This is a genomic window from Ruegeria sp. E5, assembly GCF_056534105.1.
Map to the genome: position 1 here is coordinate 571,360 of NZ_JBQFPA010000002.1, position 56,743 is coordinate 628,102.

Consider the following 56,743-nt stretch of genomic DNA (forward strand, 5'->3'; position numbering starts at 1 on the left):
GGATCCGGAACAAGTATGATTGACATATCGTATTATGGTATACCATATTCTCGACCAAAGGCTTGCCAAAGGAATCACCATGTCCGCCGAAATTCGAAAAACGCTTCTGCATGTCGAAGACACTCTGATCGAGGGTGGTAAGTTGGCGGACACTCCGCTGAAGCTAATTGCCGCAATAGCTGTCATTCGGAACCCTTGGGCTGGTCAGGGTTTTGTCGAAGATCTTGGCCCCGCGATCCGCGATTGCGCCCCCGGATTGGGGGAGTTGCTGACCAAAATGATTTTGGATGCTTCAGGTGGCGGCGACCGGGTCGAAGCCTATGGAAAATCCGCGATTGTGGGCTTGAACGGAGAGGTCGAGCATGCGTCGGCCCTGATCCACACGCTGCATTTTGGCAATCATTATCGCAAAGCAGTTGGAGCGAAATCCTACCTTTCCTTCTGCAATACGCGCGGCCCGGCCAATGCGCCGCTGCTGATCCCCTTGATGGACAAACATGATGGCGGTCGTCGCTCTCACTACCTTACGATCCAGACTTCGGTCGCAGATGCACCTGCGGCAGATGAGATTCTGATTGCACTGGGTGCATCGATTGGAGGGCGGCCGCACCACCGGATCGGGGATCGCTATCAGGACATCGAGGAACTTGGTCATGACGTTGACAACCCTGCAGCTGTCTAACTCGGGCCGATCAGTCGCGTTCAGAGAGGCGGGCGAAGGGCAACCGGTCTTTATGATCCATGGCGTAGGCATGCAATCTGCGGCCTGGGGCCCTCAGTTTGACACGCTGAGCCAGCATTGCCGTGTAATTGCGGTTGATCTGCCGGGGCATGGAGGCAGTGACCGTCTGCTATCTGGAAGCCAATTGCCGGATTTTGTCGGCTGGATACATGATGTTGTCGACGCATTGAATCTGGCTCCGGTCGCAATCATCGGGCATTCAATGGGGGCACTGATTGCCGCCGGCTTTGCGGCAGAGTATCCCGATATCACTAGCCGTGTTGCTATGCTGAACGGCGTCTTCTGTCGCGATGCCTCAGCCCGCGCCGCAGTCATCCAACGGGCCGCAGAAATCAGCGCGGGTCGAGTTGATCTGGAAACGCCGTTGTCGCGCTGGTTTGGTGACAGTCCGGGTGATCTGGCTGCCCGTGCGCAGGTGGCGTCGTGGCTTGGGTCTGTGGATCAACGAGGCTACGCCATCGCCTATTCCGCTTTTGCGCGGGGCGATGCCACTTACGCCAGCAAGATGAATCTGATTTCGTGCCCGTTTCTGGCGCTCACCGGTGACGGAGACTCGAACTCAACCCCGGCTATGTCACAAGCTATGGCCGCAGCAGTTCAAAACGGTCGGGCCGTTGTGATCCAAGGCCACCGACATATGGTGAACTTGACAGCACCCGATGAAGTAACAGCGCATCTGGTTGAATGGCTCGGCCAGCCCGCCGAAGAAAGGATTGCGCAATGACCTCGCTTGATCCCCGCACGCTGCGAAATGCATTTGGAGCGTTCATGACGGGCGTCACCGTGGTTACTTCGCATGATACCCAAGGTAACCCGATCGGGTTTACCGCGAACTCGTTCACATCCGTCTCACTAGACCCGCCGCTTGTGCTGGTTTGTCTCGCCAACAGTTCAAAGAACTATGACGCATTGATTGCCGCTGACGGGTTTGCCGTCAATATCCTGTCAGAGACACAGATCGAGGTATCCAATACCTTTGCCCGGCCCGTCGAAGACCGGTTTGCCAGCGTCGAGTGGCGGCGTGGACCTGCGGGATCGCCGTTGATCGATGGGTCGTCGGCTTGGTTTGACTGCTCTATGCACAAAACCGTCGAAGCGGGGGATCATGTGATCCTGATCGGCGAGGTCAAAGCCTTCGACAATACTCCGGCACCCGGTCTCGGATATGTCAGGGGGGCCTATGTAACACCATCAACAGCTGCTGGTGCCTTGATGCAGGACACCGGCCTGATCGTCTCAGCCTTGATCGAACGCGCAGGTGAGGTTCTGTTGATCGATGCCGGTGACGGCGCGCTTGCACCGCCCGAGGCAGTGGTTGGGTCAGAAGGTGTTTCAGCGGCATTGGAACAATTGATTGAGGCCACCGGGCTGACCGCAGAGCCGGGCTTTGTTTATTCGGTTTACGAGGATGCTGAGAAAAAGCGTCAACATATCGCGTTTCTGTGTCAGGCCGCAGATGGTGAGCCGAAGAAAGGTAATTTCGTCCCGCTGGACGTCGTATCCTTTGGCACTGTAACCGACACGGCGACCCGAACCATGCTGGAACGATTGTCCGAGGAATCCCGGCTGGGAGATTTTGGCATTTACTACGGAAACAAGAACAGCGGCGAGGTTCGCCCGATTACACGAGGAGGTCACTGACATGCGGTTTTCGCTTTTCGTTCATATGGAACGCACCTCTCCCGATCAGGACCAGAAGGAGCTGTATGAAAACTTCATAGAACTGGCCAAGATCGCTGATGCGGGTGGTATGCATGCGGTCTGGACCGGCGAACATCACGGGATGGATTTCACCATCTCGCCGAACCCGTTCCTGAATATCGTCGATCTGGCACGCCAGACCAACAATGTGCGTCTGGGAACCGGAACCGTTATCGCTCCGTTCTGGCATCCGATCCGGCTGGCCGGAGAGGCCGCAATGACGGACATGATCACGAATGGCCGTTTGGATCTGGGCATCGCGCGTGGCGCCTACAGCTATGAATACGAGCGGATGGTGCCGGGGCTGGACGCCTGGGAGGCAGGCCAGCGTATGCGCGAGCTTGTTCCGGCAGTGCGGGGTCTTTGGGAGGGCGATCATGCGCTGGACGGAGAGTTTCATTCTTTCCCGGCAACCACATCTTCGCCCAAGCCTCTGCAACAAAACGGTCCACCGATCTGGGTTGCCGCGCGCGATCCCAACAGTCATGAGTTTGCGGTATCGAACGGTTGTCACGTGCAGGTCACCCCTTTGTGGCAGGGCGACGAAGAGATCACCCGGCTGATGGATACGTTCAACGCAGCCTGCGCCAAATTCCATGACGTCCCGCGCCCCGAAATCATGCTGTTGAACCACACCTATATCGCCTCGGACGAGGCGGATGCCCGTCGCGCGGCGGAAGAGATCAATCGCTTTTATTGCTATTTCGGTGCGTGGTTCAAAAACGAACGCCCAGTGTCGCAGGGACTGATCCAGGCGCTGAGCGATGACGACATCGCTAACCATCCCTTCTATTCGCCCGAGGCGATGATCCGGGACAACGTGATCGCCACGCCCGACAAAGCAATCGAACGCATCAAGGGCTATAGCGATCTTGGATATGATGAGTATTCTTTCTGGATCGACAGTGGGATGAGCTTTGAGCGCAAGAAAGCCTCGCTAGAGCGGTTCATCGCGGACGTCATGCCCGCCTTCGCCTAAGGAGAGAAAATGCGGCAGTTTCAGCACTATATCGGCGGCACGTTTTCGGATGGGACCGCGCAGTTCGACAGCCTTGATCCCGCGACGGGCACCGTTTGGGCGAAAATGCCTGAGGCCCGAACACATGATGTGAACGCCGCGGTTGAGGCTGCGTGTTCTGCGCTGAATGCCCCCGAATGGGCGACCATGACAGCAACGGCTCGTGGTAAACTGTTGTACCGGTTGGCCGATCTGGTCGCCGAAAATGCTCAGACCTTAGCCGAGCTTGAAACGCGCGATACCGGCAAGATCATTCGCGAAACCTCTGCTCAGATCGCCTATGTCGCGGACTACTACCGTTACTATGCCGGATTGGCGGACAAAATCGAAGGGGCGCACCTGCCGATCGACAAGCCCGACATGGAGGTTTGGCTGCGCCGCGAACCAGTTGGTGTGGTGGCCGCCATAGTGCCGTGGAATTCGCAACTGTTCCTGTCTGCGGTCAAGATTGGCCCGGCGCTTGCCGCCGGTTGCACAGTCGTTCTGAAAGCATCCGAAGATGGTCCGGCCCCGATGCTGGAATTCGCGCGTATTTTCGATCAGGCAGGCTTCCCGCCCGGAGTTCTGAACGTCATCACCGGCTTCGGGCCGGAATGCGGCGCCGTTCTGACCAGTCACCCGGATGTCGATCATGTTGCCTTTACAGGCGGCCCGGAAACCGCGCGCCATATCGTGCGCAACTCGGCTGAAAACCTCGCTTCGACTTCGTTGGAACTGGGCGGAAAATCCCCGTTCATCGTGTTCGAAGATGCCGATATCGAAAGTGCTGTGAACGCGCAGGTCTCGGGGATCTTTGCTGCGACCGGGCAAAGCTGCGTGGCGGGATCGCGATTGGTAATCTCTGACAAGATCAAAGATGAGTTTCTGGCCCGGCTCACCGAAAAAGCGGGTGAGATCGTGATCGGGGCGCCCGATGACCTAAAGACCGAGGTTGGCCCGCTGTGCACTCAGGCTCAGCTTGTGACTGCTGCAGATCTGGTTGCTGCTTCCGTCTCGGCAGGGGCTACCGTGATAGCGGGTGGGCAACCTTTGGACCGTGAGGGGCACTATTTTCCACCGACAATCATTGATTGTACGGACGCGCCTGATGCGCCCTGTCTGACGCGCGAAGCCTTTGGTCCGATCCTCTCGGTCGTCAGTTTCGGGACCGAAGCGGAGGCGGTACAAATAGCCAACAACACCGCGTTTGGGCTGGCGTCGGGTGTCTTTACCAAAGACTTGACCCGCGCACATCGAATGATCCGCAGAATTCGGGCTGGCATTGTCTGGGTTAACACATATCGCGCGGTCAGCCCGATTGCTCCATTCGGAGGTCATGGACTGTCGGGCCACGGGCGCGAAGGGGGCCTGCAGGCGGCGCTTGATTACACACGGGTCAAATCGGTCTGGTTGCGCACAAGCGACGATCCGATCCCCGATCCGTTCGTGATGCGGTGAATCTGACCAATCAACAGGATCCTTGGGCCAGATTTAGCACACTTTAGACAATCGCATCTCTGCCGCGCGTGCGTGGCCTTCCATGCCTTCCATCCGACTGATCCTAGCAGTGCGTTCAGCAAGCTCGTGCGAGGCTTGCGCTGTGCAGCGCTGCCAAGTCACCGTTTTGGTGAATTTATGCACTGACAGACCGCCGGTATATCGGGCCGCTCCGCTTGTTGGCAAAACATGATTTGGCCCGGACGTCTTGTCGCCGAAGGGCACTGTTGTTTCGGCACCCAGAAACAGCGATCCATAGGTGGTCAGTTGGTCCAGCCACCAATCCAGGTCCTCGGCGATCACCTGCAGATGTTCGGGCGCGTAGTTGTTGGCGACCCTGGCAGCCTCGTCGCGGCTGTCGCAAAGAATGATCTCGGCCCGGTCGCGCCATGCCGTGCGCGCTGCACTAGCGTTCGGCTCGGGAAGACTTTCGATCAGGGCATCGGCGCGTGCGATAACGCCCTGGGCCAGAGCTTTATCAGTGCTGACCAGCCAGACAGGGCTATCGACGCCGTGCTCGGCTTGGCTCACCAAATCCCAGGCGACGGTCTCGATCGATGCTGTGTGATCGGCAATGACCAAGGTATCGGTTGGACCTGCAAACATGTCGATGCCAACCTTACCAAACAGCATCCGTTTCGCCTCGGCGACATAGGAGTTTCCCGGACCGACAAGAATATCAGCTGGCCGCGCACCAAAAAAGCCATGGGCCATCGCAGCAATCCCCTGAACTCCGCCCAGATTCAGGATCAGATCTGCACCGCTAAGGTCCATCGCATAAACTATTGCATCAGGGATGCCCGCACCGGGACGCGGTGGCGAGACCGCCGTGATGTGGGACACCCCAGCCACCTTTGCCGTGGTAATCGTCATCAACGCACTTGCGATATGGCTATACCGACCACCAGGAACGTAACATCCCGCGCTCGAGATCGGGATCTGTTTCTGACCTGCGATCAGGCCGGGCATCACCTCGATCTCGCATTCGCTCACCGTGGTCATCTGCGCTTCGGCAAATCGACGGATATTGGCATGGGCAAAGCGGATGTCGTCTTTGACCTGTTCAGGCACGCGGTCACATGCGGCTTTGCGCGCTTCATCAGTCAACACGAACTCTCCCGTCCAGCCATCGAGCGTTCCGGCATAGCGCCGAACGGCCTCTTCGCCCTCGCGCTCGATATTGGAGAGCATGATTGCGACGATATCGCGGATATCCGAATTTTCTGCATCGGGGCGGGGCAGGGCGGTTTTCAGATAAGAGACGGCCATGGGAAACCTCAACGCGTCAGAGAGTGGGAGTGGATAGCGCCTGCCAGAATATCGACGGTGTCGATGATCGGAACGCTTTTGGGCAAGTCGCGGGTGAGCAGAGAGAATTCGGAGCAGGCCACAAACAAAAGCGCGGCACCCCGGCCCGAAAGGGCGTTAGCAGCGTCGGAAAGTGTGCTGAGTGCAGCGCCGGTTGGCCCTTCAGATTTGATGTGGCGGATCGTGCCGAGCATCCTATCTTCATCCTCGGGCCAGATTGCGGTAAATCCGGCGCGGTTCAGGGGGGCGTCAAAAATTCCGACCTTTCGCAGCGCTGGGGAGGCAAGAATTCCGACCTGGCTGCCAGAAGGCAGGAGTTGCGCCGCTTGATCCACGGACAGGTCTACCATGTTCAGAAAGGGGATCGAGACGGCGTCCTCTATCTGCGCCGCATAGTGGTGTGCGGTGTTACACGGCATCGCAAGCGCGGTTGCCCCTGATTGCTCCAATCTTCTCGCCATATCGGCCAGAACCGGCCCGGGATCAGACCCGTTGCCCTCGATCAGGTGCGAGATGCGGGAAGGCACCTGTGGGTTCATGTCAATCAGTAGTGGCAGGTGATCGGCATCATCCGCCGCCTGTACCGTGGATAACACGCGCTGCTGCAACAGAATTGTCGCCTCGGGGCCCATTCCGCCCAATATGCCGGTGACGCGGGGTTTCATGCGAAGACCTGCTTGCTGGAACTTATCACCGTGATTTACAGATTGACCCAGCGGTCGGTGTGATCGAAAGCGAAATCATAACCGAACAGGCCAACCGAGCCTCCGGTATGCAAGAACACCACACGCTCATCCTTGAACGAGCCTTTGCGCGCCAGATCGATTAGACCGGCGGCCCCTTTGGCGGAATAGACCGGGTCGAGCAGAATGCCTTCCAGTTCGGCAAACATGCGGATCGCCTCAATGCCGCTTTCGGTCGGCAAGCCGTAGCCGTCGCCTACATAGTCGGTATTGGCCATCACATCCTCGCGCTGCACCACGTCTGGGCAACCCAATTTCTCAGCCGTGTTGCAGGCTAGATCATAGACCATCTGCTCTTGCTTGGGCTGCGGCGCGCGGGTGCCAATACCAAGAACCGGAATGCCCGTATTCATGGCGCAAAGCCCGGTGACCAGCCCGGCTTGCGTGCCCGAGGAGCCCGTCGCATGCACCACGCGATCGATTTTGAGACCGGCGTTATTGGCTTGGCTCACAAGCTCTAGCGCGCAGTTCACATAGCCAAGCGCTCCGGTCGAGTTCGAGCCTCCGCCCGGAATAACATAGACGTTGTGACCTTCTTCACGCTTCTTCGCGGCCGAACGCTCCATCTCGGCGGGCATGTCGTGGCCGCCGGGAAACTTCTCGGTGGTTGCGCCATGCAGATGATCCAGCAGGACATTGCCATTGTTGTTGTAGTTGGCGTTGTTATAGCTGGTGCGGTCTTCCAGTAGGATATGACATTTCAAACCCAGCCGGGCAGCGAATGCAGCGGTTTGACGCGCATGGTTCGATTGCGTTGCCCCTTGCGTCATCACCATGTCTGCGCCTTGTTCGAGCGCTTCGCCGAACAGAAACTCTAGTTTGCGGGTCTTGTTGCCACCCGTCGACATGCCGGTGCAGTCGTCTCGCTTGATCCACAGATCGATTCCCAGAGCCTCGGACATACGATCCATCCGTTCAAGCGGTGTTGGCAGATGGGCAAGAAAAACACGGGGAAAACGGGAAAGATGCATCAAGCTGTCCTGATCTGGGCCCGGCACATGGTTCAAGACCGGTAGGTCTTGCCAACATGTGCCGCTGGGTAGGTTTCTGGGTTTAGAATGCCGCCTGTATTCAAGCCGCAAGGTCAGGCCTAATCACAGCGGATGGGGCGCGTCGGTCAAGCGCACTGTACCCGGTTTCGAAAAAGCCGGAAAATAACTTCGATATTGCGCTCAGATTACCTGGTTGCTCATTCGGGGGGTGCGGGAATGGTTCGAAAGTCGTCATTCAACCACGGAAACCGCGAATTCATAGGCTCGGTCACATGACGACGGATCAGGTTTTGCAGTGTGTTGTGGATCAGTCGTGTGGTTGTCGACGGATAGATATTGGTCGTGAACAACGATACGGTACGCGCAAAGCTTTTGCCCGGGAAAGGTAATGCGCGTGTATCTTTGTGGAATCGCCGTGCGCGATAGTAGCTGGCGGCAGTCGTGATCGTCCAACCACTGCCCCCGGCGACAAGTCCGATAATTGACTGATTACATTCAAGTTCGAACCGGTTGGGTAGGTTAATCTTGCTGCGGGTTAGCTGAATTTCGATGAGTCTGCCTATGGTGTGATCACGCGAATATCGTAAAAGCGGAAGCGGACTGTCTGATTTGGTCAGTTCCTCGACCGGTCCGTCATATGCAGGCGGAAGAATGACGATAAACGGATCTCGAAGTAGCGGGAATTCGATTAACCCCTCAAAGTGCTCAGGAGGTCGGGTCGCAACGCCTGCATCCAGCTTTTGAGACTGCAGTTTGTCAAGAATCTCATGGCTGGGGCGGGTAAAGTGGCGAAAATTGCACCGCGGCAGGCTTGCAGAGAGATGACGGAAGAGTTCTGGCGCGACCCGGCTGTCAAAATCGTCAATCAGGCCCAGACGCAAATCTGTTGCATGTTGCCAACTGCCCGAGCGAAGCTCGGCCTCGCCCCGTTTCAAGGCGATCAGGCCGTCATGCACATGTCGTGAGAACACCGTGCCTGCGGGTGTCAGACCCATGGGTCTGCGGCTGTGGTCCACCAAATCCACATCCAGCGCCTTTTCAAGACTGCGCAAATGATTGGAGACCGTACTGATTGACAAACCGGTTTCAGCTGACACCTTTTGGATTGAACCCAACTTGGAAATAAGTTGGAAGACCTCCAGCCACCTGAGACTGAGTGCTTTCTTTGTCATCGGGGGCTCCCAAACCAGCGAATTATCAGTCAAAAGCGAAACAAAGTTTCGCTTTTTACGCAACCAGTATTTTGATTTACTAATTCAACGCGTAGGGACTATGGTTTTTCTACTGTTCCAGAGTTCGGACGTTTCAAGAGCCGACAAGTGGAACCAGCAGGGAGAAAATAGTCAAAATGATCAAGAAATATCTGCTCACAACAGCATATGCCGGGATTGCGGCCGTCACCGCTTCACAGGCCGCCGCGCTTGATGAACTGACGGTTGCTTATTTCCTCGAATGGCCGATGCCGTTCCAGTATGCGAAAGCAAACGGAACCTACGAAGAAGAACTGGGCGTCAAGATCAACTGGGTGTCTTTCGACACCGGTACCGCCATGTCAGCTGCGATGGCCTCGGGTGATGTACAGATCGCGGTCAGCCAAGGGGTGCCACCGTTTGTGGTAACCACTTCGGCCGGTCAGGACATCCAGATCGTCGATGTGGCGGTTAGCTATTCAGACAACGACAACTGCGTTGTTGCCGAAGCGCTTGAAATCGACAAGGGCAACGCGGGTGAACTGAACGGCAAGAAGGTCGGTGTTCCGATCGGTACAGCTGCGCATTACGGTTTCCTGTCGCAAATGTCTCACTTTGGTGTCGACATCGGTTCAATGGAAATTGTTGACATGGCTCCGGCCGATGGCGCCGCGGCATTTGCGCAGGGCAACCTCGACATGGTTTGCGGCTGGGGTGGCGCGCTTCGTCGTATGACCGAGCATGGCAACATTCTGCTGACCGGTGCTGAAAAAGAAGAGATCGGTATCCTGGTGTTCGACGTCACTAGCGCTCCGGCAAGCTTCATCGAAGAAGAGCCCGAGCTTCTGTCGAAGTTCCTTAAGGTTACCGCAGATGCCAACGCCAAGTGGAACGCAGGCGACAGCAAAGATGAAATGCTGCCGGTGATTGCAAAGGATGCTGGTATGGATCCTGCAGACGCTGAAGCCACAATCGCGACTTTCACCTTCCCGTCAGTTGAAGACCAGCTGTCCGAGAAGTGGCTGGGAGGTGGCGCGCAAGACTTCATGCAGGGTGTTGCAAACGTGTTCGTGTCGGCAGGCAGCATCGAATCCGCTCTGGATTCGTATGATGGTGCCGTTAATGCAGGCCCGCTGACAGCTGCGAATAACTAATCACGCAAGACATTTCATGCGACCGGCCCCGGTTTCGGGCCGGTCGACAGCTATGAAAGCAGGAAGGAGGCAGGATGCCTGAACTGGACATCGTAGAATTGTCCATGCGCTTTGACTTACCCAACGGCTCCTCAGTACAGGCCCTACAAGATGTTTCACTCAGCCTTAAAGAGGGTGAGCTGATGTCTGTCCTTGGCCCGTCGGGCTGTGGTAAAACGACGTTGCTGAACATCGTTGCAGGATTTCTGGCGCCGACATCTGGCAAGATTGAATTGAACGGCCATCTGGTCAAAGGCCCTGATGCTGAACGCGGGATGGTGTTTCAGAAGGGCGCATTGTTCGAATGGATGAATGTGCGGGAAAATGTCGAGTTTGGCCCGCGCATGAAAGGCATGCCCAAAGCCGAGCGTGACCAGATTTCAGACCATCTGCTTGAGGTCGTCGGGCTTCAGGATTTCAAGGACAAGGCGGTTTATGAACTATCGGGCGGGATGCAGCAGCGTGTTGCGTTGGCGCGGTGCCTGGCAAACGAGCCGGACGTCATCCTGATGGACGAACCGCTGGGTGCTTTGGATGCGCTGACCCGTGAGAAAATGCAGGGCCTTGTCCTGAAGCTTTGGAAAGAAACAGGCAAGACGATCATCCTGATCACCCACTCGGTCGAAGAGGCCTTGTTGCTGGGTGAGCGTCTGATTGTCATGGCCCCCAGACCGGGGCGCATTCACCGCGAATACAATCTGCCTTTTGCTGAACGCGGTGTGAATGCCGATCTGCGTGATGTGAAGAAATCCGAAGGTTTTGCGGAAAAGCGCGATGAGATCCTCTCGATGATCTGGGAGATGGAAGAAGAAATTATGGGTCGGACGGAGCAGGCATCATGATTGTACTTCTCTTCTATATCGGCCTGTTCGGTGGCGCGTTTTTTATCGTCTACGCGTTACGCCGCGGTTTGCAATCGCGTCAGGATTTCACAAGCTTGAAAACTGTGACTTTCGGCGACGAAAGTGCCGTACGAGCGGATAGGGCTGCATCGATAATCTCGGTTCTCGTGATCTTTGTAATCTGGGCGGCTTTCACCGGCTCGAAGTTGTTTCCGATCCATGTGCCGGGCCCATTTGTGGGTGATACGCAATTCACCTATACGCTCGAAAACGCGGATGGCAGCACGGATGAAGCCACGATTTTTGTTCGTGTTCCAGCCTTCGGTGAGGAAGCAGAAAAATTCGAGGTCGAGCCCGGCAGCGGATTTGCCAAAGACGATGCGGTTGCTGCTGCTGCGGGCCGCTCATCGACGATCCTGTTCGACAAGAACGATGATGCTAAACGTAATGAGGGTGCAAAGATCGTCGCGATCAACGGCACACCTATAGGTGAAGGCCAAAAGGTTGATACAGGCGATGGTACCGTAACGCTGACCGGGAAAGGGGCGATCAGTTTCACCCCCAAACAGGGCTTGCAGATGAACCCCATCTGGCTTCCAGCCCCTGAAACCGTTGTGGCCCGGTTCTTTGAGATTGCGAATGAAGGCTACCAGAACTTCTCGCTTTGGGAGCATCTGGGCTGGTCGCTGTTGCGCGTGATTGCTGGGTTTATCGCAGGTGCGCTTGTGGGGATTCCGCTGGGTTATGCAATGGGCCTATCCGGTTGGTTCCGAGGCTGGTTCGATCCGATTGTCGAGTTCATGCGACCGGTGCCGCCACTTGCGCTGATCCCACTGGTGATCATCTGGTTCGGCATCTGGGAGACCGGCAAGATCGTTCTGCTGTTCCTTGCGGCCCTTTGGATCATGACCATCGCCGCGCGGGCTGGTGTGTCCGGTGTGAACATCTCGAAAATCCACGCAGCGTATTCTCTGGGGGCGTCGAAATGGCAGATCATGCGCCATGTGATCGTGCCCAACTCGCTGCCCGAGATTTTCACCGGTGCACGTGTGGCCATGGGTGTCTGTTGGGGAACTGTTGTTGCGGCTGAACTGGTTGCCGCACAAAAGGGCGCCGGCATGATGATCATCGCCGCATCCAAATTCCAGCTGACCGACATTGTCATCATGGGGATCGTCCTTATCGGGGTGATCGGATATGGAATCGATATCCTGATGCGCAAGGCCGAGAATTGGCTGGTGCCATGGAAAGGCCGCAGCTGATCGGTCTTTCCGATACTGTGGTAACATAGCGGCCCCCGAGCAATCTCGGGGGCCTTTTGTTTCAGCTGCGATTAAGAACGCGGCGTTGGACCTTGCTGCTAACTTAGCTTGAACACGGCATCGGTCTGTATACCTTCAGAGCTCCTGTGCCCAAGGCGGGTTTGCCCCCGCTCGGGATACGGTGACGGCAGCGACCTTTGCACCGTATTCAAGCGCGTCGCGAAGACTGCTTGTGGGCAAAGTACGCAAGGCGGGCTTGTTGAGATGACCGGTTTGGCTTAGCGCAGCCAGCACACCTGCGTTGAACGTATCGCCAGCACCAACAGTATCCACGACCTTAACCTTCTGGACGGGCACGGAAACGTCCGTTCCATCAGAAAGATAGCCTGTCGCGCCATCCCCCCCTTTGGTCACGATTGCGATCGCTGGTCCTGCACGAAGCAGCAGTGGAATTTTCTCGGCATGGCTTTCGGGGCCCGGTATAATCCAATCAAGGTCTTCATCGGAAACTTTAATGATGTCGGTCTTTGCGATCATACGGTTCAAGCGGGTCCGGTATCGCGTCTGATCCTTGATAAAGCTGGGTCGAATATTGGGATCCAACATCACTGCATGATCCGCGCCATGACGATCAAGTGCGGCCGCGTACGCATCAGCGCATGGTTCGCAAGCCAGGCTGATCCCTCCGAAATACAGTGCGGAAACGCCCGGTAGTTGATCCGGCATGTCTTCGGGCCGCAGCATCCGGCCCGCCGTATTCTCATCGACAAAACTGTATGTGGCGTGCCCATCCCTCAACTGCACGAATGCAAGTGTCGTAGGACGGTCCGAGCGGATAACGTGCGAGGTCGCGACATGGCTGATCTGCAAGGCGGCGATCAACTGCTCTCCGAACATGTCGGTAGATAGCCCTGACAGCAGCCCCGTTTGTATGCCCAGACGACCCAGTGCAATTGCTGTATTGAAGATCGCGCCGCCGGAATGTGGGACAAACCCTTTGCTGCCAGAAACCGTTGGTTCGGCGATCATATCGATCAGAGCTTCTCCACAGCACAGGATCATTCCGCTACCCTTCGATCTGCCTAAAAATGCACGGCCAAATTACCGTGCCAAGGCATTCTTACAGAAATTGTTAGCGCCAACAATGCCAAACTCATTCTGCTCCGACACATACAGGTTCATTGATCGCCGCAGTTCATCAAACCGACCTCCTGCGTTGAAGGCACGCAGAAAATCCTGACCAAACAGCCAGCGGTTCTTTTCGGCCACCCCGCCAACAAGAAACACACCTCCGAAGGGGATAAGAGCAACAGCAAGATCGCCCATTATGGCGCCCAGATGCTCGGTGAACATTCGCGCCGCCTTAACAGCGCAGGCATCCGAGCCGTCCTGAGCATCCTGCAGAATGTCTTTTGCCGAACGTATCATGCCGTTGGCCTGACCTTCGGCCATTCCGATCGCCTGATAGAGAACCGGTAGGCCAGTTCCGCTCAGGAACATCTCGGCCTCGATGGTGAGCGTATCGTCAAAAAAGCACTCGGGTATGATCTTGCGCGCTGCGCGGAAAACCTCGACCTCGTCAAGATGGCGCGGGGACAATCCAACATGGCCGCCCTCGCCGGAAACGGTGTGAAAATGTCCTTCAGAGTAGAGCAGGGCGCCCACGCCCAGCCCGGTTCCCGGCCCGACAACTAGCCGTGTCCCCAGTGGTGGAGCGGCTGAGCCCTGCAATACCTCAACATCATTCTCGGTAATCTCGGCGACTGACCATGCGGCAGCAGTGAAATCATTGATGACATAGGTATGGTGCGCGCCGGTTGCTCGGGCCAGAGCGTCTTCGGAAAGATCAAGATTGGCATTGGTCAGGCGAATGGTGCCGTCCTGAACCGGACCAGCCCCGGCAGCGACGACCGCGCGCGGCTGTGTTCCGACCTCGTCGCAGAGGCTGTGCAATGCGTCTTGCAGATCACTTACGGCGCCGGTGGGATGTTTGCGAAGATCGGTTAACTCCCCCTCGGTCACGACACCCAGTCTTGTGTTGGTTCCGCCAATATCGGCCACCAGATTCCAATGGGCGTGTAGCCCTCCCTTGGGTCGAACCCATGGGGCCGGGTGGGCATCACTTGCTTGGATTGTTTGCAGCGCCCCGATGTCAGTTCCGGACTGAACGAATATGCCCTGTACCAACGTGCCGGGTTCAAGCGCTTCATGTACCGCCTCCAGAATCTGCGCCAGGTCAGATCCCGTATCGGCGGCTATAGTCACGAAAGAAGGCAGAGATAGCTCATGCGCGCTGCGCATCAGCGCAACTATATCGGTGCCTTCTTTCACGACTACGCTGCACCAATCAATCGGCTCGGCGATGATGGAAAAATCATCCCGCCAATTTTCGGGAAAGTGGCTGGCCAATCGATCCAGCAAAGACTGCGAGTATTGCCCGTTGGTTATCGTATCAAGGATGAGCGGATCGACCTCTACACCCAGATTGGCCATCCCATAGCTCCGCATTTCCTGACGCGCCGCGCCGTGTGCAAGCAATTGATGGTGCAGGCTGCGGGCATTGGTGCGAGGGTCGCGTTCGATTCCGACGGACGGGTTCAAGGTAGAGATGTTGAATATCCGATCACCCATCCGGGCGACGATTACCTCAGAAAACGCTGCAAAATAGTCGGCCATTACTCGATTGCGCCACCCGCCGATATCCTCCAGCGCTGGGGGGATATCGTTGTGATCCAGCACGATGCATGGCCGAATGCTGTGTGCCAAAAGCTGATCAATCCGCTGCTCGCACTGATCCAATGCGCTTGCATCAGGAATGCGACCGTCTGGCATGATGTGCTGCCAACGAACTGTAAAGCGGTGCATGTCTAGCCCAGTTGCCGGTTCTGCAGGGGAAGCCGCACCAAACAGAAAGCCATTGGGAAAGTCAGAACGGGTATATTTCATTGTCGCAACCTGTTGGAGCCATGACCAGCGTCACGCCATCTAACAGGTTATGTTAGCGGCATCTAGATTAACGTTTATATGAACCGCGCGTCCTGAACAGGACATCACATCCCTCGACCTGCTGGCCGTCCCATGTCACTGAATGCGCATTATAGTTGATCAGCACTTCGTGCGACTGCGTCTCGCGCCGCCGCAGCCCTTCGGGCATCGGATGGAGCGCCAGATCCGTTTTCTGGGCCGCCATGGCTATGACGCGATCCCAAAGGGCCTCATCGGGGAACCCCGCCAAATACCAAAGACCGGCACCGCCATGCAACGCCGCAGTGCCATCTGCGAAAGAAAGCAATTTTTGCGCGGAGCCTGACAAGCGCTCAACCCAATGTTCCGCAGCCCCGCCCTCTTCGACAATACGGGTTACGCCAGGTGGCAAAGTTTCGATCAGATCGACATAGCTGCTGAGGCCATCAAGACCTGGGCGCCCCGAATCAGGGATCTGAAAATCTGCGGTGATTGCCCCGCTGCGCGGTCCCAGAACAGCAAGATCACACCCTTGTATTAGCCTTTGTTCAAGATCGCCTAGGGCAGCCAGGCCCGGTGCTAGGATCAGATTATAGTGCTCCTTGCCGACCTCGTCCTGAGGCACGAAATCCACCGACAACCCAGCGCGCCGCAGCGCGCGGTAGGCAGAGAATACGAGCCGGAAATAATCGAACCCCGCGCCCTGAGGCTGCGTTGTCCAGGCCCAGTCAGATGCATAATCGAAGACGATAGCAACCTGCGCATGGATAGGCTGAACCGTGCCTATCGCGGCCAGATCATCGGCGGTCTGACGCGCCTCGGCCAAACCGGGTGCTTCGTCGCCATGCGGGGTAAGTAGACCGGCATGCATCTGTTCCTGCCCAAATGGCGCTTGCCGCCAGCGGAAATAGCTGACCACTTCGGCCCCATGGGCCACCGCCTCAAGCGACCAGAGGCGCACCATGCCGGGCAGGGGTGCCGGGTTGTAGGGGGCCCAGTTCACTGGACCGGGTTGCTGTTCCATGACCCACCAACGGCCTCGACCGACGGCGCGGTATAGGTCGTGGTGAAAGGCCTGCATGTCCGGATCACCCTGCTGCAGAAATGCAGTCTTGTGCGGCTCGTCCACTTCCAACCGATCCGACAGGAAGCCAATCGGATAGCTGTCCCACGTCGCGATGTCCAAATCCCTGCCTACATCGAAATGATCGAATTCCAGCACACGCCCCATGTAATTGTGCAGCAATGGTTGATCCGTTAGCGGCCGCAGCGCATCGACCTGGGCCTTGTTGAACGCCACCACTTGATCCGAACTGAACCTGCGAAACGCCAAGACGTGTGCCGGGTTGGGCTCGGTCACGGTCTGGTTCGGCAGCTCGATCTGATCGAAGCTGTTATATTCCATCGACCAGAACACATTCCCCCAGGCATCGTTCAACGCGTCGATCGAGTTGTATCGGTTCGCCAGCCAGCGGTGAAAAGCATACAACGCCGCAGCACTATAGCTGAGCGTCGTATCGTGACAGCCATATTCGTTATCGATTTGCCAAGCAGCGATATGCGGGTTGCGGCCATAGCGCTGACCCATGATCTTCGTGATCCGCTTGCATTCGTCGATATAGCCGGTGTGACTAAAGCAATAATGTCTGCGTGAGCCGAACTTGCGTAGATTGCCATCAACATCCACAGCCAGCATGTCGGGATGCTTGTCCAGCATCCATCGCGGAGGTGTTGCCGTCGGGGTGCCCAGCACAATCTTCAGCCCTGCCGCACCCAAGGTTTCAATCGCGCGATCCAACCAGTCGAATTGCAGGTCTCCAGCAGTGGGTTCCATTCGGCTCCAGGCGAATTCGCCGATCCTGACCCATTTCAAGCCAGTCTCGACCATGCGCGCGGCGTCCTGAGCCCAGTTTTCTTCGGGCCAGTGTTCAGGGTAATAGCAAACGCCAAGTTCCGGCTTCATAGTATAACTCTGTGTTCAGCTTGACCTTGCGCCACATTTGGCGCGGTGAGTGTCATGCCATTCGTCGGCGTTCTTACAAGAGTGTCCGCGTCCAGCCCTTGGCGGGCGGTGGTGCAGAACAGTGTAGTCAGGTCATCACCACCAAAACTCGGGCACGAAGTGTGTTTGGCATCGAAACCAACCGCTCTCAGGAATTGACCGCCGGGCGTATAGGCTGCAACCCGGCTGGCACCCCATTGGGCGATCCAGATGTTTCCGTCGTGATCAACCACGGCACCGTCCGGGTTCAGATCTTCGCTTTGCAGGTCAAGGAAGACCGCCGCTTTTTCTATGGGCCAGCCTGTCTGCGCGTCCAGTTCCCAACGCATGACCAGCTTGGTGGCGGTATCGCTGTAATAGGCGCAGGATTGGTCCGGCGCAAAGCAAATTGCATTTGAGATGGTGATATCTCGGACCAATGGCCGTAGCTCGCCATTCCAATAGCGATAGATCGAACCTGCGCCTACTTCTGCCTGTTTGCCCATGGTGCCAATCCAGAACCCGCCCCAAGGATCGGCGCGCCCATCATTGGATCGAGTCACCAGATTGTCGACCTCAAGCGGGGCGATCAAATCTTTGGCTCGACTCTCAAGCCCAAATCGCCACAGGCCGGTTTCCGACGCGATCAGCAAAGTGTCACGGTCTACCCATCCTGCGGCTGAGACATGTTCATCGAACGCCCAGCTATGCGCTTGTTCATTTTCTCGCGTCATCAATCGCTTGCCGATGATATCGAACCAGAAAAGCTGTTGCCGTTTAGGGTGCCACAATGGCCCCTCGCCCAATTCGCAGGGGCGGTCGTCATAGACCTGACTCATCCAACGGCCTCATCATAGGCAGCAACGATTTGCCGGGCACGGTTTGCTATTTCTCCAACTGCCATTCCGGGCTTATAGAGCGCAGATCCAATTCCGAAGCCGTCGGCGCTGGCCTCGATCCAGGCTCCAAAGTTCTCGGGGCCCGCACCGCCCACCGCAAAGACCTGAGCACCCGGCGGCAAAACAGGGCGCAGCGCAGCCAACCCTGCAAGACCGGCAAGCGAACCGGGGAAAAGTTTTAACCCCGTAGCCCCGGCCTGGAGCGCAGCGAAGGCCTCGGTCGGGGTGAACACACCCGGCCAGCTTTGCAGCCCAAGTGCGACAGAGCGTTGGATCACTGACACATCGCAATTTGGCGAAACGATCAGTTTGCCCCCGACATCGGCAACCGCGTCAACCTGATCGGGGGTCAATACGGTACCCGCCCCAATAAGCGCGCGGTCCCCGATTTCCGAGGCGAGAACTCGGATACTTTCCAGCGGATCGGGAGAATTCAACGGAACCTCAATCCGGTCTATGCCCGCTTCCAACAGGGCGTGACCGACGGGTATTGCCTCGTCAGGGGGCAGCCCACGCAGGATGGCAATGATGGGGCGGCTCATGCGGTTTGCCTCGTTAATGTTCGGGCCTGCGACAGACCCGCAAGTGTTGCGATTGTGGCGTCTGCGGTTTCGACCATGGCACCTTGTTGCTGCAGGGCGGTTGCGTAGGCGTTGGATAAGCTTTCCGAGCCGATGATCGCCAATTGCTGGCCCAGCCAATAGGGTCGCGATGCGGCAAGCTCGGCGCCAATCAGGAACCCTGAAAGACGGGCGCGTGCAACGCTCTTGTTTTGACCGTGCAGCAAATCAGCAGCCCGTAGCCCGAATAGGCGCGCTGCCAGCTGCTCGGGTTTCGACAGCATGTCGGCAACCGCTTCAGAAAAACTCGCGTCGTCCCAGCCCTCGTCAATTGAATGCTGCAGAACGGATTGCCCGCGCAGCAGATCAAACAACTCACCGGTCATGAAGGTTCGGAAACTAACGACCTCACCCGCACTGATCTGGGCCCATTTTGTATGCGTGCCGGGCAGGCAAATCACACCGTCCCAATTCTGATGCGTGCTGAGGAACCCCGCGATCTGAGTCTCTTCGCCGCGCATCACATCGGGAGGGCTGGGCTGTTTCAGCCCAGGGACAACGAAGGCCCGAATGCGCGGATCGGTGTTTGGAACACGGAATGGTACGACCGGGATTGGTTCGGACGGAACAGCTGAATACGGGGCCTCGACCCAACCTTGCCGTGCCCCAACCATTCCGCAGGCGATCACATCTACCGGTTGCCCGGGCAGCCAATCTTCGATCAAAGCCAGCAAGGCTGCCTGAAAACCTCCGCCGGTTGTGCGGGACATACCATCTGACGACGCGGCCTGTGCCAAAACGCTATCACCTTGCATGGCCCATGCCCGCAGATGAGATGTTCCCCAGTCAACAGCGATCCACTCGACATTCATAGCATCACCCCGTTCCTACCACGCCGCCGTCAACCACCATGCACTGCCCGGTCATTGCACGGCTTGCGCTTGAAGCCAGAAACAGGGTTGGTGCTATCATGTCTTCGGGCGTCAGATGCTCTTTCAGGCTCTGGCGATCCATATGCGCAGCCAGATCTTCGGGTGTGGCCCACATGTCCAGCTGTTTCTGTGTCAGAACCCATCCCGGTGCCAGCGCGTTGACGCGAATTTTATGTGGCCCAAGTTCACGCGCCAACGAGCGTGTCATGCCGGTGATCGCCGCATTTGAACTGGTATAGATTGGATAACCTGCGTTCCCCATCAGGTAACTGATCGAACTGAAATTGATGATCGAACCGCCTTTGTCCTTCATCTGTCGCGCGGCTTCCTGACAGGCAAAATAGTAGGCCTTTAGGTTGACTTCGATCATCCAGTCCCAGAACTCGGTTGTAGTTTCTTCAAGTGAGTGCCGCTTGTCATTCGCAGCGTTGTTGACCAGCACTTTGATCGGGCCATGGGCTTCAGCTGCTTTGGCCATGGTGGCGTGCAACAGCTCGGTATCGGTCATGTCACCCTGCAAAAACAAGGGGGCGCGGCCGTGCTTGTCACGCATCTGTTCGACAAATTCACCGGCATCTGACCGACCGATAAAGGCAACTTTAGCCCCTTGGGCCATGAACCCGTCAGTCAACGCTGCACCAACGCCCGAACCGCCGCCGGTGATATAAACAGAGGCTCCGTTGAGGTCTTGAAATGTAGCAGGTTGATCCATCAGTGGCTCTCTCTCGTCACTAAGCGCGTGTCTTTGCCCACAAGGAAATCAAGGTCCGCGCCGCGATCAGCCTGCAACACGTGGTCGATATAAAGCTTCGCATACCCGCGCGAGTAATGCGGATCGTCCGGTTGCCACAGGGCGCGGCGGGCGTCCAGTTCCTTTTCGTCGACCAGCAGCTGCAGCTCGCCCTTGCTGGCGGACACGCGAATACGGTCACCGGTTTTGACCAGCGCCAACGTACCACCGGCCTGAGCCTCAGGGCTGACATGCAGGATAACTGTCCCGAATGCAGTACCAGACATACGCGCGTCCGAGATCCGGATCATGTCGCGTACGCCGTCTTTGACCAGCTTGGCCGGGATCGGCATGTTCCCAACCTCGGGCATCCCTGGATAGCCCTTGGGCCCACAACCTTTGAGGACCAGAATGGTCTCAGGTGTTACTGGTAAGTCGTCGCGGTCAATATTGGCTTTCAGATCTTCGATGCTCTCAAAAACGTATGCTTCGGCCTCGGTTTCCAGCAGTGCATCTGTGGCCGCCGAAGGCTTCACGATGGCACCGTTGGGCGCAAGATTGCCGCGCAGAACCCGCAGGCCTGCGGCGGGTTTTATCGGATCGTCAAATGGGCGGATGACGTCTGTGTTGAAACACTCAGCCCCTTCACAGTGGGCCGAGATGTCCTTGTTCAGAACTGTTCTTGCCGGGCGCAGGAAAGGTCTGAGTTCGCTCAGAACCACTGGCACACCGCCTGCATAACAGAAATCCTCCATCAGGTATTTGCCAGAAGGCATGCAATTGACCAGCAGGGGGATTTCCGATCCGATTTCAAAGTCTTTCAACGTCAAGTCGACACCCACGCGACCTGCAAGTGCCAACAGGTGGACCACTGCGTTTGTCGATCCTCCGACGGCCGCATTGGCGAGGATGGCATTCTCAAACGCCTCCCTGGTCAGGATATCTGATGGCTTGAGGTCCTCGTCCACCATCTCGACAATGCGCTTGCCGGTCAGATGCGCCAGTGCCATGCGGCGGGCATCAACGGCAGGCAGGGCAGCGTTGGTGGGCAGCGACATGCCCATCGCCTCAACCAATGAGGCCATGGTACTAGCGGTGCCCATAGTCATGCACACACCCGCGCTACGCGACATGCCTGATTCAGCGTTCATGAAATCCTGAAGTGTCATTTCTCCGGCACGAACAGCCTCGGAAAACTTCCAGACATCTGTGCCCGAGCCGATATCCTGACCCCGGTATTTGCCGTTCAGCATCGGGCCAGAGCTAACCACGATGGACGGCAAATCGACCGAGGCTGCGCCCATCAGCTGCCCCGGGGTGGTCTTGTCGCATCCACCCAGCAGGACAACGCCGTCGATACCATAGGCGCGGATCGATTCCTCGACATCCATCGCCAGCAGGTTGCGAAACAGCATGGCGGTGGGTTTCATCTGGGTCTCGCCCAGCGACATAACGGGGAATTCCACTGGAAAGCCGCCTGCCTCCCACACGCCTCGTTTCACGCCTTCGGCCAGATCACGAAGGCCCGAATTGCAGGGCGTCAGTTCCGACCATGTGTTACAGATGCCGATGATGGCGCGCCCGTCAAAAGCGTGATCCGGAAAGCCCTGGTTTTTCATCCAGGACCGGTGAATGAACCCGTCCTTATCGAGTTTTCCGTACCAATGCTGTGAACGGCGTTTCTTGGTCATTATTGGCTCTGTCTGTCTGGCGTTGGAATTGAGTGTTTTTTGAGAAGACGAAGATCAAGCTGCGCGGGCAGGACGGCACCAATCTGGCAGCCAATCGCCATGGGCAGAAAGCAGATCGGTGACGAGGCTGCGAATTTGGCGCAGATCCAGCTCGGCCGCAGTATGGGGATCCATCATTGCGGCGTGATAGATGTATTCGGGGTTTTCTTCGGTCAGCGCGCGAACCGTTAGCTCTTGTACGTTGATCTGGGTCCGCATCAACGCGATCAGTTGTGGCGGGATATCCGTGACCACGGAAGGTTGGACGCCATTCGAGTCAACCAGACACGGCGTTTCAACCGCTGCACCTAGGGGTAGTTGCGGAATCTGACCCGTATTTGGCAGGTTGCCGTAAGCTGTGTACGGCGTGTCTGTCACGATTGCGTTCATAAGGTCGGCGGCGAATTCATGGCTTCGGGTTACTTCAATGTTCCGACCATCTGTCAGGGTCTTGGCCTGTTCCTTCCAATTGGCCACCTGCTCGACACAGCGGGTCGGGTATTCGTCCAGCGGTATGCTGAACTGTTCGATCAGGTCATTGCGACCGTCTTTGATGAACCAAGGAACGTATTCTGCAAAATGCTCGGAACTTTCGGTGCAGAAGTATCCAAGATGGTCCATCACTTCGTACCGGACTTTGTTTGGACAGCGCGGCATTAGCAGCGGAGGCTTGGGTAAATGCCCGGCGCGATAGCCCTGACGCAAAGCCGGATACAGATCGCGGCCTTCATGCTCGAGCTTGAGGAAGAACGCGACGTGATTGATACCGGCAACTTTGTAGCGAAAGTCCGTCTTGGGCAGGTCTAGATCATGCGCCAGTTCTTCGACCGTGTTCTGGACAGAATGGCACAGGCCGACATGTTTCAGATTAGGGAAGCGCTCAGCCAGAGACCAGGTGTTGATGGCCATCGGATTCACATATTGCAGCAGCGTTGCGTTGGGGCACAACTGCATCATGTCCTGCGCGACGCCCCACAGAACGGGCACAGTGCGCAGGCCGCGCATAATGCCACCAACACCCAGCGTATCGGCGATAGTCTGACGCAGGCCATATTGTTTTGGGATTTCAAAATCTGTCACCGTGCAAGGCTCATACCCGCCAACCTGAAAGGCAGTGATCACGAAATCTGCGCCGTCCAGCGCCGCGCGACGATCCGTGTGGGTTGAGACGGTTGCACCCGTGCCGACTGAGCGGATCATGGCCTTGGCCACAGCTTCGCTTTCGGCCAAGCGCACCGGATCGATATCCATCAGCGCAAAGTGGCTGTCTGCAAGGGCAGGGGTGAGCAGGGCGTCGCCCACGATGTTCTGCATGAAGATCGTGGAACCTGCACCTACAAAGGTGATCTTGGTCATGAGGTAAACCTCTGGTTTGACGTTATTTTACGGCACCGAGGGTCAGGCCCGCGATGAAGTGTTTCTGCATCAGGAAGAACATGGCAACCGGCGGCAGGGCTGCCACTATAGAACCGGCACTCATCAACTGATAAGCAGCGCGAAATTGCGCGTTGAAGCTGGTGATCCCGGCTGTCACGGGCTGGCTTTCGGCCCCTTGGGTCAGGACAACAGCCCAGAAATAGTCGTTCCAGATGAAGGTGAAAATCAGGACACTGAGTGCGGCGATGGCCGGTTTCATCAGTGGTAGAACGACGTACCAGAAGATTCGCCATTCGCTAATGCCCTCGACCCGTGCGGCCTCGATCAGTTCGAATGGCAGGGCGCGGATGAAGTTGCGCATGAAGAGCGTGCAGAACCCGGTCTGGAAGGCGATGTGGAATAGCACAAGCCCTGTTTTGGTGTTGTAAAGGCCCAACTCCAGCGTGAGATCGCGCACAGGGACCATCAGGATCTGGAAGGGTACGAAATTGCCCGCCACAAACATGAAGAAGATCCAGAGGTTCGATTTGAATTTGTAGATCCCCAGCGCGAAGCCTGTCATGCAACTGAGTGCAACGGCCCCGATTACCGTCGGTACGGTGATCAGGAACGAGTTCATCAAGTAACGTGGCATATCCGAATTGAAAAAGACCTGACCATAGTTGAACGCGCCCTCAAAACTGGACGGCATCCCCCAGTAATTCGCATTGGTGAAGTCTGCGGCTGGTTTGACCGAGAAAAGTGCGACCGCCAAAAGGGGCCCCAGCCATAGTAGCAGTGCCAGAGGCAACATCGCCTGATAAGTGATCTGTGCCGCACGGGGTTGTTTTTCGATCGGTTTGGGAAACATCTCAGTGCCCCCTTTCTTCGCGGTACATCGACCACAGGAAGTAGGCGATGAAGCAGAGCATAATCAGGAACAGGATCACAGCGATAGCTGCGCCATATCCCATGCGGAAGCCGTATTCGGACAGCGCGACCTCGAACATGTAGTAGGCCAGCACGCGGGACGAGCCAAAAGGACCGCCCTGTGTCATGATCGAGATCAGGTCAAAGCTGCGCAGCGCGCCGATGATTGTCACAACGAATGCGATGAATGTTGCCGGGCGCAGCTGCGGCAGAATAATGTGCCACAGCATTCGCCCACCTTTTGCGCCGTCCAGACGCCCGGCTTCGATCTGTTCGGGGTCGACGGCGTTAAGGCCGGTGAGGTAGAGGATCATGCAATAGGCCGTTTGTGGCCATAGACCTGCGAAGATGATGCCGTAGGTTACGAAGCGCTCATCCCCCAGCACGTTCAGTGGACCGAGGCCAAAGAGGCTTAGGAATTCGTTTAGAAGGCCAAAGGTTGGGTCGTAGAACCATGTGAATACTAGCCCAACGACGACCTGAGAGATGACGAAGGGAAAGAAGAACAAAGACTTGTAGAGGCGGATGCCCCAGACCGTCTGGTTCAGGAACAGTGCAATAAACAAGCCTGCAGGGATTGCGGCCAGATACAGGATCAGCCAGATCAGGTTGTTCTTGAGCGAGATGTAGAAAGCGTCGCGGTCCACCCATTCCCAATACAGATCTTCATAGTTTCGAAAGCCGACATATTCAGCTGCACCTAAACCGTCCCATTCATAAAGAGACAGATTGAAAGACTGAAAGACCGGGATGATCACATAGACCATGAAGAACAACAGACCCGGAGCCAAAAACAGCCAGGGCGCGATGCGCTGTTGGTTTCTGTGGAACCAGCTTTCTTGCTCGGGGGCGTCAACGGCAGCGGTCATGGGCATCTCGGATCTGGTGGGTGAAGGCGGGCTGAAGCCCGCCCTACTATTGTGCAAGGTGTAGGCCGGGCTTCAGCCCGACCCTGGACAAGATTTAGTTGTCGTAGATGCGCTCGCGCGCACGTTCCAGCTTGGCCAGAATCTTGTCAGCGTTGTCCGGCTTGACCATGAATTCCTGGAAGCCTTCCATCGACACTTTTGCCATTTCCGCTGGTGCGTCGCGGTCCCAGAACTGTGCAACACCGCCGGGGCTGTTAGACGATAGCATGACAAAGCCCTGCTGCAGGAACTTGTCGTCGTCCACTGCAGATTGCGCGTTCACAGGCAACTGGCCGAGGTTTGCACCGTTGTTGATTTCGGTCTGTTCGTCCGCAGAGACTGCGAAACGCAGGAACTCACGCGCGGCTTCCTTGTTCGAGGCATTGGCCGGGATATGGAACGTATCGGTCGGCGCGTCTTCAGCCAGTTCAACATCGGGGTTGATGGCGACAAACTGATAGAAGTCCAACTGATCGTCGGTCAGGCCTGCTTCACGCAGCGGAGCCACAGCGAAGTTACCCATCAGATAGGCGGCGGCCTCACCGTTGACCATAAAGGGCAGGGCTTCTTGCCAGCTATAGGTCTGGTGGTTGTCAATGAATGCGCCCATGTCGATCAGCTGTTTCCAGTTGGCGAAGGTCTGCTTAACCCGGTCGTCTTCCCAGCTGATCTCGCCATTTGCGAGTTGATTGTGAAAGTCGAACCCGTTGGTGCGCATGTTCAGGTAGTCAAACCAGCCACCTGCTGTCCACAGGAACTTGGTGCCGATGGTATAACAGGCGCGGCCGGAATCGACGATCTTCTGGCAATTGGCCAGTTCTTCTTCCCAAGTGGTCGGCTCGGTCAGACCCAGCTCATCAAAGATATCTTTGCGGTAATAAACGCCCCATTGATAGTAGGTGTACGGAACACCCCACTGTTTGCCATCAATGGTCATCGCACCTTTGGTCGAGGCCAGATTGTCGGCGATTTCAGGTTCAGCCCACAGGTCCGAGACGTCTTCGAAAAGACCCGCTTCAACATAAGGCTTCATCCGGTTGGCTGCATACCAGGTGGCAACGTCTGGCGTGTCAGCCGTCAGGAAGTTGCGAATCTGGGTCTTGTAGGCCTCACGGTCGATCACGGTGGTTTCGATTTCCAGACCGGGATGTTCGGCCGCGAATCGCTCGATCATCGCTTCCATCGTCGCGCGCGGCGCCGGGTTGGACGTATCGAGGAAGATTCGCAGCTCGCCGGTCAGCTCTGCCGCGACGGGCGCAGCAAGTGCCACACTGGCAGCCAAAGCAGCCGCTGTGCGCTTGAACATGGAATGCATAGTTTCCTCCCTTAAGCTTCCATATTGGTCTCAAATATTGAAACCTTGTTTTATATATTGAAAACTACACATCGACTCGGCTACTCTTGTCAAGACCCTCGTGCCCAAAGCCGAGGGAAAGTGGAGGAGAACAGGCACCCGTGGCAGGTGACGGAACAATAGGAAAAGCATGTGACGTGCTGGAACAGGTCGCGGCCTTCGAACGCCCGGTGCGGTTCGGGGAATTGCTGGAACGCAGTGAATTTCCCAAGGCGACGCTATACCGTTTTCTGCAGTCGCTAACCAATCAGGGCATGCTGCACTACGAACCGGAACGGCAGACCTATTCGCCAGGTATGCGATTGGTGCGACTGGCACATTCGGCATGGACGCATAGCTCGTTAGCTCCAATTGCGCGGCCTTTCCTGGACGCTCTCAGCGCCGAGACAGGGGAGACCGTGCACTTGGCGCAACTTGATTCCGGGCAGGTGCTTTATGTGGATAAGCGCAACGCGCAACGACCAATTGAGATGTATTCTGAGGCCGGCAAGGTCGGCCCGGCCTATTGCACAGGCGTTGGCAAAGCGATGATGGCCTATTTGGACGAGGCACAGTTGGAAAAGACGATCTCGCAACAAAGCTTTCATCGGTTCACTGACAAGACCTTGGCCTCGGAAAAGGCATTGCGGGCTGATCTCGTTAAGATCCGCAGCCGCGGTTACGCAGTTGATGATGAAGAGCATGAGCCCGGCATCATCTGCATTGCCTGCCCGATTCTGACTAACGGGGGCCGCATGTTGGGGGCCCTATCGGTGACAGGATCGACTGGGCGAATGGATTTCGAGCAATTGCAATCTTGGGTGCCGCGCGTCCGGCGCGTCGCTGAACAGATCGGCACAGAAGCACAGGCGTGGCGGTTCCCCGAGGGCCAACAGAATAGGATGCAAGCAACATGACAGGTGTAACCCTGAAAGGCGCGATCAAACGGTATGGCCAGACGCAGGTCATTCACGGGATTGATCTGCAGATTGAAGATGGTGAGTTTTGCGTATTCGTGGGCCCCTCGGGCTGCGGTAAGTCCACGCTTTTGAGGATGATCGCGGGTTTGGAAGAAACCTCGGACGGGGAAATCCATATCGGCGCACGTGAAGTCACGCATGTGGATCCTGCCAAACGCGGAGTGGCGATGGTTTTTCAAACCTATGCGCTCTATCCCCATATGACCGTGGCCGAGAACATGGGATTTGGTCTGCGGATGAACGGTGTTGCCAAGGCCGAGATCGATCAGAAGGTTCAGGAAGCGTCAAATATTCTGAAGCTCGACCAATATCTGAAACGCAAACCCAAAGCGTTGTCCGGCGGTCAGCGTCAGCGTGTCGCGATCGGGCGTGCCATTGTGCGCGGCCCCGAGGTGTTCCTGTTCGACGAACCGCTCTCGAATCTGGATGCAGAACTTCGCGTGGAAATGCGGGTTGAAATTGCGCGGCTTCATCAGGAAATCGGCGCGACGATGATCTATGTTACGCACGATCAGGTTGAGGCGATGACCATGGCCGACAAGATTGTGGTATTGCGCGACGGTCGGATTGAGCAAGTGGGAGCCCCTATGGACCTGTATCGCGACCCCGACAATAAGTTCGTGGCGGGTTTCATCGGGTCTCCTGCAATGAACTTCCTTGAGTGCGATGTCGTGGACGGCATGGTGCGGCACCCTGCACTTACTGATGATGTCCCGGTCACCGAGAGCGTTCCCAAAGGAGCGACGAAAGTAACATTGGGTATTCGCCCCGAGCATATTCAGGTGGATCGAAACGGTGACACCTGCACAGTTGATCTGACCGAAGCGCTCGGTGGTGTTTCATATTCTTATCTGCTGACGCCAAATGGCGATAAGCTGATTGTGGAAGAACGGGAGGACCAACGCAGTACGACCGGTGACCGCATCGGGCTTTCGGTTCGTCCTAAGCGTGCGATGCTGTTCGATCCCGAGACGGGTCAGCGGCTGCGATAGGGCTTGCCAGACCGGATCTGTTTTGCATGACTGCGCATTATCCATCGGCTTTTCGGAGGCTTTATGCGCAGTTCCAAAACCATCCATGTAATCTCGGCCCATGCTGAAGGCGAAGTGGGCGACGTTATCGTCGGTGGTGTCGCTCCGCCTCCGGGAGAGACGATATGGGACCAAAGGACCTTTATCGCTGAGGACCAGACATTGCGGGATTTCATGCTGAATGAACCTCGCGGCGGCGTCTTTCGTCATGTGAATCTTCTGGTTCCACCAAAAAAAACCGAGGCCGATGCAGCGTTCATCATCATGGAACCGGAAGACACGCCACCGATGTCAGGCTCCAACTCGATTTGTGTCTCAACGGTTCTGTTGGACAGTGGCATTCTTCCGATGCACGAGCCTGAAACCCATCTGACATTGGAAGCCCCAGGAGGGTTGATCCGCGTCCGCGCCGAATGCCGCAATGGCAAGGCCGAACGTATCTTTGTGCATAATGTACCAAGTTTCGTCGACAAGCTGGATGCCCGGATCGAGGTTGAGGGCATCGGGACGTTGCGCGTGGATACCGCGTTTGGTGGCGACAGTTTTGCAATTGTCGATGCCGCCGATTTGGGTTTCGAGCTTACCCCTGATGAAGGAGCTGATCTTGCAAGGACTGGCGCGCGTATCACCGATGCCGCCAATGAGCAGCTAGGCTTCGATCACCCCACTAAAGACTGGAGTCACATTTCGTTTTGCCAGATTGCAGGCCCGCTCGATCGTCAGGGCGATATTCTCATCGGACGAAATACTGTCGCCATCAAACCGGGTAGGCTGGATCGTTCACCTTGTGGCACCGGTGCTTCAGCCCGGATGGCGGTTTTGCTGGCCAAGGGAGAAATGACGATGACCGATCGCTACCACGCGCGTTCAGTCATCAACAGTGAATTTCGCTGCCGTATCGTAGAGCGGCATGATCTGAACGGCCGCGTGGCGATCACCCCGGAAATCTCGGGGCGAGGCTGGATTACGGGTACGCACCAGCACATGCTCGACCCCGATGACCCATGGCCTGGCGGCTATCGCCTAAGCGACACTTGGGGGGCATAAGCCGGGGCCAAATTCGACCCCGTACTTTTCTTAGGTTTCAGCCTTCGAGACTGAACATCAATCGTGCGGTCACCGGTACGGTGCGGGTGATGCTGGGTAGTTGTGCCAACTCCATCAGCTTGTCTACGCCTGCCGAAACGCCCGCATCCTCGGTGCTGATGAACACCATGTCGTTGGTTGAAACCATGACGGCATCTTCGGCCACACGCAGGACAAACATATCGGTGTAGAATTCCACCTCGGTCCCCGCCAGAGCCAGCTTCGCATCCACCTCAATCGTATTACTGGCACCCACATCCAGCTTCGACACTTGGTCCATATCAATATTCGCGCTCAAGGTTGCGGTCGCGGCTTTGCGAAACACATACTCGATCATCCGTTCGTTACGGATGTCGATATTCGTTTCGACCGACGACAGATCGATATCGATACTAACCTTGCCATCTTCGCTGACATGACCCGAAAGGTTGGTGAAAGAATTGACCTCTCCAACATCATCGATCTTGACCGTCCCATAAGCCAGATGAGACGCATCCGGGTTTAGTGTCCAATCTGCAGCCAGACCCGGGCCTGCAATAATAGCCGACGCAATCGTGATTGTTTTGAACAGAAGTTTCATTTCTTTCCTCCAGGATCTATGACAGTTCTGACCAAGCGGGCCCGGTCCCATGTCAAAGCAAACACACACAGGTCGCGTTTTATTCGATGAGTGTTGAGATGAGCACCGAACAAGCCGTGCGCGGCGCAATCCAGACCCACTCGAAACGGGTCTGGCGGTTTGGGCTGGCTTTGTCGGGTGCGTCGGACGTTGCGGATGATCTGTTGCAGGCGACGGCATTGCGTGCGTTGGAGAAGCACCACCAGGTCACCTCGTATGAACGGCTGGACAGTTGGCTGATGACGATCTGCCGTTCAATCTGGCTGAACGAGATACGGGCGCGATCCGTAAGAAAGGCGCAGGCGCTTTCAGTCACGCCCGAGGCGGAATTAGTCGCGACAGGGCCTGATTCAGAAACGAATATTTTCGCCGCTCAGGTGTTTACTCAAGTGATGCAACTGCCAGAGGCGCAACGTGAAACGGTGATGCTTGTGTTTGTCGAAGGCTACAGCTACCGCGAAGCTGCGGATATGCTGGACGTACCCATTGGCACAATCATGAGCCGGCTTTCCAATGCCCGGCAGAAACTGAAAACCGTTATGCAGCACGATGCGGCTGACACCGTGCAACGGAGTGGCAAATGAAGTTTTCCGACGAAACACTTCTGGCCTATCTGGAAGGCAGCCTCGATGAGGCCGAAGCCCGCGCCATCGAAGACGCGGTGGCCGAGGATTCTGCACTCGAACACCGTCTCATGGCGCTCGACCCATTTGCCCAGGTTGTGCAGCAGGCTTTTGAAGGCATTCCAACTGAGGCGCCTTCGATCGATCTGCCTATTCCGAGCGCTCAACAATCCAATGCCGGACCGCTCCGTTTGCTGACGGTCGCAGCCTCAGTTGCTGTTATTGCTGCGTCTGCAACATTCTGGGCCACGCGACCACCGGCATTGGGCTGGGCGGAGCAGGCTGCGATCTATCAATCGCTTTATTCACCGGACACGATTGCCGATCTGGACAATTCTCAGCAAACCCTGGACGCGCAGTTTGTTCAGGCCGAGGCTCAGTTGGGTCGTTCACTGAACCGGGACGTGTTGCAAAATCTGCCGGGCCTTGATCTGAAACGAGCTCAGGTGCTGTCGTTCAAAGGTAAACCTTTGGTGCAGGTGGTCTTTGCTGACGCCCAGGGCAATCCGGTGGCGTTTTGTGTGATCCGGCAAGGCGCGGGAGCACCGGTCAAGGATGTGAACCTTGCGGTGCTCAGTGGTCTTGCGACAGCGACATGGGCGAATGATGGCTACGGCTATATGCTGTTGGGTGGAGATGCGCAAACAGACCTGAGTGGAGAACTAAGTGTTTTGACCGAGGCGTTCTCAGGCTGAGCGACAAGAATCCGCAAAACCACTTGTGAACCGCGGTAAATGCCCGAAGAATACCCGACATGAAGCCGAACCCTCAGATACCGGACCCGGATGATGAGGCCTTGGAAGAAGGGCCGCGCAGCATCTATGACGCCGATCCGCCGGAAGACGACGATTTGTGGTTCCTTCCGCCCGACGGCGAAGAAGACCCGGGAGAATTTCTGCCCTCTGTACCGAGACCGGACCAACGTTTGCTGTTTGACCCAAGGGACTGGCGTGCGGCCCAATCCGAGTTATCAGCTGAACTTGCCGATCTGGCCGTGACATTTGGAGCTCTGGATGAACGTTTGCGCGCGGGTCCCAAGGGGTGGGGTCACCGTCTGGCCCTGATGGAGGTCTCGGATCTGGGCTGGTGGACGGGCGATCGGATCAGCGTCGACCGCCTTGCGCTTTGGACCGGTTTGCGGATCGGAGCAACCGGTGATGATGTGCAGGCTTTGTATCGGGCGGGATGGGCAGTGAGGCGGCTGTCGTCGGGTGCTGCGCCATCAGAGGGCGGCTGGGATGCGGGGCTGACCGCTTTTCTAGACCGTCAGGCCCAAGGTTTCGAAGATACACCCGAAGCAGTGATTGATCTGGCGGAAACCATGCGAAATGTCGCCGGTTTGCACCCGGTTACCCAGGCCGCCATCGGATTTCACGCGTGGCGCGCGTTGTCTCCTGGCATAGGACAGGATACCGAGGCTGCGGTCATCGCGGCCCGTCATGCCTCCGCGATGGGTCGAGGTGGCGCATTGTTCATGCCGCTTTCTCTGTCGGGCCCAGGTGCATTGCGGGGGGCAGGATCGTTGGACGAGAAACTTTCGGCCTGGATTCAGGGGGCAGGTCAGGCCTCACTTGCGGCTTTGCTGCATTTGGACCGGATCAGCGCTTGGGAAGGGCGCGCCCGCGACGCCATTTCGGACCTAAGCGGTCGAACCCCACCCGTGCTGATTGATGCATTAACGGCTTGGCCGATGGTTTCCGCCCCGCTGGCCGAAGAACTGACCCATGCCTCGCGTGCAGCGGCACAGCGAAATCTGGACAAATTCAGCGATAGGGGGCTGATCCGTGAAGTAACCGGGCAGGGTCGATATCGCGTATGGACGGCGGCCTTGTAACTGGCATTGATCTGTCGCTTTCACAAAGAGTGAAATGATTGGGTTGTTAGCTGGGTTCCTGGTATCGATCTTGGTACAGGATAAGACAGATCTTTGCGTGTTGTCTGGATCGGTCAGAAACCAATTTGCAAGAACGATAACCGTCCGGGCGATGGCCCGAACGGTCTTTATTCAGTACCAACGTCCGACTGCGATCACTGTTGGCGCTATACTGGTAGCGTCCAAGGATGGAGCCATCACCTGATACGTCGCTTGAGTTTCTGAAGGTGCGTCAAACCCCATAAATCGGCCAATACCGCCGCCGTTCCCGCTGAGAGCGGGAGAACTGCTGTCAGCAAAGGCAATAGGGAAATCCCAATTGGCGGTACCGCTGGCGAACATACTACCAGTTGCGGTCGTGCAGGCCACCGCACTTAGAACGGCGGTGCAAATCTGGGTTCCGTCAGCAAAGCGCGTGTAGTCACCATTTGCATTGCTGCCCCTCTCGATCACCGCTCCGCTGGGTACACCGCTGCTTTCGGATACGGTGCCCAGCACATTGCCCGGTCCGTACCCGAAATCTGCCCGCATCAGGCGACCCGAGGTGGTGTCATCGGCGCTGCTTTGCACAGCCGCTCCGCTGGCTGTTCCGGTTGTGGCGTCAAACCGCAAAGCATCGACCCAGCTTCCGCCATCCTGCGAGACCTTGATTGAAAAATTTGTATCGCCGGATAGGCCCATTTCGGCATGGCCGGTCCAGTTCGATTGAAACAGCAGCGAGGCAGTATCACCGGCACCAGCCTTGTTGATCTTGAGTTGGTGGCCAGCGCCCTCATGCGTCAACAAGGTGGCAGGGCTACGTACGGCCAGACGGTTTGTGCTGTCTGATCCGGTTGCGATGCCGATCCCGGAAAGGTTCTGTGTATTGACCGGCGGGTCGATCCACGCCGACCCGTCCCAGACTTTCAACAGCCCTGCATTTTGATCCCAAGCCCGCCAGCCCATGCCGGGCGTCAAGAAATGCCACCCGTTGTCCAACCAAGCCGCCAGTTTTCCATCCTGTCCGGACCATGCCGCGGTCGGAGACGTGCCCAATGCATAGGTTTCACCCTGATCAGGAGCAGCTGGTGGGATAGTCGCGTTAACGGACGCAACGCTTAGCTGCACCACCAGATCTAGCGCACGCAGCGCTTCGTTATGGGTCACATGTTTTTGGGCCTGCGCGGGTTGCAGATAGGGCAGATTTAGACGGGGAGAGTTCTGTGGCATGGGCATCCTCCTGTGGTGTCGGTCCGATGATGATTGCGCGCCACACTGCCGTGATGTGCGTAAATCCCGCCTGACCCAGCCGAACGCCCAGGTTTCGAATTTTTAAGATTTGGTCTCAGATATATGGAGACATCTGCCTTGCAGATGCCCCAACTTTGATCAGTTCTTGAAATCAGATCTCAGTCACGTGCGTAGACATCTTCGTAGCGAATAATGTCATCTTCACCCAAATAGGTCCCGGTCTGCACCTCGATAAGAACCATTGGCACTTTGCCTGGGTTTACCATCCGGTGCACGGCCCCGAGCGGCACATAGACGGATTCATTCTCAGACACGAGCTGTACCTTGTCGTCAATAGTCACCTCGGCGGTGCCTTCCACGACAATCCAATGCTCGGACCGATGGTGATGCGATTGCAAGCTCAGCGAAGCGCCGGGATGGACGTGAATGCGTTTGACCTGAAACCGATCGCCGATGACGAGGCTTTCGAACCATCCCCAAGGGCGATGATCAACGGGCAATGCTTCCGCCTGCTTGGCGCCTTTTGCCTTCAATGCTGCGACGGCCTGCTTGACGTCTTGCGCCCGGTCCATGCTGGCGACCAAAACCGCGTCAGGCATAGCCACGGTGATTACGTTCTCTAACCCCATTGCAACAACTTCTTGCGCGGGCGATTCAGAACGCACCAGCACGTTGCGACAATCTATGGCGGTCACTTCGCCGGCAGTTGCAACGCCGTCCGTATCGGGGTTGCTCAGCTCTTGTACGGCAGACCAGCTGCCCACGTCTGACCACCCGGCGGCATAAGGGACAACGCTGAGATTGTCGGCCTTCTCCATAACCGCATAGTCGATAGAGATGTCCTGAACTGTCGCCCAGGCCTCGGGATCTAACCGCAGGAAGCCCAGATCACACTGTGCATGCTCAACCGCCTTCTGAACGGGCGCAATTAGATCATGTGCATGCTGGTCGAAAGCCTCAAGGATATCTCGGACCGCGAACAAAAAGATGCCCGAGTTCCAAAGATAACTCCCTTCAGCCACCATTGCCTTGGCGTTTTCAAGATCGGGTTTTTCAACGAACCGGTCAAGTTGCACAGAAGCGCCTGACGAGTCCGGTGCTTGGGCGAGCTTAAGGTAGCCATATCCGGTTTCGGGTCGGTCGGGTGTGATCCCAAACGTCACCAGATCTCCACTCTCGGCTATTGTGCGGACCCCTTCGGCGACGGCCGCATGAAAGGCCGCACTGTCTGGAATGACGTGATCCGACGCGGCCACCAGCATCATCGCGTCGGGGTCAGTGGATGAAAGGTGCAGGGCAGCGGCCAGCACTGCAGGTGCAGTATTGCGTCCTTCGGGTTCGATCAAGATCGGACCCGGATCGACTCCGATGGCCATTAATTGTTCAGGGACAACAAAGCGGAAAGCCTCGTTGGTCAGGATCAGAGGTTTGGCGTAAGGCGTGTCGGTCGGGCCTTTCAACCGCTCGGCACATTGCTGCAGCAGGCTGGTTTCACCAATCAGCGGAACAAACTGTTTGGGGTAGCTTTTACGCGACAACGGCCAAAGCCGAGTGCCGGATCCGCCACATAAAATTACAGGATAGACCATGCTCACGGTGCCTGCCCCTTCTGAACCTTTTAGCTTAAACTATTGAATTGAAATCGGAATAGCTGACACAACTAGGCCTACTGCGCGGCCCGATCAGAGGCCACGACTTCATGCAGATATTGGTTCAGGTCGTCGCGCAGATCATCGCGAGCCAATGCGAACGAGACCGTTGCCTGCAGAAAGCCAGCCTTTGAACCACAATCGAACCGCTGTCCGTCAAACTTGTAGCCAAAGACAGGGACACCATTGCCAATATCCTCAGCAATTGCGTCGGTCAGTTGGATTTCGCCGCCACTTCCCTTCTTTTTCTGGTTCAGATTGTACAGAACCGAAGGACCTAAGATGTAACGACCGATCACCGCAAGATTGGATGGCGCGTCCTCTGGTCTCGGTTTTTCCACCATTCCTTTGGCACGGACAACCGTTCCAACATTCTGGCCGGTATCCAGAATACCGTAGGAGCTGGTTTTTTCGTTGGGAACTTCCATCGCGGCGACCATGTTGCCGCCGGTTTCCTCATAGGCTTCGACCATCTGCTGTAGGCAGGGTTTGTCGGCGGCAATCACATCGTCGGGCAGCATCACGGCAAAGGGTTCATCCCCGATCAGTCGACGGGCGCACCAGACCGCATGCCCCAATCCCAAAGCCTTGTGTTGACGGATATAGGCAATTGCTCCGCTTTCCATATTGGTTGCGTTCAATACTTCAAGCAGTTCGTCTTTGCCCTTGGATTTGAGGTCCTGCTCCAGCACGAGATTGTGATCGAAATAGTCCTCAAGCGCTGATTTTCCGCGCGATGTCACGAAGATGAATTCAGTGATCCCGGCCGCACGCGCTTCGTCGATGGCATATTGGACCAGTGGACGATCAACCAATGTCATGATTTCCTTTGGCACCGACTTTGTCGCCGGAAGAAACCGAGTGCCCATTCCCGCTACGGGAAATATCGCCTTGGTGACTTTGCGTACCATACTACCTCACTAATTCTTTATATTGCCGACGACTCTTGGTGATGCCGGAGCCCCACATATAATCTAAAATCCTACCAATCAATCGCACCCGGCTGGTCAGTTACGGGTTCGCTGGAATCTGCCATTAACTTAAGGGCAGAGTCAAAACGAAACACGACCGAAAGCTGGATCAATGAACCAATCCACTAATCACTTGTTCAATAAAGTTTAAAACGCGCCCGATAGATTGGATCGGGCGCGTAAGCTTATGCATTGGCCATAATCGCCTCAAGCGGATCGTGTTCGGCGACGAAGTGATCCGGGGCAATCTCACTGAGTTGAGGTACATAGTCGGTCTCACCCATAGACAATCTGCTGGGCAAAAAGCGCAAAGCTGCTTTCGGATCCATGGGAGAAGGCAATTCTCCCGGTAGTTTAAGCCTTTGGCGGCTGCGCTCGACATCCGGATCAGGGATCGGAACCGCCGAGATCAGGGACTGAGTGTAAGGATGTTTCGGTTCGGAGCAGATCACTTCACCATCGCCCAATTCAACGATGCGGCCCAGATATAGAACCATGATCCGGTTCGACACCGCACGTACCACAGACAAATCGTGGCTGATGAAGATCATCGATAGGCCAAACTCTTGTTGCAGTTCACGCAACAATCCTACGATCTGGGCTTGAATGGACACATCCAGCGCAGAGACTGCCTCGTCACAGATAATCAGTTTTGGTTTGTTGATCATGGCACGCGCGATTCCAACACGCTGGTTTTGCCCCCCGGATAGTTCGTGCGGATATCGGTTAATCATGTTGGCCTTCAAGCCAACACGCTCCATCATCTCGGCGACCAACTCTTTGCGTTCCCGCTCGGTCAGATCCGGGCGATAGGTTTTCAGCGGTTCCGCGATCGAGGCCGAGATCGTCATCCGTGGATCAAGGCTCGCCAGCGGGTCCTGAAACACGATCTGCAGGTCCTTGCGGTACTTGTTCAACTCGGCCCGTTTCAGCCCGACGATCGGATGCCCCAGCCAGCTGACATTACCCGCGCTGGGTTCGATCAATTGCAGCACAGCCCGGGCCAGCGTGGATTTGCCACAGCCGGATTCTCCAACAACACCCAGGGTCTCGCCCTTTCGGATGTCGAAACTCACGCCATCAACGGCTTTTAGGGGTACCTTGTGCCCAAAAAGACCACCCGAGACATGGATCGGGAAATGCACCTTGACGTCGTCCACTTTCAGTAACGGTTCTTCCGTCTGCGTAAGAGCTTTCGGAGCATCGCCCGCATCAATTCGCGGCATAGCCTCAAGTAGCGTTCGGGTATAATCATGCTGAGGAGAACGAAAGACTTCGCGCGTGTCACCGGCCTCGACAAACTCACCCATACGCATGACTTGAATATTGTCGCACATGCGCGCAACAACGCCCATGTCATGGGTGATCAGAGCTATGGCCGTACCTTCATCCTTTTGCAACCGTACCATCAGGTCCAAAATGTCGGCCTGAACGGTCACATCCAACGCAGTAGTCGGCTCATCCGCGATCAAAAGTTTGGGATTACACAGCATCGACATGGCGATCATCACACGCTGACGCATGCCACCAGACAATTCATGTGGATATTGATCCAGCCGCCGTTTCGCTTCGGGGATGCGAACGCGATTCAGCCAGTCAAGGCAACGTTGGCGGGCAGCCGAGCCTTGCAAACCTTCGTGAACCTGTAGCACTTCGCGCATCTGCTGGCCGACCCGCAGATGTGGGGTCAGGGCGGTCAGCGGATCCTGAAAAATCATGCCGACGTCTGAGCCACGAATCTTGTTGATTTTGTTCACAGGTAGATTCAGGATCTCCTGACCATTCAGCAAAGCAGAACCAGACGCATGGCCAGCGGAGGGCAACAGCCCCATCGCTGCCATGAACGTCTGGCTTTTGCCCGAGCCACTTTCGCCGACGATGCCCAGACATTCGCCGGGATTAATGTCGAAACTGATGCCCTTTACAGCTTCAACCACGCCGTCGGGTGTATCAAATCGGACGCTCAGGTCCTTCACGGAAAACAGACTCATATCAGCGATCCTTCGGGTCCAGAGCGTCGCGCAGCCCGTCACCGATGAAAAACATGGTGATGATGATGGCGACATAAAAAGTAAGTGGGAACATCAGCTGCCAGAGCGTACCATACGCCATGGTGCCAGCACCTTCGGCGATCAGGCGGCCCAACGATGTGTAGGGTTCTGAGATTCCGAGGCCGAGGAACGAGATGAAGCTTTCGGTCAGGATCATCTCAGGCACCAGTAACGAAGCGTACACGATCACAACGCCCAACAGGTTGGGCAGAATGTGACGGTACATGATGGTAAATTCGCTGACACCGGCGGCGCGCGCGGCTTCGATAAATTCGCGGTTCTTCAGGGTCAGGGTTTGCCCCCGAACAATCCGTGCCATCGTCAGCCAACCAACAGCGCCCAAGGCGATGAACAGCATGAAAAAGGATCGTCCCGCGACGACAAGCAGCAAAATGATGATCAGTGTTGCCGGAATTGCAAGCAGGATGTCCACGAACCGCATCATGGCACTGTCGGTGCGCCCGCCAATATATCCAGCGGTGATGCCATAGCAGGTGCCGACGATCAGAGCGGTCGCGGCCCCGATCAAACCGACCAGCAGCGATGTGGTGGTGGCCTGAATGACACGGCTGTATAGGTCGCGCCCCAGATCATCGACGCCGAAAAAGTGTCCGGTTTCGATGGACGGCATGCCCATGCCGCGCACGTCCCCCATGACGTTCCAATCGATCTCTTCATTGTTCCAGACCGCGAAGTAAGGCCCAACAATTGTGAAAAACACGATCAGACCTAAAATGATAACGCTGGCCATTGCGGCCTTGTTGCGGACAAAACGTATCCGTGCGTCCTGCCAAAGCGAGCGCCCCTGAATGACCGTGTAATCAGTGATTTCCTCGGCCAGATGGGCGGCTTTTTGTGATTTTCCAAGCATTGCCTGCCCCTCAGTATCGGATTTTTGGATCGAACCAGGCATAAGCCAGGTCGGTCAGAAGGTTCACAACCACGGTCAACGCGCCGTAAAGAATGGTGACCCCTAGCAGCACAGCATAGTCGCGAGACAAAGCCGAGCCGACATAGGCCTGCCCCAGACCACCGGTTGAGAAATAGATGTCGACAAAAACCGAACCGGTCAGAACGTAGACAAAAACCGGCCCGAGGTACGAGACAACGGGAAGCAATGTCGGCTTAAGCGCATGGCGCCAGATCACGGTTCTTGTCGGCAATCCCTTGGCCCGTGCAGTTCGAATGAAGTTCGAGTTCAGAACCTCCAGCATCGATGACCGCGTAATCCTTGCGATTGAGCCCATGTAGGAGGTCGCCAACGCAATCACCGGCATCACCAGATACTGCCATTGACCGCCATGCCAGCCTCCACCCGGCAGCCACCCCAGCCACAGGGTAAAGGTCAGGATCAGGATCGGCCCCATGATGAAGTTAGGAAGCGCCTGAGCGGCGATACCCAGACCCACCGCAAAGTAGTCAATCCAGCTATTGTGTTTGATTGCAGCGGCAATTCCCAGCGCGACGCCAACGGAAGTTGCCACCAGGAAAGACAACGAACCATAGGTCAGCGAAATCGGGAAACCCTGCGCGATGATGTCGTTCACATCCCGATCCTTGAATTTGAAGGACGGTCCGAAATCGAAATGCACCACGATGTTATACAGATAGTCCCAAAGCTGTTTCCACAGCGGTTGGTCCAATCCATAACGCGCCTCGATATTGGCCAGAACCTGCGGCGGCAATGGCCGTTCCGAGGTGAATGGCCCGCCAGGCGCGATGTGCATGAGGAAAAAGCAGGCGACGATCAGTAACAGGATCGTCGGAATAGCGACCAGCAGCCGCTTTAAACTGTAGGCAAGCATTTCATGCCCCCGTGTTTATTGGCCCTGCCCCGGATGTCTCCGGGGCAGGGCGTGGTTCAAAGACGATTATTCAGCGAGCTTGTAGAGGTTTTTCGAGTACCAGTTCTGCTCGACGTTGTTCACCGGCCAGTTGCCTACATCGCTGTCCATCATATAGACGCCTGCGTAGTGATAGATCGGGATCACAGGCGTTTCTTGGGCGATGATGCGTTCAACTTCGGTGTAAAGCGGAGCCGGATCGTCCGAGGTTTTGGCCTCGGCCAGCAGCTCATCAACGCGCGCGTTGGCATATTTGCCGTCATTATAGCCCGAGTCCGACTGCAGCAGGTCAAGGAAGGTCGACGCTTCGTTATAGTCTCCGCACCAAGCACCACGTGCCAGCTCAAAGTTTTGGTTGCCGCGCTCCTCGAGGAAGACTTTCCACTCCATATTTGCCAGTTCGGCGTTCACGCCAAGCTTCTGCTTCCACATCTGGCTCAGCGCAACGGCGACCTTCTTGTGGTTTTCCGCGGTGTTATAAACCATCTGGAAGCTCAGAGGGTTGTCAGGCCCATAACCTGCTTCTGCTAGAAGCTCCTTCGCCAACTCGTCGCGTTCGGCTTGGGACATGGATGCCATTTCAACGGCCGGTACGGTGAAGCCTGCGGTTGCTTCGGGGGCGAAAGTGTAGGCTTCGGGCTGACCGCCTGCCATCACTTTTTCGGTGATAATCGCACGATCAACGGCCAGTGACAGGGCTTGGCGGACGTTCGGGTCCTTGAAAGCCTCGGGGCCACCATCAGATAGGTTGAAGGTGTAATAATAGTTGCACAGGCGTGGGAAGCTGATGGCTTCTACAGGGTGCTCTACCTTCAGTCGTGGGTACTGGCCGGCTGGAATTTCGGTGCGGTCCAGTTCGCCAGCCAAATAGCGGGTCAGGGCGACGTTTTCATCATTGATGACCAGCGCCACGACCTTGTCGATGATGGTGTTATCGTTGTCCCAATAGGCGGTGTTGCGTTCACGTACCGAGCGTTCCTGCGGCAGGTGCTCGGTCAGAACATAAGCGCCGTTCGAGACGATGTTTTCCGGTTTGGTCCAGGCGTCACCAAATTCTTCGATCACTTTCTGCGGTGCCGGGAAGGTTGTCGAATGTGTGGTCATCTGCGGGAAATAGGGCAGGGGGGCGCTCAGGCGGACTTCCAGCGTTTTGTCGTCGATGGCTTTGACACCCAACTCATCTACCGGTTTTTCGCCCGCGATGATCTCGGCAGCGTTTTCGATCGACATCAGTTCCATGAACCACGCATAGGGCGACGACAGTTCGGGATCGACGGCGCGCTTCCAGGCATACACAAAGTCACCTGCGGTCACCGGATCACCATTCGACCACTTCGCTTCATCGCGCAGGGTAAAGGTGTAAACGTCCTTGGTATCGTTGACCGAGAATTCGGTGGCGACACCAGGAACCAGGTTACCGTCCTCATCCTGATTCATCAGGCCTTCAAACAGATCGCGAACAATTTCTGCACCCGACACATCTTCTACGACTTGCGGGTCGACCGAGCTGTGTTCATCGAGAATCCGATAGGTGAAGGTCTGATCGTCGGCCAGGGCTTCTCCGGTTTCGGGATGTGTACCGGCAGCAATTGCAGCACCGGCAATGATGGTCGAGGACAACAGTCCTGCCAAAGAGGTTCTGATTATTTTGTTCATGTGTTTACTCCCATTTTGTATGGTTTCGAACGTCCAAACCGCATTCGCGGTGGGCGCTTGTCTGCCATTTTGTCTCCGGCAATTGTCTGGACTTTACCTTGATCTAGATCGTGCCAAGATCGATAATTTCGGCATTCATGCATCAGGCAATGTCGGAGATCCGAATGCGAAAGCTATCTTTCACTGCCCATGAACCTGTCAGTTTTGAAGCAAAGGTAAAGGGTTTTGCGGTGGGTGAAGACCACAAAGTCTGATTAGAACCGCAGCCGGCGGAGGTGTTAAAATTTTATTTTGAAACGCTTCGTGGCAGTGACATTTTCGTGAAGCTCAACATATCACCGTGGGTGAATGTGTTCGCAGTGATGCTCGTAAATGGCGAATCAGTACGCTGCTACGGCTTCAGAACGGCCTTCAATGAGGCATCGGGGAAGCAGGTTGGTGTGCTTCCAGAAGCCTCTTGCCAGCGCCCGATCGAGCGTCGGGTTTTGTATCCGGGCAGGCCATCGACGCCACCGACGTCATGACCCTGTTGAACAAGCACCTGCTGCATGCTGGCGACATCTGAACGATAGAGATTGCCGACATCGCCCCAACGACCCCGAAAATCGCCAACTCCGTATTGGATGCGATCACCGACATGTCCCACAAACAGCGCATAAAGGTCGCTGGTGTTATAATCTTTGAGGACATAGAAATTGGGCGTTACGATAAAGGCCGGACCGCTACGACCGGCAGGCATCATAAGATAGCCCTCGGCAGCAAGTTCATGTGCAGGAAAAGGTTTGCCGGAAACGCGATTTACGCCCATGGCGACCCAATCGCGGATCAACCGCCCCTGATCAGGGCCCTCCAACGCGCAAGAAACGGTCGTGGGTAGGATAACTTCGAACCCCCAGTCGCGGCCTGTCACCCATCCGTGCTCGTCAAGATACGCGCCGATCGATGCAATCGTGTCCGAGGCTGAGCCCCAGATATCAGTTCGGCCATCGCCATCGCCATCGCGCGCGTAAGTCAGAAAATTTGTGGGCATAAACTGAGGCTGCCCCAAGGCACCCGCCCAACTGCTTTTCAGTGCGTGGCCTTGGCCGTGACCGGATTCAGCGATCTGTAGCGCAGCAATCAGTTCAGCCGTGAAATACTCTGCCCGTGTGCTCATGAACCCTTTGGTGCCCAGCACCTGAAACGCATTATGGCGGATCGGGACTTGTCCGTATCCGCTTTCGCGGCCCCAGATGGCCAGTATGATACGGGCGGGTACACCGGTTTCTGCCTCGACACGCGCCAGTGTACCCGCATGGCGCCTAGCCATCTTGCGACCGACGGAGGTGGCACCCTGGACTGATCCGGCATTAAAATAACGACCAGGTGAGCCGAACTCGGCCTGCCGTTGTTGCTTGGGTGTCTTTTTGGGGCTTCCCGGCGGAACCAGGTCAGGAAGGTCCCAGTTCAGCGTCACCCCGTCAAAGGCACTTTGGAATGTGCGTTTCGAAACGCCCTTTGCTTTTGCCTGAGGCCATATGGCTTGTTGCAGCCAGTTCTGGAACTGACGTTCAACCTCAGCGCGATCTTGCGCTACCGAGGGGGCGGCAAGACAAACCAGGGAGACTATAGCAAGAACCAAACGCATATGATTGGTCTCGCGCGCGCTTGACCTCATGTCAACAGCGGCGCCGCAGGGTGATTTTGGAAAAGTTCTTGAGAAAATCCGTGACTCTGCCGATAGTTGCCGGGAAACCCCGCCGCAAGAGGATCATCAGGTGTGACCTTGTCTCGGATACATTCAGTCGCTGTGCCAGCCTTGGTGATCTTTGTTGCTCTGTTGTTGACGGCTGAGGCTGCCGGGGCGAGTGATAGCTTCATGGACCCCCAAGGCCCGATTGCAGCGGTGCAAAAGACACACCTTTTGCGCGCGACGGCTCTTATCCTGATCGCCGTGATACCGGTTCTGGCTCTGGTGCCGCTGATTGCCCTGCGTTATCGCCGACGTAAGGGTGGAAATGCTGCATACACGCCGCATTGGGATTTTTCGGCGAAGCTTGAATTTGTGATGTGGGGCGTCCCGGTCGTGATCGTGATGATCCTGTCTTTCTATCTCTGGAAAGCGACACATCGTCTTGACCCTTATTCGGCCCCTTTTGGAAAAGAGCCTGCCCTAAATGTGCAGGTGGTTGGCCTCGATTGGAAATGGCTGTTCATCTATCCAGATCATGGCATCGCAACGGTGGGAGAACTGGGCATACCGATCAAACAGCAAGTTGCGATGACGCTGACCACAGACACGGTGATGCAGTCGTTTATGATCCCGGCGCTGGCAGGGCAAATCTATGCCATGCCGGGGATGACGACTCGGCTACACCTGGTGGCAGACTCGCCTGAGACGATGCAAGGCGAGAACACCCAGTATAATGGCCGAGGATTCACAAAGCAGAAATTCCTGGCGCAAGCGATGCAGCCCGAGGATTTTCAGGCATGGGTCGCCAGTGTTAAAGCGCATGGCATACCGTTGACCGAAAGCACCTATCGGACGTTGGCGATGCGTACGGATCGGGATGAGGTGCAGGCGGCATTGGGCACAGAACTCATGCCGCTGAATGCGCTTTATTTCACGCTGGAAGAGGGCGACCTGTTCCATTCGATCCTGCGTCGTTACCACAGCGGAGAGCCTCTGCAGTTGGATCAGCAACCCGGAACGGCTGAATACGGGCAGGAGGCAAGCCAATGACAAATGCCGAGACCGGCTTCTTCGGTCGCCTGAGCTGGGATGCATTTCCCATTGCTGGACTGATCCAGAACCCTGGCGCAAATGAGATCATTGCAAACGCTGCTGCTGCCATTGTGATCGTGGGCGTAGTCGTAGTGATTGGCATCCTGACGTGGTTCCGGTTGTGGGGCCCGCTCTGGCGCGATTGGCTGACCAGCGCTGATCACAAGAAGATCGGCATCATGTACATTGTCTTCGCCATCGTCATGCTAGCGCGGGGCGTCCTGGAAGGCGTAGTGATGCGGGCCCAACAGGCGGCGGGACCGGGGGACGGATTTCTGGAACCCGAGCATTTCGCGGAACTGTTTAGCACTCATGGCACCATAATGGTGTTCTTCGTCGCGGTACCTTTTGTCTTTGGCGTCGCTAATTACATAATTCCACTCATGATAGGCGCGCGCGACGTGGCCTTTCCGGTGATGAACCAGATCGGGCTTGGTCTGACCGTCTCGGCCGGGCTGATGCTGATGGTCTCGCTGGTGGTCGGAGAGTTCTCGACCGGTGGCTGGACCGCCTATCCACCCTATACCGGAGCAGCTTTTAATCCCGGCGTTGGGCCGGATTACTGGATTTGGGCCATCGTGGTCTCTGGCGTGGGCACAACACTGACTGGCATCAACTTTGCCGTCACGATCTACAAGCTGCGTGCGCCGGGGATGAAGTTCATGCGGTTGCCCATGTATTGCTGGACGATAATCTGCAGCTCGATTCTGATCATCTTTGCCATGCCCCCCCTTGGTGTAGCTGCATTGTTGCTGGCCGCTGACCGATATCTCGATTTCCACTTCTTCACCAATGACCTTGGTGGCAACATGATGAACTATGCCAACCTGTTCTGGCTGTTCGGTCACCCCGAGGTCTACCTGCTGGTCCTGCCCGCCTACGGCATCTATTCCGAAGTCTTTGCCACCTTTTCGGCCAAGCGGCTTTATGGCTACAACTCACTGGTCATCGCAACAATGTCGATTGCGGTCATGTCCTTCACGGTTTGGTTGCATCATTTCTTCACCATGGGGCAAAGCGCTCTGATCAACGCGGTGTTCGGGATTGCCACGATGCTGATCGCCATTCCGACCGGGGTAAAGGTCTATGACTGGATGGCGACTCTGTACCGTGGGCGGATTCGATTCTCGGTCCCGATGCTTTATGGCCTTGCGTTCTTGATGTTGTTCGTCATCGGCGGCCTCAGCGGAGTGGTTCTTGCCAATCCAACCGTCGACTATCAGGTCCATAATACGCTGTTTCTGGTTGCTCATTTCCACAACGCGTTGCTACCCGGTGTGCTGTTCGGGTTGCTCGCCGGCTATAACTACTGGTTCCCCAAGGCCTTTGGGTTCCGTCTAAACGAGTTCTGGGGCCGCGTTTCGGTTTTCTGCTGGACGGTTGGGTTTCTGCTGACCTTCATGCCGCTCTACTTCGTTGGTCTGATGGGCATGCCCCGCCGGTCGTTCAGTTGGGAGGATCCCAGCTTTCACCCCTACATGATCACCGCCGCTATAGGATCGCTGGTGATTACTTGCGGGTTGCTTTCGATCCTGGTCCAATTGTGGGTCAGTATACGCGACCGAGAACAGACCCGCGCACCGGTCGGTGATCCTTGGGACGGGCGCACGCTGGAATGGTCGATCCCGTCTCCGCCGCCGCCCTACAACTTCGCTATTATTCCGCAGGTTAGTGACCGCGATGACTTTGCTGCAGCTAAGGAGCGCGGACAAGCCTATCCTGCACCCGCGGCCTACGAAGATATCGAGATGCCGCGCAACACCGGCATCGGGTTTATCCTCTGCGTGCTCAGTGGCATCTGGATGTTCTCTCTGGTCTGGTGGATCTGGTGGCTGGCAGCACTGATGACCATCGCGATGATCCTCGCCATTATCATCTGGAGTTTCGACACCAGCACCGAGGTCATCATCCCCGCCGAAGAGGTCCGCAAAGAACACGAGGCGTGGTTGGCGCTGGTCCACAGCACCGCCGCTGTGGATCGCGATCATGAAAGTACACCGGAAAATCGCGGCCTCGCCCGCCCGGATATGGAGGCCGTGACATGAGGCGCGCACCCAAGCACAGCTATCCGGGGATAAACCTCGGCGAGGACCACGCCAGCGCCCACAAGGCGACCGAGGTCGTCACTTTCGGCTTCTGGGTCTTCCTGATGAGCGATCTGGTCTATTTCGGCCTGATGTTCGCGATCTATATCACCATGATAGACGCGCAGGCCGGCGGTCCAGGCCCGCATGAGCTGTTCGACCTGAAAAGCATCTTTGCCCAGACTCTCATTCTGCTGACCAGCAGTTTGACCGTCGGGCTGGCGATGTTGGCGCTGAAATACAACCTGCCTCGGGCACGGATCGTGCTGTGGTTCGGAGTGACTCTGTTGCTGGGGCTCAGTTTTCTGGTTTTGGAAATCCGTGATTTCATGAACATGGCAGCCCAAGGCGGTATCCCACAGCGTAGCGGGTTTTTGTCGGCCTTCTATGGTCTCGTACCGCTCCACGGCTTGCATGTTGCAGCCGGGTGTCTGTGGCTAATCGTGCTGGGTATTCAGCTGCGTATGTTCGGGCTGACCGATCTGCTGATGTCGCGTATGGTGCGGTTGGCGCTATTCTGGCATTTCCTCGATCTTATCTGGATCGGCATAATAACCATCGTGTATTTCGGAGGGCTGGCCTATGGATAAACGATCCGAGATGCATCACCGCGAACGGCGGCGTTACGTGATTGGCTATGGTGGGTCACTGCTGCTCACGCTGGTGGTATTTGTGATCGCCTATCATTTCGGTATTGAAACACCAGGCGTCTATATGACCATAGGCCTTCTGGGGTTGGCACAACTGGTTGTTCAACTGATCTATTTTCTACACATCGACCGCCGCCGCAGCAGCCGAGAGGATCTGGACCTGGTTCTGTTCTCGACACTTGTTCTGCTGATTATCATCGGCGGGACAGTTTGGATTCTGGGCAATCTGGCCATGCGCATGCATATGCAGGTGATGTGAGGTCGCTCGCTTAGGCACCAAAAAGGAAGCTGCTTATGAAGTCATTCAAGGCAATTGCCGCCGCAGGGATCCTGGTCACGATTGCTGTTGGATTGTTCCTTTTCTGGCGGCATGAAGAGCGGTATCCGTCAACAAAAGACGCCTATATCGGCGCGAATATCATCTATGTGGCCGCACAGGTGACCGGGCAGGTTTCAGACGTTGCGGTGGTCGAAAACCAGCCGGTCAATGCAGGCGATTTGCTGTTCTCGATTGATCCGACACAGTTCCAAGCCTCGGTCGATCAGGCCAAAGCTAATCTGGACAGTGCCATTCAGCAGGCTGACTCCTTCTCGAACCAGATCACCGCTGCACAGGCCGCTGTCGAAAGCGCCAACTCGTTCTACGAAACGGCTCAGAGCAATCTTGAACGCGCCCGAGCTTTGTTTTCGGACGGGGACCTCGCGCAGGCCTCGCTGGACCAAACTACATCCGAATTCGCACAGGCTTCGGCCCGGTTGACCACCAGCCGGTCCGAGCTTTCCGCATTGCAAAGTGGTCTCGCGGCCCGGCAGGACAATGTGTTGTCCTCACAGGCTGCGTTGGAAATCGCGCAGGCCGATCTTGTCTGGACCAAGGTCTATGCCGCGGCCGATGGCTGGATCGCAAATCTGACACTGCGGCCAGGGTCGTCTGTCTCGGCCAATGCGCCGCAATTTTCCATTGTCGAGTCGTCTGACTGGTGGGTCGATGCAAATTTCAAGGAAACATCACTGCCACGCATCCGACCCGGTCAGCCGGTCACAGTGCAGGTGGATATGCTTCCAGACACGACCCTGACCGGCAAGGTTGCGTCGATCGGTCGAGGCTCGGGCGATACGTTTTCGTTGTTGCCGTCCGAAAACTCCAGCGGCAACTGGGTCAAGGTCACTCGACGTTTCCCGGTGCGGATTGAGCTTGATCCAACTGATGCTCCGCTGCGTGTAGGAGGCAGCAGCAAAGTTACGGTGGATACAACCGGACCCAGCCAATGACTGATGCCGGCCATATCAATCGCGTGATTGTCGTGGCCGTCGTGCTCAGTGCAATTCTCGAAGTTCTGGACAGTACCATCGTCAATGTTGCGTTGCCGCATATTCAGGCGGCTTTTGGGGCCACAACCGATCAGGCGACATGGATTTTAACCAGCTATATCGTCTCAGCCGTTGTGGTCATGCCGCTGACCGGGTTTGTCGCGCGTCGGGTCGGGCGGCGCAGGCTGATCCTGACTGCGGTCACGGGTTTTGCCACAATGTCTGTCATGTGCGGCCTGTCATGGAGTCTTCAGACTATCGTCGCGTTCCGCCTGGCGCAGGGCATGTTCGGCGCGTTCCTGATCCCGTTGTCGCAGTCCATCCTGTTTGACGCCTTTCCACGTGAAAAACGGGGGCAGGCCATGGCGGTCTTTGGCTTGGGCGTGGTGGTCGCACCGGTGTTGGGCCCAACTGTAGGCGCAGTCCTGACGGAGTATTTTTCGTGGCGAATGGTGTTTTTCGTCAATCTTCCGGTCGCTGCCATGGCCCTGCTGCTTTTGGCGGGCGAGTTGCCGGACGACAAAACCGAAGAGGTGCGCATCGACTGGAAAGGCCTGGCGCTGCTGGCAGTTGGCATTGGATGCCTTCAATTCATTCTTGACCAAGGTGAGACCAAGGACTGGCTGTCATCGAGGATGATACAGCTGGCGCTGATCGCTTCGGTTCTTGGGGCGCTGGGGTTCATCGTCCATTCTCTGACATCCCGGCATTCTGTCGTTGATTTGCGCCTTTTTGCGGATCGCAACTTTGCCCTGTGCAACCTAGTGATAGCGGGGTTCGCGATCTCATTGTTTGGCGGGATCGCCATACTGCCAACCTTTGTGCAAAGCCTGCTCGATTACCCCGTGATCGAATCCGGTCATTTGTTCATTCCGCGCGGAATCGCCGCAGGTGCATCGATGGTGCTGACCGGGGCCGTACTGGTCACCCGGTTTGATCCACGAGTTTTAGCCGGGTTGGGGATGCTGTTGACAGCAGTGGGGAATTTCATGTTGGGCACGCTCAACCTCGACGCCGGTTTCTGGCAACTGGCTTGGCCGGGCTTTGTCAGTGGTCTGGGGATGGGGCTGGTGTTTGTGCCGATGTCTATTCTGGCATTCGAGAGCATCAGTAAATCAAGGCAGGATGAGGCCTCGGGCTTATTCAACGTCACCAGGCAGCTTGGCTCTTCGGTAGGTATTTCATTGGTGGGGACTTGGGTCGTGCGTGGCCTGCAAACCAATACGGCAGTGCTCAGCCAGAATGTGACACCCTACAATCCTGCTGCACAGGCTTATCTTGCGCCGCTGGGGCTGACACCCGATAGCGCCCAGGGCGCCGCCATTCTGGGGCAAGAGATCGCACGGCAGGCCGAGATGATCTCGTACCTTACAGTATTCAACAATCTTGGACTGCTGGCGTTGGCCACGATCCCACTGTTGTTCTTCTGCCGCGCGCCCAGGCCCGACCAAAGGGCTGCAGCACCCGTTCACTAGCGCGTCAGAACAAGGCCCAGCCATAGCGCGAACCAGCACAAGACGAGGCTGAGAACGATGTTACCGGCGGCAAATACGATCGTCCGTTCACGGTGCAATTGCAGCGATTGATAGGCGAAGCTTGAGAATGTGGTGAAGCCGCCGCAAAACCCGAATACAAGGCGTTTTTCCTCTTCGCCCATTTCTGCAGAGCCACCCAGATAACCAATCCATAGACCCAGCAGAAGGCTGCCCAGAACATTCACGATCAGGGTCGAGTACGGCAGATCATGCGTCACCCGAAGCGCCAGCCAATGCCGCAGTACAGCCCCCAATCCTCCGCCCAATGCGAACATGGCATGCAGATACAAGGTCGTCATTCCGATGTTTCCCGGGAATGATGCCGCCGACCCAGCGCTTCCCCAAGAACCGCCGCCGTAAGACCAAATGCGATCTCCGCGCTTACGGCGATAATCACAAACCAATTCCCGGTTTCTGCCAGTCTTTCCAGCTCGGCGACGAATGAGGAAAACGTCGATAGCCCACCGCAAAATCCGACGACCCCTAGATGCAGGACGTGGGCGTGGACAAGATTTCGAATGGCATAGAGCCAACCTAGAACGAAACAGGCCGCAACATTGATGCCGAAAGTCGCGGTTAGGAACGGAGCGCCGGGGATCTCCAGCGAAAATAGCTCGCGCAGCAACGACCCTGCAGCACCCCCCACAAAGACGGCTGTATACATCAGGGCGCGATGCCCGAATACAGGCGCTGTTTTCGACACTGCGGTTGATCCTGCTCTGACCAGCGTTTCATTTTGCATACAGACTGCTTTTGCTTGGTTCAACCGGCCTCGCTAACCCAACCGTTATCTTTGTTTGATTAGCAAGGGCTTGCGCAAACAGGTCAATTTGTTCCACGTTCTGGATGAAGAGCAGGGTCATGGACCCAATGTCCATTCAAAGTCACGCTGTCACAGCGCTACTCAGGGAGATAGGAAATGATTGTTCGCAGGCTTTACTATTTCCTCAGCTATGTCTGCTTGCCTTTGACTTTGCTTTGGGGTTTTTTCTGGCCACCCGCCCACTGGTTGCTGATCATACTGATCCCCTATGCGGTTGTCGGTCTCTACGATATGCTGACAACCAAGCATAATGTGCTGAACAACTACCCGGTACTGGGTCACTTCCGATATATGTTGGAGTTTGTCAGCCCTGAAATCCGGCAGTATTTCGTTGAAACCAATGAAAGCGGGCGGCCCTATAATCGGATCATCCGCAGTCTGGTCTATTCCCGCGCCAAGGGGCAGGTGGATACTCAGGCGTTTGGCACTCAGTACGATATCATGACGGTAGGTTATCACCGCGCTGATCACTCGCTATCCCCCAAGCACGTCGAAGAGAGCGAAGAACGGGTGATACTGGGCGGCCCTCAGTGCGACAAACCCTACAATGCGTCGCGTCTGAACGTATCAGCAATGAGTTTCGGTGCACTCAGCGCCAACGCAATCCGTGCTTTGAATGGCGGTGCAAAAGATGGGGGTTTTGCGCATAACACGGGCGAAGGCGGACTGTCCCCCCACCATCTGGCAGAAGGTGGAGACATCATCTGGCAAATCGGAACAGGATATTTTGGATGCCGCACGCCTGAAGGTGGGTTCGATAAGGACCTGTTTGCCGAAAAGGCCAAGAAAGATGTCGTCAAAGCGATCGAGATCAAACTATCGCAAGGGGCGAAGCCGTCTCATGGCGGGGTCCTACCGGCAGCAAAGGTGGATGAAGAAATCGCCGAGATTCGTGGGGTTCCAGTACATCAGGATGTGATTTCCCCACCTATTCATTCGGCCTTTGATGGACCGACTGGATTGATGCATTTCGTTCAGCATCTGCGAGAGATGTCAGGTGGCAAGCCCGTGGGCTTCAAACTGTGCATCGGTCGTCGATCCGAGTTTATGGCGATTTGCAAAGCGATGTTGGAAACTGAGATTCTGCCTGACTTCATCACGGTGGACGGCGCGGAAGGGGGCACTGGCGCTGCCCCGGTCGAGTTCACCAACCGATTGGGGATGCCGCTTAACGAGGCACTGATCTTTGTAAACAACTGTCTGCGCGGTATTGGAGTCCGCGACAAGGTGCGGGTGATCTGTTCGGGCAAAGTGGCCACTGGGTTCGATATGGTCGAGAAATTCGCTTTGGGTGCGGATATGTGTAACGCGGCGCGGGCGATGATGTTTGCGGTGGGGTGCATTCAGGCGCTGCATTGCAACACCAACAGGTGCCCTTCGGGGGTGGCAACGCAAGATCCGATCCGTGGGCGGGCGGTGAATGTGCCACAGAAACGACAGCGCGTACATCGGTTTCATGACGCGACGCTTGAAAGCTTCCGCGAGATATTAGGGGCTATGGGCAAAGCAAAAGTTTCCGACCTGCGCCCTGCCGACATCCGGCGCCGAAATGCGGATGAACGAGAGCGGTCTTATGCCGAGCTATACAGCTTTCTGGATGACGGCTCTCTGTTGGGCAAGACCATCCCTGAAGAGTTCGCCGCTGACTGGCAAGTCGCCTCAGCGAGCCAGTTCTAGCGACCACTAGCTAGGTCTAGATCGCGGGTTATTGAGCGTATGCGTATGGATTTTTCGGATGCTCCATTCCACGGCATCCCGCATTGTCTTGCCCAAGGCGATATCAAAGGCCTCCACCAGTTCGGGTGTTTTATCGCTCGTCGCCAGCACTGCTTCCTGGAATGAGCTTGAAGCGATGATCTTGTCCTCATACTCATCGATAATCTTGATATTGATGCGCACTTCTACGCGGACCGTTTTCGTGTCTTCGGTTTCGCTGATGACGATGCCCTGAAATTCGCGCAGATCAGGCGCGATCACATAGTCCGCTCTCAGGCCTACGGTCGAACGTCCTACGGCCGCGACCTTGCCGGAATTTTCATAGCTTTCGACCATCAGCGCCTGCACAATTAACGGAGCGCGATCCACCCATCGGGCCCGCGGCAGATACTGAACCTGAAGCAAGGTGGGCTGCACGGCGATCTGATCGGTGTTCACGGCAGCCGTCGCTGTGGGCTCTTCGACAACGATCTGTTTTTGGATACGCGGCAGCGATGACGAGAACGTGCTTTTGGGTGTCAGCAAATACAAATCATTAGGCTTGGAAGCCTGCCGCAGCGTGCCCAAGCCCGTGCAGCCCGTCAAAGCGGCCAAAACCAGAGTCAATATTAAGGGCCGTATCATTGACGAAACTCCGATGCTTGGGTGCCTAACAAAAAGCGGGCCGGGTCGCGTTCGACCTTGTCGACCAATCTATCCAGACTGATGACCAGACGCTGTGATTCCTCGATGAACCGGATGAACTGAGGCAACCCAACGCGCAAGAAGTCCGAAACCTGACGGCGGTTGTCCTGAACGATCCCGTCGATGGTTCCCAGCAGATCCGACGCCGATTGGGAGGCGCTGAGAACATCGTTGGAAATCTTGTCAATCTTTTCGGTAATATTCGAGACGGTTTCCGCAACCTGATTGGCCGCCTTACTCACATCTTCAGCGACAGGCGAGATATCCTCGTCCATCACGCGGTTTGCCGAGTCAAACGCCCTCTCGGCTGAATCGAGCGCCCCTTTGGCTGAATCCATAGTCGATGTAACCGATTCAAGGGTGGTGTTTGCATTCAGAACAGTCTCGCTGATTACCTCAAGCGTAACGCTGCCTTCATCTGACAGCCGAGTCAGCCTTTCGGCCAGGATTGACCCGCGTTCGATAAAGGGCCGGATATCTTCCTGAATCACGCTTTCAGCACTGGCAATGGCGTTATTTGCAGTCTCTAGCGTTGTTTTGGCGGATTCTGAGGTCTCTTTGATGCTCTTCAGCGTGTCCGTTCCTGTGCTCAACGTCGTCTCGGCCGTGTTTGCCAACGTATCCAGTCTCTTGGTAAATTCTCCAACGTCTTTGGCCGCACCGCCCAAATCGGACGAGAGCGACTGGAAATCCGTCAGAGTTTTATCCAGCTTGCCCGACGCTTCTGCCAGATTGTTCAGGATATCCGACACCGCCTTTCGGTTTTTGTCATCAACAACCGAATTGAGGTTCTCCAACAGGGTGACCGCCTTTTCCAGAACCTCTGGCGCACCCTCAAGCAAGGATTGAATCGAACTGCGCTTGCTTGGGATGACACTGTTCTGGGCCAGCCTTTCTGCGGTTGGAGACCCTCCGGAAAGCTCAACATAAGCAACCCCTGTCACACCCAGAGATTGCAACTGTGCGATGGTTTCTTTGGTAACAGGGATGTCGGCATCAACCTCAAGCCGCACTCGCACCTTTGACGGGTCATCTTTGTCCAAGTCCAAGGAAACCACCTGACCCACGGGCAAGCCGTTGTAATTTACGCCACCTGCAGCCGACAGGCCCGAGACATTGTCGAACAACACATCATAATAGGCGTATTGCCGGGTCACTTCGAATTTGGCGAGCCACAGAAAGAACCCGAAGGCACCAAGGATGCCCGCCAGGGTGAACGCACCGATCAGGATGTAATTCGCTCGGGTCTCCATCGCCTCTACCTGTCCTGCCCCTTCTGTTGTGCCGCACGGGCGCGGGGGCCTGTGAAATATTCCTGAACCCAAGGATGGTCGACCTTGGTCATCTCTTCTATCGGACCTTCAACCAGCACGCGTTTTTCCGCAAGTACCGCAACGCGATCACATATGGCATAAAGGCTGTCCAGATCATGCGTTACCATGAACACGGTCAGCCCCAACGTGTGCTGAAGTTCCCCGATCAGGTCATCATATGCGGCGGCCCCGATCGGGTCCAACCCGGCAGTTGGTTCGTCCAGAAAAACGATTTCGGGGTCCAGCGACAGTGCGCGGGCCAACGCAGCGCGTTTACGCATTCCGCCGGACAGTTCCGAGGGGAACTTGCTACAACTTAGTTGAGGTAAGCCAACAAGACTGATCTTCAGACCACCCAGTGCGGCCATCAATTTTTCACTGATACCCGTGTGCTCGCGCAGAGGCGCCATCACGTTCTGCAATACAGTCAGTGAGGAAAACAGCGCACCGTCCTGAAATGCCACACCCCAGCTTCTTTCGATCCGCTGACGTTCTTCTTCGGGGCCGTTAAGAACATCGACGCCAAGAACCTCAATACTTCCCGACTTGGGCTTGTTCAGCCCGACGATCGTACGCAAAAGCACGGACTTCCCAGTGCCCGATCCACCGACAACACCCAGCACTTCACCGCGCCAGACATCGAGGTTGAGGTTGTCGTGGACCACTTGCTCGCCGAACTGGTTGGTTAAATTGCGCACACGAATAACGGCCTCGCGTTTCGCGTCGGATTGGGGCTTGTCCTGAAGCGCGGCTCCATCCATGTCAGATCCCCAACTCTGAGAAGAAGATCGAAAACAGGGCGTCGATGGCGATGACCATAAAGATCGATTGCACGACCGAGGCTGTCGTCCGCTGACCAACGCTTTCGGATGAACCTTTGACCTGCATAGCCTGCCAGCAGGCAATGACACCGATCACCAGTGCAAAGAACGGTGCCTTGATCATCCCGACGGCAAGCTGTGCGACGCCGGTATTTTCCTTCAACCGGGTCAGGAACATGCCGGGGCTGACACCGAGGTCGATCCAACTCATCAACGCTCCGCCGATCAGGCCAGCCATATCGGCAACAAAGCCAAGAATGGGCAACATGATCAACAGCGCCAGAACACGGGGAATGACCAGAACTTCAATCGGATCCAACCCCAGGGTGCGCATCGCATCAATCTCTTCCTGCACCTTCATCGAGCCAATCGAAGCCGTAAAAGCCGAACCGGAGCGACCAGCGACGATGATCGCTGTCAGCAGGATACCAAGCTCACGCAGGATCGAGATGGAGATCAATTCGACAACAAAGATCTCAGCCCCGAACTGTTTCAACTGCGTCGCGCCCTGAAAGGCCAGAACGACGCCGATCAGGAAACCCATCAAGGACACAATCGGCAGCGCCTTGAAGCCGACTTGCTCCATCTGTGACACCAAGGCAGCACGACGCAGTCGCCATGGCATGATCAGAGTCCGGA

Annotated in this window: 52 protein-coding genes (1 of these 52 cut by a window edge); 21 read left to right on the top strand and 31 right to left on the bottom strand. The window is 56.3% G+C overall.

Annotation, left to right across the window (positions count from 1 at the left end; translation table 11 throughout):
- Nucleotides 1–79: 79 nt before the first annotated feature.
- The 5 genes from ACR0BI_RS10730 to ACR0BI_RS10750 are packed head-to-tail and all read left to right on the top strand — an operon-like array spanning nt 80 to nt 4,898.
- Nucleotides 80–682, top strand: coding sequence for an amino acid synthesis family protein (locus ACR0BI_RS10730; protein WP_170394379.1), 603 nt, complete (start codon nt 80–82; stop codon nt 680–682).
- On the top strand, nt 654–1,466 hold the full coding sequence (locus tag ACR0BI_RS10735) for an alpha/beta fold hydrolase (RefSeq protein ID WP_480562047.1): 813 nt from the start codon (nt 654–656) through the stop codon (nt 1,464–1,466). Before ACR0BI_RS10730 ends, ACR0BI_RS10735 begins: the two co-directional genes overlap by 29 nt.
- Nucleotides 1,463–2,383 carry a flavin reductase gene (locus ACR0BI_RS10740; protein WP_170561568.1) on the top strand — a complete coding sequence of 307 codons (921 nt, stop codon included), beginning with the start codon at nt 1,463–1,465 and terminating at the stop codon, nt 2,381–2,383. Before ACR0BI_RS10735 ends, ACR0BI_RS10740 begins: the two co-directional genes overlap by 4 nt.
- 1 nt (nt 2,384) lies before the next feature.
- On the top strand, nt 2,385–3,422 hold the full coding sequence (locus ACR0BI_RS10745) for an LLM class flavin-dependent oxidoreductase (RefSeq protein ID WP_480562045.1): 1,038 nt from the start codon (nt 2,385–2,387) through the stop codon (nt 3,420–3,422).
- 9 nt (nt 3,423–3,431) lie between these two features.
- On the top strand, nt 3,432–4,898 hold the full coding sequence (locus tag ACR0BI_RS10750) for an aldehyde dehydrogenase (protein ID WP_480562043.1): 1,467 nt from the start codon (nt 3,432–3,434) through the stop codon (nt 4,896–4,898).
- A 33-nt stretch (nt 4,899–4,931) separates the two neighbouring features.
- Here ACR0BI_RS10750 and hisD read toward each other — a convergent pair whose 3' ends face one another.
- The 4 genes from hisD to ACR0BI_RS10770 all read right to left on the bottom strand — a co-directional run bounded on the left by hisD (nt 4,932) and on the right by ACR0BI_RS10770 (nt 9,152).
- On the bottom strand, nt 4,932–6,206 hold the full coding sequence (gene hisD, locus ACR0BI_RS10755; protein ID WP_170625537.1) for a histidinol dehydrogenase: 1,275 nt from the start codon (nt 6,204–6,206) through the stop codon (nt 4,932–4,934).
- Between the two features lie 8 nt (nt 6,207–6,214).
- A complete protein-coding gene (gene cuyB, locus ACR0BI_RS10760; RefSeq protein ID WP_480562041.1) occupies nt 6,215–6,910 on the bottom strand; it encodes a cysteate racemase in 696 nt (231 codons plus the stop codon).
- Between the two features lie 35 nt (nt 6,911–6,945).
- Nucleotides 6,946–7,959, bottom strand: a complete 1,014-nt coding sequence (gene cuyA / locus ACR0BI_RS10765) for a D-cysteate sulfo-lyase (RefSeq protein ID WP_480562039.1) — start codon at nt 7,957–7,959, stop codon at nt 6,946–6,948.
- 218 nt (nt 7,960–8,177) lie between these two features.
- Entirely contained in the window at nt 8,178–9,152 is a 975-nt protein-coding gene (locus ACR0BI_RS10770; protein ID WP_170394403.1) for a LysR family transcriptional regulator, read from the bottom strand.
- A 176-nt stretch (nt 9,153–9,328) separates the two neighbouring features.
- Between ACR0BI_RS10770 and ACR0BI_RS10775 the strand changes: the two genes are divergently transcribed.
- The 3 genes from ACR0BI_RS10775 to ACR0BI_RS10785 all read left to right on the top strand — a co-directional run bounded on the left by ACR0BI_RS10775 (nt 9,329) and on the right by ACR0BI_RS10785 (nt 12,467).
- On the top strand, nt 9,329–10,324 hold the full coding sequence (locus ACR0BI_RS10775; RefSeq protein ID WP_170394406.1) for a taurine ABC transporter substrate-binding protein: 996 nt from the start codon (nt 9,329–9,331) through the stop codon (nt 10,322–10,324).
- Nucleotides 10,325–10,398: 74 nt separating this feature from the next.
- Complete coding sequence (locus tag ACR0BI_RS10780) at nt 10,399–11,205, top strand: taurine ABC transporter ATP-binding protein (protein ID WP_170394409.1); 807 nt, start codon at nt 10,399–10,401, stop codon at nt 11,203–11,205.
- A complete protein-coding gene (locus ACR0BI_RS10785; RefSeq protein ID WP_170394412.1) occupies nt 11,202–12,467 on the top strand; it encodes an ABC transporter permease in 1,266 nt (421 codons plus the stop codon). The genes ACR0BI_RS10780 and ACR0BI_RS10785 overlap by 4 nt, the downstream gene beginning before the upstream one ends.
- Before the next feature lie 135 nt (nt 12,468–12,602).
- Here the strand turns inward: ACR0BI_RS10785 and ACR0BI_RS10790 are convergent, their stop codons facing one another.
- The 12 genes from ACR0BI_RS10790 to ACR0BI_RS10845 all read right to left on the bottom strand — a co-directional run bounded on the left by ACR0BI_RS10790 (nt 12,603) and on the right by ACR0BI_RS10845 (nt 26,772).
- Nucleotides 12,603–13,529, bottom strand: a complete 927-nt coding sequence (locus ACR0BI_RS10790; protein WP_170422864.1) for a carbohydrate kinase family protein — start codon at nt 13,527–13,529, stop codon at nt 12,603–12,605.
- 39 nt (nt 13,530–13,568) lie between these two features.
- Nucleotides 13,569–15,413 carry a family 1 glycosylhydrolase gene (locus tag ACR0BI_RS10795; protein ID WP_480562037.1) on the bottom strand — a complete coding sequence of 615 codons (1,845 nt, stop codon included), beginning with the start codon at nt 15,411–15,413 and terminating at the stop codon, nt 13,569–13,571.
- 67 nt (nt 15,414–15,480) lie between these two features.
- On the bottom strand, nt 15,481–17,394 hold the full coding sequence (locus ACR0BI_RS10800; RefSeq protein ID WP_480562035.1) for a beta-galactosidase: 1,914 nt from the start codon (nt 17,392–17,394) through the stop codon (nt 15,481–15,483).
- Nucleotides 17,391–18,251 carry an SMP-30/gluconolactonase/LRE family protein gene (locus ACR0BI_RS10805; RefSeq protein WP_170735909.1) on the bottom strand — a complete coding sequence of 287 codons (861 nt, stop codon included), beginning with the start codon at nt 18,249–18,251 and terminating at the stop codon, nt 17,391–17,393. Before ACR0BI_RS10805 ends, ACR0BI_RS10800 begins: the two co-directional genes overlap by 4 nt.
- Nucleotides 18,248–18,853 carry a 2-dehydro-3-deoxy-6-phosphogalactonate aldolase gene (locus tag ACR0BI_RS10810; RefSeq protein WP_170735907.1) on the bottom strand — a complete coding sequence of 202 codons (606 nt, stop codon included), beginning with the start codon at nt 18,851–18,853 and terminating at the stop codon, nt 18,248–18,250. Before ACR0BI_RS10810 ends, ACR0BI_RS10805 begins: the two co-directional genes overlap by 4 nt.
- The gene (locus ACR0BI_RS10815; protein ID WP_170625529.1) at nt 18,850–19,743 is read right to left on the bottom strand and encodes a 2-dehydro-3-deoxygalactonokinase; all 894 of its coding nucleotides are present in this window, start codon (nt 19,741–19,743) and stop codon (nt 18,850–18,852) included. Before ACR0BI_RS10815 ends, ACR0BI_RS10810 begins: the two co-directional genes overlap by 4 nt.
- Before the next feature lie 4 nt (nt 19,744–19,747).
- Complete coding sequence (locus ACR0BI_RS10820; protein ID WP_170394433.1) at nt 19,748–20,515, bottom strand: SDR family oxidoreductase; 768 nt, start codon at nt 20,513–20,515, stop codon at nt 19,748–19,750.
- Nucleotides 20,515–22,224, bottom strand: a complete 1,710-nt coding sequence (locus ACR0BI_RS10825; protein WP_480562032.1) for an IlvD/Edd family dehydratase — start codon at nt 22,222–22,224, stop codon at nt 20,515–20,517. The genes ACR0BI_RS10820 and ACR0BI_RS10825 overlap by 1 nt, the downstream gene beginning before the upstream one ends.
- A 54-nt stretch (nt 22,225–22,278) precedes the next feature.
- Nucleotides 22,279–23,619: an alpha-glucosidase/alpha-galactosidase gene (melA, locus tag ACR0BI_RS10830; RefSeq protein ID WP_170394439.1), complete on the bottom strand. Its 1,341-nt coding sequence runs from the start codon at nt 23,617–23,619 to the stop codon at nt 22,279–22,281.
- Between the two features lie 22 nt (nt 23,620–23,641).
- Nucleotides 23,642–24,490 (bottom strand): carbohydrate ABC transporter permease, encoded by an 849-nt coding sequence (locus ACR0BI_RS10835; RefSeq protein WP_170394442.1) that lies wholly within the window; start codon nt 24,488–24,490, stop codon nt 23,642–23,644.
- A 1-nt stretch (nt 24,491) separates the two neighbouring features.
- Nucleotides 24,492–25,418, bottom strand: coding sequence for a carbohydrate ABC transporter permease (locus ACR0BI_RS10840; protein ID WP_170394445.1), 927 nt, complete (start codon nt 25,416–25,418; stop codon nt 24,492–24,494).
- A 94-nt stretch (nt 25,419–25,512) separates the two neighbouring features.
- A complete protein-coding gene (locus tag ACR0BI_RS10845) occupies nt 25,513–26,772 on the bottom strand; it encodes an ABC transporter substrate-binding protein (protein WP_170394448.1) in 1,260 nt (419 codons plus the stop codon).
- A 140-nt stretch (nt 26,773–26,912) separates the two neighbouring features.
- Between ACR0BI_RS10845 and ACR0BI_RS10850 the strand changes: the two genes are divergently transcribed.
- From ACR0BI_RS10850 to ACR0BI_RS10860, 3 genes are all read left to right on the top strand, one after another.
- Entirely contained in the window at nt 26,913–27,707 is a 795-nt protein-coding gene (locus tag ACR0BI_RS10850; RefSeq protein ID WP_170394450.1) for an IclR family transcriptional regulator, read from the top strand.
- Entirely contained in the window at nt 27,704–28,762 is a 1,059-nt protein-coding gene (locus ACR0BI_RS10855) for a sn-glycerol-3-phosphate ABC transporter ATP-binding protein UgpC (protein ID WP_170611664.1), read from the top strand. The genes ACR0BI_RS10850 and ACR0BI_RS10855 overlap by 4 nt, the downstream gene beginning before the upstream one ends.
- A gap of 63 nt (nt 28,763–28,825) precedes the next feature.
- On the top strand, nt 28,826–29,848 hold the full coding sequence (locus ACR0BI_RS10860) for a trans-3-hydroxy-L-proline dehydratase (protein WP_480562030.1): 1,023 nt from the start codon (nt 28,826–28,828) through the stop codon (nt 29,846–29,848).
- Nucleotides 29,849–29,885: 37 nt separating this feature from the next.
- Here the strand turns inward: ACR0BI_RS10860 and ACR0BI_RS10865 are convergent, their stop codons facing one another.
- A complete protein-coding gene (locus tag ACR0BI_RS10865) occupies nt 29,886–30,467 on the bottom strand; it encodes a YceI family protein (protein WP_170509625.1) in 582 nt (193 codons plus the stop codon).
- A gap of 98 nt (nt 30,468–30,565) precedes the next feature.
- Here ACR0BI_RS10865 and ACR0BI_RS10870 point away from each other — a divergent pair, with 98 nt between their 5' ends.
- Genes ACR0BI_RS10870 through ACR0BI_RS10880 form a run of 3 tightly spaced genes read left to right on the top strand, consistent with a single transcriptional unit; the run spans nt 30,566 to nt 32,963 of the window.
- Nucleotides 30,566–31,090 (top strand): RNA polymerase sigma factor, encoded by a 525-nt coding sequence (locus tag ACR0BI_RS10870; protein WP_255612221.1) that lies wholly within the window; start codon nt 30,566–30,568, stop codon nt 31,088–31,090.
- Complete coding sequence (locus tag ACR0BI_RS10875) at nt 31,087–31,824, top strand: anti-sigma factor (RefSeq protein WP_480562028.1); 738 nt, start codon at nt 31,087–31,089, stop codon at nt 31,822–31,824. Before ACR0BI_RS10870 ends, ACR0BI_RS10875 begins: the two co-directional genes overlap by 4 nt.
- Nucleotides 31,825–31,883: 59 nt before the next feature.
- Nucleotides 31,884–32,963 (top strand): helix-turn-helix domain-containing protein, encoded by a 1,080-nt coding sequence (locus tag ACR0BI_RS10880; protein WP_480562026.1) that lies wholly within the window; start codon nt 31,884–31,886, stop codon nt 32,961–32,963.
- A gap of 171 nt (nt 32,964–33,134) precedes the next feature.
- Here the strand turns inward: ACR0BI_RS10880 and ACR0BI_RS10885 are convergent, their stop codons facing one another.
- The 8 genes from ACR0BI_RS10885 to ACR0BI_RS10920 form a co-directional block, all read right to left on the bottom strand.
- Entirely contained in the window at nt 33,135–34,211 is a 1,077-nt protein-coding gene (locus ACR0BI_RS10885; RefSeq protein ID WP_170394471.1) for a DUF2793 domain-containing protein, read from the bottom strand.
- Between the two features lie 179 nt (nt 34,212–34,390).
- Nucleotides 34,391–35,821 carry a mannose-1-phosphate guanylyltransferase/mannose-6-phosphate isomerase gene (locus tag ACR0BI_RS10890; protein ID WP_170625829.1) on the bottom strand — a complete coding sequence of 477 codons (1,431 nt, stop codon included), beginning with the start codon at nt 35,819–35,821 and terminating at the stop codon, nt 34,391–34,393.
- A gap of 77 nt (nt 35,822–35,898) precedes the next feature.
- A complete protein-coding gene (gene galU, locus ACR0BI_RS10895) occupies nt 35,899–36,792 on the bottom strand; it encodes a UTP--glucose-1-phosphate uridylyltransferase GalU (protein WP_170394477.1) in 894 nt (297 codons plus the stop codon).
- A gap of 245 nt (nt 36,793–37,037) precedes the next feature.
- On the bottom strand, nt 37,038–38,843 hold the full coding sequence (locus ACR0BI_RS10900) for an ABC transporter ATP-binding protein (RefSeq protein ID WP_170596175.1): 1,806 nt from the start codon (nt 38,841–38,843) through the stop codon (nt 37,038–37,040).
- Nucleotide 38,844: 1 nt separating this feature from the next.
- Entirely contained in the window at nt 38,845–39,774 is a 930-nt protein-coding gene (locus ACR0BI_RS10905; protein ID WP_170611646.1) for an ABC transporter permease subunit, read from the bottom strand.
- 10 nt (nt 39,775–39,784) lie between these two features.
- The gene (oppB, locus tag ACR0BI_RS10910) at nt 39,785–40,708 is read right to left on the bottom strand and encodes an oligopeptide ABC transporter permease OppB (protein WP_170422826.1); all 924 of its coding nucleotides are present in this window, start codon (nt 40,706–40,708) and stop codon (nt 39,785–39,787) included.
- A 66-nt stretch (nt 40,709–40,774) separates the two neighbouring features.
- A complete protein-coding gene (locus tag ACR0BI_RS10915) occupies nt 40,775–42,403 on the bottom strand; it encodes a peptide ABC transporter substrate-binding protein (protein WP_480562024.1) in 1,629 nt (542 codons plus the stop codon).
- A gap of 391 nt (nt 42,404–42,794) precedes the next feature.
- Nucleotides 42,795–44,030 carry a lytic murein transglycosylase gene (locus tag ACR0BI_RS10920; protein WP_170596171.1) on the bottom strand — a complete coding sequence of 412 codons (1,236 nt, stop codon included), beginning with the start codon at nt 44,028–44,030 and terminating at the stop codon, nt 42,795–42,797.
- Nucleotides 44,031–44,162: 132 nt separating this feature from the next.
- Here ACR0BI_RS10920 and ACR0BI_RS10925 point away from each other — a divergent pair, with 132 nt between their 5' ends.
- The 6 genes from ACR0BI_RS10925 to ACR0BI_RS10950 are packed head-to-tail and all read left to right on the top strand — an operon-like array spanning nt 44,163 to nt 50,687.
- Nucleotides 44,163–45,125 (top strand): cytochrome ubiquinol oxidase subunit II, encoded by a 963-nt coding sequence (locus ACR0BI_RS10925; RefSeq protein WP_480562022.1) that lies wholly within the window; start codon nt 44,163–44,165, stop codon nt 45,123–45,125.
- Complete coding sequence (locus ACR0BI_RS10930; RefSeq protein WP_170732727.1) at nt 45,122–47,212, top strand: cbb3-type cytochrome c oxidase subunit I; 2,091 nt, start codon at nt 45,122–45,124, stop codon at nt 47,210–47,212. Before ACR0BI_RS10925 ends, ACR0BI_RS10930 begins: the two co-directional genes overlap by 4 nt.
- On the top strand, nt 47,209–47,841 hold the full coding sequence (locus tag ACR0BI_RS10935) for a cytochrome c oxidase subunit 3 (RefSeq protein WP_170394501.1): 633 nt from the start codon (nt 47,209–47,211) through the stop codon (nt 47,839–47,841). Before ACR0BI_RS10930 ends, ACR0BI_RS10935 begins: the two co-directional genes overlap by 4 nt.
- The gene (locus ACR0BI_RS10940) at nt 47,834–48,160 is read left to right on the top strand and encodes a cytochrome o ubiquinol oxidase subunit IV (protein WP_255612219.1); all 327 of its coding nucleotides are present in this window, start codon (nt 47,834–47,836) and stop codon (nt 48,158–48,160) included. The genes ACR0BI_RS10935 and ACR0BI_RS10940 overlap by 8 nt, the downstream gene beginning before the upstream one ends.
- Nucleotides 48,161–48,195: 35 nt before the next feature.
- Entirely contained in the window at nt 48,196–49,173 is a 978-nt protein-coding gene (locus ACR0BI_RS10945; RefSeq protein WP_170625518.1) for an HlyD family secretion protein, read from the top strand.
- A complete protein-coding gene (locus ACR0BI_RS10950) occupies nt 49,170–50,687 on the top strand; it encodes a DHA2 family efflux MFS transporter permease subunit (protein WP_170394506.1) in 1,518 nt (505 codons plus the stop codon). Before ACR0BI_RS10945 ends, ACR0BI_RS10950 begins: the two co-directional genes overlap by 4 nt.
- On the opposite strand, the gene crcB is transcribed toward ACR0BI_RS10950, so the two are convergent.
- Together crcB and ACR0BI_RS10960 are read right to left on the bottom strand one after the other, a co-directional pair.
- On the bottom strand, nt 50,684–51,046 hold the full coding sequence (gene crcB, locus ACR0BI_RS10955; RefSeq protein WP_170394509.1) for a fluoride efflux transporter CrcB: 363 nt from the start codon (nt 51,044–51,046) through the stop codon (nt 50,684–50,686). The genes ACR0BI_RS10950 and crcB overlap by 4 nt on opposite strands.
- Nucleotides 51,043–51,450, bottom strand: coding sequence for a fluoride efflux transporter FluC (locus tag ACR0BI_RS10960; RefSeq protein ID WP_480562020.1), 408 nt, complete (start codon nt 51,448–51,450; stop codon nt 51,043–51,045). Before ACR0BI_RS10960 ends, crcB begins: the two co-directional genes overlap by 4 nt.
- Nucleotides 51,451–51,666: 216 nt before the next feature.
- Here ACR0BI_RS10960 and ACR0BI_RS10965 point away from each other — a divergent pair, with 216 nt between their 5' ends.
- The gene (locus tag ACR0BI_RS10965) at nt 51,667–53,247 is read left to right on the top strand and encodes an FMN-binding glutamate synthase family protein (protein WP_170394512.1); all 1,581 of its coding nucleotides are present in this window, start codon (nt 51,667–51,669) and stop codon (nt 53,245–53,247) included.
- A 6-nt stretch (nt 53,248–53,253) separates the two neighbouring features.
- On the opposite strand, the gene ACR0BI_RS10970 is transcribed toward ACR0BI_RS10965, so the two are convergent.
- The 4 genes in view from ACR0BI_RS10970 to ACR0BI_RS10985 are tightly spaced (at most 5 nt apart) and all read right to left on the bottom strand, a layout consistent with a single transcriptional unit that may run on beyond the window.
- Complete coding sequence (locus ACR0BI_RS10970) at nt 53,254–53,910, bottom strand: ABC-type transport auxiliary lipoprotein family protein (protein WP_170407827.1); 657 nt, start codon at nt 53,908–53,910, stop codon at nt 53,254–53,256.
- The gene (locus tag ACR0BI_RS10975) at nt 53,907–55,223 is read right to left on the bottom strand and encodes an MlaD family protein (RefSeq protein ID WP_480562018.1); all 1,317 of its coding nucleotides are present in this window, start codon (nt 55,221–55,223) and stop codon (nt 53,907–53,909) included. The genes ACR0BI_RS10970 and ACR0BI_RS10975 overlap by 4 nt, the downstream gene beginning before the upstream one ends.
- A 5-nt stretch (nt 55,224–55,228) precedes the next feature.
- Complete coding sequence (locus ACR0BI_RS10980) at nt 55,229–56,044, bottom strand: ABC transporter ATP-binding protein (protein ID WP_170422811.1); 816 nt, start codon at nt 56,042–56,044, stop codon at nt 55,229–55,231.
- A gap of 1 nt (nt 56,045) precedes the next feature.
- Nucleotides 56,046–56,743 carry the 3' portion of an ABC transporter permease gene (locus ACR0BI_RS10985; RefSeq protein ID WP_170422810.1) on the bottom strand. The gene runs 427 nt beyond the window's last position, so 698 of the gene's 1,125 nt are visible here — the last part of the coding sequence; its start codon lies beyond the right edge, outside the window — the gene reads right to left on this strand; its stop codon occupies nt 56,046–56,048.

What these genes read in the sequence shown, in the direction of transcription:
- ACR0BI_RS10730 (WP_170394379.1), top strand. Translation starts at nt 80, where the DNA reads ATGTCCGCCGAAATTCGAAAAACGCTTCTGCATGTCGAAGACACTCTG.
- ACR0BI_RS10735 (WP_480562047.1), top strand. Translation starts at nt 654, where the DNA reads ATGACGTTGACAACCCTGCAGCTGTCTAACTCGGGCCGATCAGTCGCG.
- ACR0BI_RS10740 (WP_170561568.1), top strand. Translation starts at nt 1,463, where the DNA reads ATGACCTCGCTTGATCCCCGCACGCTGCGAAATGCATTTGGAGCGTTC.
- ACR0BI_RS10745 (WP_480562045.1), top strand. Translation starts at nt 2,385, where the DNA reads ATGCGGTTTTCGCTTTTCGTTCATATGGAACGCACCTCTCCCGATCAG.
- ACR0BI_RS10750 (WP_480562043.1), top strand. Translation starts at nt 3,432, where the DNA reads ATGCGGCAGTTTCAGCACTATATCGGCGGCACGTTTTCGGATGGGACC.
- hisD (WP_170625537.1), bottom strand. Translation starts at nt 6,206, where the DNA reads ATGGCCGTCTCTTATCTGAAAACCGCCCTGCCCCGCCCCGATGCAGAA.
- cuyB (WP_480562041.1), bottom strand. Translation starts at nt 6,910, where the DNA reads ATGAAACCCCGCGTCACCGGCATATTGGGCGGAATGGGCCCCGAGGCG.
- cuyA (WP_480562039.1), bottom strand. Translation starts at nt 7,959, where the DNA reads ATGCATCTTTCCCGTTTTCCCCGTGTTTTTCTTGCCCATCTGCCAACA.
- ACR0BI_RS10770 (WP_170394403.1), bottom strand. Translation starts at nt 9,152, where the DNA reads ATGACAAAGAAAGCACTCAGTCTCAGGTGGCTGGAGGTCTTCCAACTT.
- ACR0BI_RS10775 (WP_170394406.1), top strand. Translation starts at nt 9,329, where the DNA reads ATGATCAAGAAATATCTGCTCACAACAGCATATGCCGGGATTGCGGCC.
- ACR0BI_RS10780 (WP_170394409.1), top strand. Translation starts at nt 10,399, where the DNA reads ATGCCTGAACTGGACATCGTAGAATTGTCCATGCGCTTTGACTTACCC.
- ACR0BI_RS10785 (WP_170394412.1), top strand. Translation starts at nt 11,202, where the DNA reads ATGATTGTACTTCTCTTCTATATCGGCCTGTTCGGTGGCGCGTTTTTT.
- ACR0BI_RS10790 (WP_170422864.1), bottom strand. Translation starts at nt 13,529, where the DNA reads ATGATCCTGTGCTGTGGAGAAGCTCTGATCGATATGATCGCCGAACCA.
- ACR0BI_RS10795 (WP_480562037.1), bottom strand. Translation starts at nt 15,413, where the DNA reads ATGAAATATACCCGTTCTGACTTTCCCAATGGCTTTCTGTTTGGTGCG.
- ACR0BI_RS10800 (WP_480562035.1), bottom strand. Translation starts at nt 17,394, where the DNA reads ATGAAGCCGGAACTTGGCGTTTGCTATTACCCTGAACACTGGCCCGAA.
- ACR0BI_RS10805 (WP_170735909.1), bottom strand. Translation starts at nt 18,251, where the DNA reads ATGAGTCAGGTCTATGACGACCGCCCCTGCGAATTGGGCGAGGGGCCA.
- ACR0BI_RS10810 (WP_170735907.1), bottom strand. Translation starts at nt 18,853, where the DNA reads ATGAGCCGCCCCATCATTGCCATCCTGCGTGGGCTGCCCCCTGACGAG.
- ACR0BI_RS10815 (WP_170625529.1), bottom strand. Translation starts at nt 19,743, where the DNA reads ATGAATGTCGAGTGGATCGCTGTTGACTGGGGAACATCTCATCTGCGG.
- ACR0BI_RS10820 (WP_170394433.1), bottom strand. Translation starts at nt 20,515, where the DNA reads ATGGATCAACCTGCTACATTTCAAGACCTCAACGGAGCCTCTGTTTAT.
- ACR0BI_RS10825 (WP_480562032.1), bottom strand. Translation starts at nt 22,224, where the DNA reads ATGACCAAGAAACGCCGTTCACAGCATTGGTACGGAAAACTCGATAAG.
- melA (WP_170394439.1), bottom strand. Translation starts at nt 23,619, where the DNA reads ATGACCAAGATCACCTTTGTAGGTGCAGGTTCCACGATCTTCATGCAG.
- ACR0BI_RS10835 (WP_170394442.1), bottom strand. Translation starts at nt 24,490, where the DNA reads ATGTTTCCCAAACCGATCGAAAAACAACCCCGTGCGGCACAGATCACT.
- ACR0BI_RS10840 (WP_170394445.1), bottom strand. Translation starts at nt 25,418, where the DNA reads ATGACCGCTGCCGTTGACGCCCCCGAGCAAGAAAGCTGGTTCCACAGA.
- ACR0BI_RS10845 (WP_170394448.1), bottom strand. Translation starts at nt 26,772, where the DNA reads ATGCATTCCATGTTCAAGCGCACAGCGGCTGCTTTGGCTGCCAGTGTG.
- ACR0BI_RS10855 (WP_170611664.1), top strand. Translation starts at nt 27,704, where the DNA reads ATGACAGGTGTAACCCTGAAAGGCGCGATCAAACGGTATGGCCAGACG.
- ACR0BI_RS10860 (WP_480562030.1), top strand. Translation starts at nt 28,826, where the DNA reads ATGCGCAGTTCCAAAACCATCCATGTAATCTCGGCCCATGCTGAAGGC.
- ACR0BI_RS10865 (WP_170509625.1), bottom strand. Translation starts at nt 30,467, where the DNA reads ATGAAACTTCTGTTCAAAACAATCACGATTGCGTCGGCTATTATTGCA.
- ACR0BI_RS10870 (WP_255612221.1), top strand. Translation starts at nt 30,566, where the DNA reads ATGAGCACCGAACAAGCCGTGCGCGGCGCAATCCAGACCCACTCGAAA.
- ACR0BI_RS10875 (WP_480562028.1), top strand. Translation starts at nt 31,087, where the DNA reads ATGAAGTTTTCCGACGAAACACTTCTGGCCTATCTGGAAGGCAGCCTC.
- ACR0BI_RS10880 (WP_480562026.1), top strand. Translation starts at nt 31,884, where the DNA reads ATGAAGCCGAACCCTCAGATACCGGACCCGGATGATGAGGCCTTGGAA.
- ACR0BI_RS10885 (WP_170394471.1), bottom strand. Translation starts at nt 34,211, where the DNA reads ATGCCACAGAACTCTCCCCGTCTAAATCTGCCCTATCTGCAACCCGCG.
- ACR0BI_RS10890 (WP_170625829.1), bottom strand. Translation starts at nt 35,821, where the DNA reads ATGGTCTATCCTGTAATTTTATGTGGCGGATCCGGCACTCGGCTTTGG.
- galU (WP_170394477.1), bottom strand. Translation starts at nt 36,792, where the DNA reads ATGGTACGCAAAGTCACCAAGGCGATATTTCCCGTAGCGGGAATGGGC.
- ACR0BI_RS10900 (WP_170596175.1), bottom strand. Translation starts at nt 38,843, where the DNA reads ATGAGTCTGTTTTCCGTGAAGGACCTGAGCGTCCGATTTGATACACCC.
- ACR0BI_RS10905 (WP_170611646.1), bottom strand. Translation starts at nt 39,774, where the DNA reads ATGCTTGGAAAATCACAAAAAGCCGCCCATCTGGCCGAGGAAATCACT.
- oppB (WP_170422826.1), bottom strand. Translation starts at nt 40,708, where the DNA reads ATGCTTGCCTACAGTTTAAAGCGGCTGCTGGTCGCTATTCCGACGATC.
- ACR0BI_RS10915 (WP_480562024.1), bottom strand. Translation starts at nt 42,403, where the DNA reads ATGAACAAAATAATCAGAACCTCTTTGGCAGGACTGTTGTCCTCGACC.
- ACR0BI_RS10920 (WP_170596171.1), bottom strand. Translation starts at nt 44,030, where the DNA reads ATGCGTTTGGTTCTTGCTATAGTCTCCCTGGTTTGTCTTGCCGCCCCC.
- ACR0BI_RS10930 (WP_170732727.1), top strand. Translation starts at nt 45,122, where the DNA reads ATGACAAATGCCGAGACCGGCTTCTTCGGTCGCCTGAGCTGGGATGCA.
- ACR0BI_RS10935 (WP_170394501.1), top strand. Translation starts at nt 47,209, where the DNA reads ATGAGGCGCGCACCCAAGCACAGCTATCCGGGGATAAACCTCGGCGAG.
- ACR0BI_RS10940 (WP_255612219.1), top strand. Translation starts at nt 47,834, where the DNA reads ATGGATAAACGATCCGAGATGCATCACCGCGAACGGCGGCGTTACGTG.
- ACR0BI_RS10945 (WP_170625518.1), top strand. Translation starts at nt 48,196, where the DNA reads ATGAAGTCATTCAAGGCAATTGCCGCCGCAGGGATCCTGGTCACGATT.
- ACR0BI_RS10950 (WP_170394506.1), top strand. Translation starts at nt 49,170, where the DNA reads ATGACTGATGCCGGCCATATCAATCGCGTGATTGTCGTGGCCGTCGTG.
- crcB (WP_170394509.1), bottom strand. Translation starts at nt 51,046, where the DNA reads ATGACGACCTTGTATCTGCATGCCATGTTCGCATTGGGCGGAGGATTG.
- ACR0BI_RS10965 (WP_170394512.1), top strand. Translation starts at nt 51,667, where the DNA reads ATGATTGTTCGCAGGCTTTACTATTTCCTCAGCTATGTCTGCTTGCCT.
- ACR0BI_RS10970 (WP_170407827.1), bottom strand. Translation starts at nt 53,910, where the DNA reads ATGATACGGCCCTTAATATTGACTCTGGTTTTGGCCGCTTTGACGGGC.
- ACR0BI_RS10975 (WP_480562018.1), bottom strand. Translation starts at nt 55,223, where the DNA reads ATGGAGACCCGAGCGAATTACATCCTGATCGGTGCGTTCACCCTGGCG.
- ACR0BI_RS10980 (WP_170422811.1), bottom strand. Translation starts at nt 56,044, where the DNA reads ATGGATGGAGCCGCGCTTCAGGACAAGCCCCAATCCGACGCGAAACGC.